A 57,671-nucleotide genomic window follows, 5' to 3' on the forward strand; every position below is an offset into this window, starting at 1 on the left:
CTGCCAGCGGCCGCCGCAGGAGCCGTCGCTGCCTGGATCTGGGGGCAGCGGCGCCGCCACTACCAGCCGCAGCCGCCGCGCGGCGCGCACCGCAGCGACCCGGACCTCGCTGAGCTCGCCGGGCTCGCCGAACATGCCGGGCTGGCCGAGCGTGCCGCATCGGGCGACGCGGAAGGGCGGGTCACGATCGGTGTCGCGGACGGCCGCTGGCTGGACCTGGCCGACCTGCCGCCGGGTGGGGTGCACCTTACCGGCGCCGGCGCGCCCAGCGCTCTACGCGGGCTGCTGGTCACCGTGCTCAACGCCGCCGATGCCGGCAACATCGACGGTCCGGTAGTGGTGGTCACCGCAGGTGACCTGCGGTGGCTGCTCGGCGTCGAGCTCACCGACGTGCCCGGGCTGTACGTCGTCGATGACCCGGATACGGTTGCGGTCGTCGCGGCGAACCTGGCCGCCGCGGGGCACCGCGTGCTGATCGTCCGCGGCCGGACCGGTCACCTGGCTGCGGGCAGCGGCGGCCGGCGTGCCGGCCTGACCGTGGTCACCGCCGGCGTTGCTCCATCGTTGCCGTCGTGGCAGGTGCACGCGGACGGCACCGTCACCGCCGCCAGCGCACGGCTCGCGGTCCTCGACGCGGCTGCCGCCGCGGTCATCTTCGCTGCACGGCAACGCGCCACCCCGACGCGGACAGTGCCTGTCCGGGCTGCCGCGGTCGGCACCGACACGTCCGGACCTGCTGACACACCGCCAGCACCAGCTGCGGCGGCAGGTCCGCGAACGGCCCGGCGCCTCCACATCGCCGTGCTCGGCCAGGTGACGCTCACATGCCGCGCGGCTAACGGCGCCGTCACGCCGGTTGCAGTGCGGCGGACCGCAAGCCTGCACCTGCTGCTGCTCCTCGCCATCGATCGCGGCGGCCGCACCGGGGACGACCTTGCTGCAGCGCTGTGGCCAGAGCAGCCGGTGCGTACCGGGACCCGGCGGTTCGCCACCAGCCTGTCCGAGCTGCGCCGGACGCTGCAGCATGCGACCGGCGTCGACGTCATCCGCCGCGTCGCCGCCGTTGCCGGCGGCAGCAGCTACCGGCTCGACCCCGCGTATGTCGAGGTGGACCTGTGGCAGTTCCATGACCTGCTCGACGCGGCCGACGCCGCCACCGGCGCTACCGCACGCCGGTCGCTGCTGCAGCAGGCGGCAACCTTGCACCGCGGTGAGTTCGCCGAAGGACTCACCGGCGCTTGGCTGGACCCGGCACGGGAGACCACCGCCCGGCACTGCATCGACGTGTTCACCTACCTCGCCGCCGGCGAACCAGACCACGGCGCAGCGCTGGCCCTGCTGCACCGCGCGACCGGCCTCGCCCCGGACAACGAAACCGTCGTGCGTGACGTGCTGCGTCGTCACGCCACCGCCGGCGACGTCGACGGCGTCCACCGCGTCTACCACGCCCTGCACGAGCGGCTCGCCGCCAGCGGCGACACCCCGCAACCGGCAACGACCCGACTGTATGAGGAACTCACCGCCGTCGGCCTCGCCCAACCGGCAACGGCCGGCGCGGCCGTGCCAGAACGGACACTGCAATGACCGACACCATGGCCAACCCCATGGCCAACGCCAGGCCGGCACCGCCGGATGTGCTCGTCGAATACGACACGACCGGCTATCCGCAGCTGCCACCGACTGCACCACCGCCTCGAGTGATGCGCCCGCCCGGCAGTAGCACACCCGGTAAACGCCGCGCCCGGCCCGGCATCCGTGCCGTCGCCGGCGCGGCCGTCGTGCTCCTCGTTGCCGCAGGGGCGGTCCGCTGCTCAGGGATCGGACCGACCGAATCACCGGAAGGCCTCGTACGGTCGGTGTTCGCGGCGCTCATCGCCCACGACGGGCAGCGGGTCAAGGAACTCGGCGGATGCGACCCCAGTCCGCTGTGCACGGCGGACGGGCTCACCACCGGCTACCAGGCGCCGCAGGACCTCGCCATCATCGCCACTTACCGTGACGACGACCACCGCCTGTTCAAGGTCCGGTACACCATCGGCGGTACCGTCGCCGAGGACACCGTCAGGGTCAGCCGGTACCGCAGAGGCCTGCTCGGCCACCAGTGGATGATCACCAAACCGCCCGGGGCGCGACTGGACCTACGCACCGCGGCCAGCGACGAGCTGCACGTCGCGGGTGTCACCGTGCCGGCGAGCCCGGTCGACGACTTCACCGCGAAATCCCGGCCGCCGCTATTCGCACCACCCGGCGCTTACACCGTCACCCTCGACGCTGACGCGCTGTTCGCCGCGACCGCGGTGACCGTGCCTGTCGCAGGTGAGGACCCACCACCGACGATCATCACCCCGGCGCTGCGTCCGGACCTGCAGGCGCTGATCGAGCAGCAGGTCCGCGAGCGGATCACCTCCTGCGCCGCCCAGCACGAGTTCCACCCGTACACGCCGCAGTGGCGGTCCTTCGTCGAGACGTGCCCGTTCCAGGACGACCCGCCGTCACCCATCGCGAAACCACCCACGTGGACCATCGAACGGCTCCCGAAGATCGCCCTGACCGTCAACGAGCAGGCCATCATCAGCGTGCGCACCACACAACCCGGGATCGCGGTCATGCGGTATCAGTGGAGCGTCGACATCCTCGAGCCGCGCCAATGGACCGAAGCCAGCAACAGCGTCGAGATCAGCATCACCGGCAAGGTCGGCGTCAAAGACAACGCGCCTTACTGGATCGGGTGACGACCCCACCGCGGGCATCGACCTGCCGTGGGGGAGTACTGGCCGGATAGCGATCGGGCATCGACGCGGTTGCGCCGCTGCCCCTGCAGTGATGGGCGGTGCCGTCCCACCCGGCGGCACCGCCCATCACTGTCGTGTGACCCCGGTGGGACCTTGGTGTGACCTCGTGTGACCTCGTGTGACGGCGTGTGACCTGCGGATCCGTTCCGACGGCGGCCGGTGGCCGCGACGCTGGACACGACAGTCGCCGAGCGCCGGGTGCTGAGGTTCCTGGTGCGCGCCGCCGAGACGGAGGTCTGGATGCTGCCCGCCCGAACCAGGTCGCTGCCGGTACGGTCCCGCCCATCGCACGGTGCCGTCAGGCTCCTGCTGGGCGGGGTGACCGCCGTGGTCGGGGTGGCGTGCATCGCTGCGCTGCCGTACCCGTTGTGGCTGATCGCGGACGCCTGCTGGCACAGCATCGACTGGGCCGAAACAATCGACCAGCCGTTCAACGCCCCACTGCTCGTCCTCGCCGCGGTCGCCGCCGCCTGGGCGTACTGGTGCTGGCTGCTGTACGCCACCATCGCCGACACCGTCGCGGTGCTACGCGGCACCGGCCAGACCCGGCTGCGGCTACCGGTCCCGTTGCACCGCACGGTCACCGCCGCCGCAGGACTGCTCGGCACGCTCCTGCAACCGGGCATCGCCGCGGCCGGCACGACGAGCTCGACCACGCCTGCACTGCAGGCCCAGGACACCACCCACCTGCCGACCGCCACCATGGCTGCCACCCCGACCGCAGCGGCGGTGTACGCCGCACCGCTCGTCGACACGGCCGCGGGTGAACCCGCCATCTACGTCGTGCGCCGCGGCGACGCCCTGTTCCACATTGCCCGCACCCAACTCGGCGACGCGAACCGTTGGCCGGAGATCTACACCCTCAACCGCGGCACCCGCTTCGCCAACGTCGGCGGCACCTTCACCAACCCGGACGTGATCTACCCCGGCTGGCGCCTCAAGATCCCGGCCCCACCGGCACTGCCCACGGTGCCACCCGCCGACACCACCACAACCGTGCAGCCACCGGCGCCCGCAGACACCGCGACCACGACCGCTGCCGCAGCACCCACGCAGCCCGCGACACCGACCAGCACCAACGCCGCCCCAGCACCGGTCGCGTCCACGACCTTGAGGCACCAGCTCACCGACCTGCTGCCGTGGCTCGCACTGCTCGGCATCCCCGCGCTCATCGCACTGCTGCGCCGACGCCGCCGCCCACACAAGGTCCCAGCCGGCCGGAAGCCGGCGACGACACCGGCCGCACCCACCGACCCGACACCCACAGCCGCCCGACGCTCGCCCCGCGCTGCGACACCACCGCCGGCCGCTGCGCAAACCGCCGACGCCCGCGACGCCGTACGCCAACTCGTCGCCAAAGCTTTCCGCGACGACTCGCCTACCGACGTCATCGTCCCCCAAGCGACACTGCGCGACCTGCTGCCCGAGCAGCAGACACCAGTCGACCACACCGCGCTCACCGTCACCGACACCATCGACGAAGCGATCATGACGATGGAGGAACAGGTTCTGCACCGGGCACGGCTCGTCGCCGAACACGACGCCGACGACTACACCGACATCCGCGACCTCGAAGCCCTCCGGCCGGTCACCCTCATCACCCACGCAAACCAGCACCAACGGGCCCGGATCACCGCAGCCTTGGAACAGGACTACGACGTCAAGGCGGTCATCCTCGACGAGCCCACCCCCACCAGCGAAACGTCCGGCAGCGCAGCACCCGTCAGAACTGAACCGACGACCGCGGCAACTGCGGTAACGACTAGCGTTGTTGCGGCACTGGTTCCCGCCAACGACACAGCGCCACAGAAAGTCCAGGTGCGGGTCATCGGCGACGTCGCCGTCCTCGACCGGCACGGACGGCCCGTCCCCGGCATGCGCGGACGCGCCAAAGAAATGCTCACCTACCTGGCCGTACACCGCGACGGCGCCGAACTGCCCGACATCATGGAAGCGCTCTGGCCCGACGCCACCGTCCCCCGCGCCACCGAACGCCTTTCCACCGAAGTCGGAAACCTCCGCCGCACCGTACGCAGAGCCGCCGGCGACGGCAGCATCCAAGCCGTCCACAACCCCGGCGGCCGGTACATCCTCAACACCGACGTCCTCGACATCGACGCCTGGCAACTCGCTGACGCACTCACCACCACACCGGACAGTCCAGGCCGAGAAGCGCTCCTGCGCGCCGCCGTCGCCGTGCACACCGACGAACTCGCCGGCGACGCACCCTACGCGTGGATCGAAGCAGCGCGGGAACGGTGCCGCCGCCAAGGGATCACCGCACGACAGCAGCTCGCCGACCTCGTCGCCGCCACCAACCCGGCCGAGGCCGCAGCCCTCCTAGACGCCGCCGCCGACATCGACCCGTACAGCGACACCCTCGCCCAGGCCGCGATCACAGCGTCCGCCACACTCGGCGCCACCGACGCCGCCACCCGCCGCTACCAGCAGCTCCGAGCGGCACTCGCCGACATCGGCGAACAACCCGACCCGGCCACAACCACCCTCGCCGAGACGGTGCTCGGACCCGACGCAGTAACCGCCGACCACGACGAGGTGGCGGCATGAACGCAACCCACGACACCCGTCACATCACGGCTGGGCCCGCCACCGTCGCCGGGCAGCACGATGATGAGCTGCGCAGACTACGCCTCATCCAATGGACGTTGCGTGGCGCGCTCGCCTTGGCGCTCGTCGTCAGCATGGCGGCCAACATCCTGGCCGCAGCACCCGACCCGGTCGCCCGCAGCATCGCCGCCTGGTCACCGCTCGCCCTGTACACGGCGATCGAAGTCATGACCCGGGTACCGGTCCGCAACCGGCTCCTCGGCGCCATCCGCATCGTCGCAACCGTCGCCATCGCCGTCATCGCCGGCGTCACCAGCTACCTACACATGGTCGGCGTCGGCCAACGCTACGGCGAAAGCTGGCAGGTCGTATACCTGCTCCCGATCAGCGTCGACGGCCTCGTCACCGTCCTCACGCTCAGTCTCCTCGACATCGCCTCACAGGTCCGCAGTGCCATCGTCAGAGCCGCAGCAGTGCAAAAGCACCAGTCGATCATTCCCGTGGTGTCCGACTCAACATCGATCGGCGGTAGCGCAACGCAGGCACAACGAAACATCGATGCCGATGAAGGCGGCGACGTGGCAACGTCAATGTCCGGTAGCACCGGGCAAGACGCAGAAGCGTCCAGAAGGCCGCTGGGCACTCGCCGCCCAACCGGACGAGCGCGGGCTCAACGTGCAACACCGCCCGTGCGCGTGAGTGAAACCGTCGCACTGCCCCCAGAACTGGAGCCCCTGCTCCAGCCCGCGACTCAAGTGCTGCAGGAACTGCAAGCCGCCGGCAGGCCAATCACAAGAGATTGCTTTGCAGCCGCGCTCCGAGACGCAGGTCAACCACTACGCAGCGCGAAAGTGACGCTGCTATTGGCAGCTGTCAGAAACCAACACGCGCAGCAGAACGGCTCGTGACGGGAGCGCCGCGATATCGTCGACCATCCGATATGCCGCGAGCTTTGTTTGACGGATAACGGTGCGGGTGTTCAAGGGGGGACATTAACCCCCACCCATAGCATCCCTGCCTGAAGCGGGGATTCATGTGGACTAACCTATAGGCGAGACGCCGGTAATTCAACTGTCAAAGTTGAGTTTTGATTGCCCGTACTATTGTGATCTGGCGCACGAGTGCGCCTGAGTCGATAGCGGCCGCTCGTACGCGCGGATGGTCGCGTTGGTCGACTGTGCCGCGGACCCGTCGGCGCTGCTCAGCTGGTGCATCGCGGCCGATGCCCCGCTGTGGGGGCGGACCAGCTACTCTGCGACCGATCAAGATTCTGGTGCGTCCGAGGGCAACACGACCTCGACTTTCAAGTCGGCTGCATTCACTACGGTGAACGACTGGCCCAGCCTGGCTCTATGGATACAGCCATTGGTCAGTAGTAGCGAGCCGGAATGGGCCACGGCATTTAAGCTCCGGACGGTATCGAGGGTGGAATCTGCGACGTTCAGCTATATCGTGGCCGCCTCGCTGGTCACGACTCCGGGTAACGGAAAGCACAGCCCGCCCGGGAACTGAATGTATCGCAGACCGTTTTCATAAGGCGGTGATCGGCGTGCAGCAACAGCTACGGCGCCACGTACGTCTACCGCTACTGCTGAGCCCATCGAGGAGCGCCGAGGTTCGGAGTCCGACGTCCGGCCCGACAAACGGGAACCTGACGTAAGCGTGTTGGCCGCACACTGTGGCGGCGAGCACGTTCGGCTCGTTCCAGTACGACAGCCGCGGTTGCGGACGTCGGGCGGCCTGCGCGGTTGCGCACTCCGCCGGTGTCGGCAGATTCGCGGTTCTGACGTAGGCGGAGCATCGATGTTGGCACCAACTTCGGCGTTCGCCAGCTGTTGATCAAGGCGACCTGCCGCATGGCCGATGTGGTATGGCAGGAACGCTGGCCTACTCGTCGTCGGGCCGCCGTGCAGGTCCACTACTGACCGTCGACGTCGAGTGGTACGTAGCGACGGAGCTGGTCTACCTTCCTCGAACAAGTATTACGAATTCAAACTCTCATAGGATTTATCCGCACCCGATGGTTGACCTTCCACACTGGGACGGCCATGATCGTTTGATGGACCGGCCGACCCGTCGCAAGGGGCCACTGCGTGCGCACCAGAGCCACCGACGCGTCATCGGTGTCGTCACGGCCGATGCCACCATGCACGGCCCCGCCGCCACGCTGCACGGCGTCGAGAGCGCGGCTCGCGCCGCGGGCTACGCCCTGGCCTACCAGGAGCTGCAGCACGCCGACCGGTCCAGCGTCGCCGCGGCGCTGGCCGCGCTCGTCAGCGAGTCGGTCGCCGGCATCGTTGTCACGGCCTCCCAGGCAAAAGCCGGATTCGGTGACCTGCCAGCCGCGGTGCCGTGTGTCAAGGTCGGGCCCGCTGAGTCCGGAGGACTGCCATCCGTGTGGATTGACCAGGTCGTCGGCGCGCGGCTCGCCACGCAGCATCTGCTGGGCCTGGGGCACCGGACGGTCTGGCATGTCGCCGGGCCGGAGTCGGCGCCGGAGACGCACAGCCGTATCGACGGCTGGCGGACTGCACTGGACCAGGCCGGCGCGCCGGTTCCCGCTCCGATCCCGGGTCACTGGGGTGCTGAGGCCGGTTATCGTGCGGGGGTCGAGCTGGCGCGACGGGATGGCGTGACGGCGGTGTTCGCCGCCAATGACCAGATGGCGATCGGCGTTCTGCGTGCCTTCCATGAGCACGGCATCAGCGTGCCCGGCGACGTCAGTGTCTCTGGTTTCGACGACATTCCCGAGGCCGCCTACCTGAACCCTCCACTGACCACCATCCGTCAGGACTTCGATGAGGTCGGCCGTGCCTGCGTAGCGATGCTGCTGCGGCATCTGCGGCGTCCCGCGGTGCCGGACCGGGACGCCTTCATGATGGTCAAGCCCGCGCTCATCGTCCGCCGGAGCACCAGATCTGCCCGATCGACGTAGCTACCTCGAAGCGCGCGGTGGCATGTCCCGGCTCGCCGATACATGGAGCCGCCAGCGGAGCAACCCGCCGGCTGGGACCTGCGCGGTGGGCACATCCTCGGTGATGTCGAACCCTCCGCCGAGCATCGGTTCGACGCCGATGCTGCGGTACGGCCCATGTGCCGGCCAGCCGCGCAGGTTGCGCCACAGCGCGACCGACCGCGGCTGGCCGTCGCATTCGAGCGTGAACCTGAGCCGGTCGTCGCCGTCGATGACCGTCACTTCGGGGCAGTCGAGCAGCACGGCGCCGACGGCGGTGCCGTCATCCGGGCCGAGGTGGTCCAGCGGCACCCCACCGGGCGCCGGCCATGGCCCCGTGAACGGCGGCTCGGGATCGGGGTAGAGCCGGGTCCGGGTGCCCGGTGGTGCGTCGAGGCGGGCGGCGCCGGACAGGTCGAGCAGGGCGTGGGCGGCCCAGATGAAGCGGTAGCCGGGTGCGGCGGTGAGCCGGTAGTCCGCTGTCACGATGCCGGCGTGGTCGGTGATGCGGCGGGTGAGGGTGAAGTCCGGTGTGTCGACGGCCGCCGTCGCGGGCCCGGCGGACCGCCAGCGGCGGGACCACACGTCGCCGTGGTCGGGTGTGCCGCGCACGGTGGGCAGGCACTCCTCCAGTCCGCCGGTGTCGACGAAGGGGTCGCCCGGCCGGACGAGGGCGCGGGCGGGTTCGGGGCGGTGCCAGAGCCACTCGCGGCCGCCGCCGGTCAGGCTGGTCCATCGGCCGCCGAGCGCCGGGTCGTGGCGGACGGTCAGCGGTACCGGTGTCATGTCCGGGGCCTCGTTCGTTGATCGCGCCGGAACGCGTGCCGTGCCAAGATACGGAGATGACGCCGCCCAACGCCGACCACCGCTCGTTCGGGCGCACGATGTCCGCGCTCGGCAGGCGGATCGTGCTCGGTCGGCTCGACCCAGGGGCCGTGCTCGACGTCGGCGAGATCGGTGCCGAGTTCGACGTGAGCCGGACCGTGGTCCGCGAGGTGCTGCGCGGGCTCGGCGCCAAGGGGCTCGTGGACGCGCGGCCCAAGCGGGGGACCATCGTGGCGCCCCGCGCGCAGTGGCAGCTCCTCGACTCCGACGTGCTGCGCTGGCGGTTCACCGACGGCGTGGACGAGACGTTCCTGACCGAGCTGTTCGAGCTGCGTCTGGCCGTCGAACCGGCCGTCGCGCGTCTCGCCGCGGAACGCCGCGACGACCACGACATGGCGACGCTGTACCAGGCGCTCGGCGACATGCGTTCGGCGCAGGTCCCCGACGAGCACGTCGAGGCCGACCTCGCCTTCCACCGCGCGTTGCTGGCGGCCGCGCACAACGAGCTCTTCGCGACACTTGGGCCGGTGATCGAGGCCGGGCTTCGGGTGCGTGACCGGTTCGTGCACTCGGTCACCTCGGACACCGCGCCCGAGGAGCATGCGGCGGTGCTGGAGGCGGTGCGCCGGCGCAGACCCGCCGCGGCCGAGTCGGCGATGCGCGCGCTGTTGGTCCGATCGGCGGCCGACGTCGAAAAGGCCCGCGAGGGCGCGGACGCATGACTCAGCCTGCATAGGGCAGCGGTGGCAGGCCGGTCACGCCGACCGCGGCACGGAAGAGCGCACCTGCGCCCGGTTCCGGGTCGGCGAGGCCGTGGCGGGACGTGGTGATGAACAGCTCGTCCAGGGTCGGGCCACCGAAGGTGCAGGCGGTGACCTGCCGGACCGGCACGTGCACCACCCCGTCGAGCAGCCCGCCGGCGGTGTAGCGGTGGACGGCGCCGCCGCCCCACAGCGCGACCCACACGGCGCCGGTGGCGTCGACCGTGATGCCGTCCGGGGAGCCGTGCTCCGGCGGGATCGTCACGAACGGGCGGCGGCGGCCGAGATCCGCGTCGAGGACGTCGATCCGGCCGGTGGCGGTGTCGACGTAGTACGCACCGGTGCCGTCCGGGCTCCAGGCCAGGCCGTTGGAGATGGTCACCTTGGCTAGGACCACCGTGATCTCGCCGGAGGGTGCGAGTCGGTAGAGCCGCCCGGCGCCGGGCCGGGCGTCGTAGGCCATGGATCCGGCGTAGAACGCACCGGCCGGGTCGCAGCCTCCCTCGTTCATCCGGGTCCCGGTGGGCCAGCCGGGCACGGTGATCCGCCGCTCGACTGCATCGTCCCGGTCGAGCAGCAGGAACGCGGATTCGCCGGCCACGACGGTGCCGCCGCCGATGCGGGGGCGCAGCACGGCGGCGACGTCGTCGACGTGCCGGCGGTGCACCCCGCCGGCGCCCAGGCTGCGGTCGGGACCGAGGTCGAGGCTGAGGAGGTCACCGGCGAGCATGTCGACCCATCGCACGGTGCCGCGGGTGGCGTCCCAGACGGGCCCTTCGGCGTGGTCGGCGACGGCGGCGGTCAGTTGTTCGGCGTCCATCAGGGGTACAGCCTGCGCGCAGCGCCACGTGCTGTCAACAACAAGTCGTACTAATTGGAGAACTCATAGGCTTGTTCGGTTGACCGGCCGAGTCTGCGCCGTCCATGATTAGTATGACAATTTCGCTTCCCCGCCGCGAGGAGCCACCGCGTGTACACCATTTCCGCCGTCGCGCCCGAGCCGCCGCTCGACGGGCACCTGCACCTGGGCGAGCCGCCGGACCGCCCGGACGCGATCGCCGCCAACGCCCGCTACCTGACCAGGGACGGCCGGCCGTGGATGCCGGTGATGGGGGAGTTCCACTACTCACGGTACCCGGCCGAGGAGTGGCGCGAGGAGCTGCTGAAGATCCGGGCCGGCGGCATCGACACGGTCGCCACCTACGTGTTCTGGATCTACCACGAGGAGCAGCGCGGCAGCGTCGACTGGACCGGCGACCTGGACCTGCGGCGGTTCGTCGGCGAGTGCGCCGGCGTCGGGCTGGACGTGATCGTGCGGATCGGCCCGTGGGGGCACGGCGAGTGCCGCAACGGTGGGTTCCCCGACTGGGTGCAGCACTCGGGGCTGCGGTTGCGCACCGACGACCCGGGCTACCTCGCCCTGGTCCGGCCCTGGTACGCGCAGATCGCCGCACAGCTGACCGGCCTGTTCCGGAACGCGGGCGGCCCGATCGTGGGTGTCCAGCTGGAGAACGAGCTCTACGACCAGCCCGGTCACCTGCTGACCCTGAAGCGGCTGGCGAAGGATGCCGGGTTCGAGGCACCGCTGTGGACCGCGACCGGGTGGGGGCACGCGCAGCTGCCGCCGGACGAGGTGCTGCCGCTGTTCGGCGGGTACTCCGAAGCCGCCTGGGACAGCGCGCACGACGGGTGGCCGCAGCAGAGCCGCGCGCACTACTTCTTCGGCCCCGGGCGCGACGACGACTCCATCGGCGCCGACCTGCGCGCGATCCCCTCGGTGAGCGGCGGCGACAGCAGCGGCGCCGGAGGCGACGAGTCGCACCTGGTGCGCTACCCGTTCGCCACGTGCGAGCTCGGCGGCGGCATGTACACCTCCTACCATCGCCGCCCCGTGGTGCAGCCTGCCGACATCGCCGCCCTTGCCCTGGTGAAGCTGGGCAGCGGGTCGGCGTGGCAGGGCTACTACATGTACCACGGCGGCTCGATGAGGCTCGGCGCGCTGTCGACGCTGCAGGAGTCGCACGCCACCGGCTACCCCAACGACTGCCCGGTCGTCTCCTACGACTTCCAGGCCCCGCTGGGCGAGTACGGCCAGTTCCGCGACAGCTGGGCATGGCTGCGTCAGCAGCACCTGTGGCTGGCCGACCAAGGGTCGGCGCTCGCCGCGATGACGCTGACGATGCCGGACGAGGCGCCGTCGGACACCGCCGACACCTCGACGCTGCGCTGGGCGCTGCGCGCCGACGGCCGCCGCGGGTACCTGTTCGTCAACAACCATCAGCCGGTGGAGACGCTGCCGGACCACCACGGCGTGCAGTTCACCGTCACCATGGGCGGCCGGGAGCTCGTCCTGCCGTCCGCGCCGGTCACCGTCGCGGCCGGCGCGTCGTTCGTCTGGCCGCTGCACCAGCCGGTGGGTGGCGTCACGCTCGTCGGCGCCACGGCCCAACCGGTGTGCGACCTGCACGCTGCCGGGGTGGCCACGGCGGTGCTGGCCCAGGCCGGCGGCGTCGAGGTGGAGCTGGTGTTCGACGGCGCCGAGGTGGCGAGCGTCGAAGGTCCCGGCACCGTCACCACCGACGGCGACCTGGTCCGGGTGAGCGGCCTGCAGCCCGGAACAGGGTGCCGGGTCCGGATCACCGGCCACGACGCAGGCCGCGCCGACATCCTCGTGCTCGACGAGCGCTCCGCCCGTCAACTGACCCGCGGCCGCTGCTACGGCGCCGACCGTCTGGTCCTGAGCGCCGCACCCGCCGTCGTCGACGGCGACGCGGTCACGGTGTACGGCGCGGCCGCGGATGCGGACGTCCTGCTGTACCCGCCGCTGTCGGAGGCCGGCACCGGTGGCCGGCTGTTCGGCCGATACCCGGTCGGCGGCCCCGGCCCGGTGTCCGCTGCGGCGCCGGTGCGCCTGCTCGCCGCCGAGGGGCCGGCCCGTGAACCGGTCGTCGATCCGGCGTCCGGCAACGCCTCCGCCCCCACCGACGCGGACTTCGACGCCGCCGCCGTGTACGAGATCGACGTCCCGGCGGAGATCCTCGACGGCGACGACGAGACGCTGCTGCGCATCGACTGGACCGGTGACGTGGGCCGCGCGTACATCGGTGACACCCTTGTAGCGGACCAGTTCTGGTACGGACCGGTCTGGGAGATCGGCCTGCGTCGCCACCGGGAGGCGTTGCGCGGCGCGGCGTTGCGCCTGCGGCTGCTGCCGATGCGCAAGGACGCGCCGGTGTACCTGTCGCCGCACGTGCGCCCGTCTGACTACCCGGCCGGACAGGTGCTGCAGCTGCGGTCGGCCACGTTCGTCACCGTGCCGCGCACCGTCGTGGAGCCCGCGTGACCGCCCTTGAAGAAGCGCTCGACGACGCGCTCGACCGCTGCCCCGTCGTCGCCATCATCCGGGCAAGGACGACGGAGCACGTGCCGGTCGTGCTCGACGTGCTCTCGGCGGCCGGGATCACCGCGGTGGAGATCGCCCTGACCACACCGGGCGCCCTCGACGCCATCGCGGCGGCACGGTCGGCGCCACGCGGACTCGTGATCGGCGCCGGCACCGTGCTCGACGCCGGGCAGGCCCGGGCCGCCGTCGCGGCGGGCGCCGCTTACCTGGTCACACCGGCGGTCGTGCCGGAGGCCATGGGTGTCGGGGTGCCGGTCGTGTGCGGCGCCTTGACGCCGACCGAGATGCTGGCCGCCGCACGGGCCGGCGCCGCCCTTGTGAAGGTGTTCCCGATCGCGGCGGCCGGCGGCGTGGACTATCTGCGGGCGGTCCGCGCACCGCTGCCGCATCTGCCGCTCGTGCCCACCGGCGGCGTCGCGGTCGAGGACAGCGCCGCATACCTGAAGGCCGGCGCCCGTGCGGTCGGGATCGGTGCGCCGCTCCTCGGTGACGCGGCCGACGGCGGGGACCCCGACGCGCTGGCCGAGCGGGCCGCGGCGCTCGTCAAAGCGGTCACCCGTGGCTGACCCGCGACCGGATCTGGTGACGCTCGGCGAGGCGATGGCGGTCGTGCGGGCGGCCGCCATCGGCCCGCCACGCCCGGGAGCGACCGCGGAGATGTCCTTCGCGGGTGCCGAGGCCACGGTGGCGATCGGGGTTCGCCGGCTCGGGCACAGCGCACGCTGGATCGGACGCCTCGGCGCCGATGCCTTCGGCGACATGATCGTGGCCGGGCTGCGGGCAGAAGGCGTCGGCACCGGCGCGGTGGTCCGTGACCCGGACCGGCCGACCGGGCTGCTGGTACGGCACCGGCGCACCGCCGACCGCACGTCGGTGGCCTACTACCGGCACGGGGGCGCCGGTGCCGCGCTCGGGCCGCAGGACCTGCCGGGCGATGCGGCGGGTGCCGGCCGCGTGCTGCACCTGTCCGGCATCACCCCGGCGCTCGGTGACGGGCCCGCCGAGGTGGTCGACGACGCCCTCGCCGCCGCGCGCCGGACCGGGGCGCGCATCACGTTCGACGTGAACTTCCGGCGGAAGCTGTGGCCGGTCCAGCGGGCGCGGCCGGTGCTGCGTCGGTGCGTCGCGGCGGCCGGCACCGTGTTCGCCGGGGCCGACGAAGCGGCGCTCGTGCTGGACCTGCCGGAGACGACGGACCCCGTCGTGCTGGCCCGGCGGCTCGGCGAGCTGGGTCCGGACGAGGTCGTGCTGAAGCTCGGCGCGGCCGGCGCGCTCGTGCTCTGCGGCGGCACCGTCGTGCGGGCGCCCGCCGTGCCGGTGACCGTGGCCGATCCGGTCGGCGCCGGGGACGGGTTCGTCGCCGGGTACCTGTCGGGGCTGCTCGACGGCCTGCCCGCGGCCGGGCGTCTCGGCCGGGCGGTGACGTGCGGCGCGTTCGCCGTGTCGACGGTCGGCGACTGGGAGGGTCTGCCCACCCGGGCCGAGCTCGGCCTGCTCGACGGCGCGGACGTGGTGCGGTGACTGCGCCGGCGGGGTGGGCGTCAGCCGATCCCGGCCGGCGCGGTCACGGCGCTGCCGACGGCCTTGGCCGCCTCGACGTCGTCGATCGAGCTCTCGATGAGCTCGCGCATGGCCGTCTCCGCGGCCTTGGGGCGTTGCCGGCGCACGGCGAGCAGCACCTCGGCATGCTTGTCGGCGGACTCGGTCGTCAGGACGTCGTGGACGAACTGGTCGCGCAGCCGCAGGCCCACCTCGATCGTTGCCGACATCTGCAGCAGCAGTTCGTTGTGGGTGGCGCGCAGCAGCGCGTCGTGAAAGGCGAGGTCGGCCTCGACGTGCTGGGCGGCGCGGTGCCCGGCCGCGGCGCGCATGGCGGCCAGGGCGTCCTCGAGGTCGGCCAGGTCCCGGTCGGTGCGGCGCAGCGCCGCCAGGCGTGCGGCGGCGGGCTCGACGGTCAGCCGGACCTCGCCGAGCTCGTCGAGGAACGTCGCGTCCACGCCGTCGGCGAACCGCCACCGCAGCACGTCGGAGTCCAGCAGTGCCCACTGCTCGCGTGGCGCGACGAACGTCCCGCGCCGTGGCCGCGCGCCGACGAGCCCTTTCGCCGCCAGGACCCGCAGCCCCTCCCGCACCACGGTGCGGGACACGCCGAAGTGCTTCTCGAGGGCGATCGGGTCGAGGTCGGCGTCCGGCGCCAGCTCACCGTTGACGATCGCCGCGCCCAACGCCGCGACGAGGCGCCCGTGCGCACCGCCCCTGCCGTAATCGACCATGCCCGCATCATGCCACGAACTGGCCCGTGAGCGGGTATCGTCCGACTAGTTAAAGCGCACTACTAAAAAAATAAGTCACACTATTTGTTGACAGCCTGTGTCGCGCGGGCGCATGATTCCTGCACTTCCTCCCCGGCCGACACCCCACCTTCCCGGCCGGACGTGCATCGTTTGCCTGAAGGAGACCTCCGATGAACGGACTTTCGCGCCGTGGCTTCCTGCGTGCCACCGCGCTTGCCGGTGGCGGCCTGCTCGCCGCGCCCCTGCTATCCGCCTGCAGCGACGACGGCGGCGACGCCGTGCAGTCCGGGGCGGTCAAAATCGATTTCTGGACCCACGACCCGGGCTATGAGAAGACGTTCACCCAGACGGCCAAGGAGCTCACCGACGGCGCCGCCGGTTCGAAGTTCGACTACACGCTCAACGTCACCAAGGGCGAAAGCGACGCCCTGGTCACCCGCCTGATCTCCCAGGGCGCCGCAGGCTCCGGCACACCGGACCTGATCGGCATCGTGATCAGCGTGTTCCCGCGGCTGATGGCCGGCGGCATCGCCAAACAGCTCCTCGTGCCGCTCGACGACCTCATCGCCCCGGTCAAGGACGACCTGCTGCGCACCGCCCCGTACGCCTACGACGGCAAGGTCTACGCGCTGGAGTCCGACACCTGCGTGAGCGTGCTGTACTACCGCGAGGACGAGTTCACCAAGAACGGCATCCCTGCCGACGTCGCCACCTGGGAGGACCTCGCCACGATCGGGGCGAGCCTGCACGCGCGCACCGGGCAGTCCCTCGGCGTCGTCGCGACCGGTGACAACGGCTCCATCACCAACCAGTACCTGCAGTTCCTGCTGCAGCGCGGCGGTGGGTTCTTCAACGACAAGGGCGAGCTGCTCCTGGACAGTCCCGAGGCGGTGCAGACGATCGAGTTCATGGCGAAGGGGCTGCAGTCCGGGTTCCTGCTCGGCGTGCCCGACCCGTACGGCGCGCCGAACACGGCCGCGCTGAAGGAGGGCAAGCTCATCGCCATCGCGATGCCCAACTGGTACAACGTGTACGGCCTGCAGGCGAACGTGCCCGACCAGAAGGGCAAGTGGAAGATGCGGGCGCTGCCGAAGTTCCAGGCCGGCGGCCACATCGGCTCGTCGCTCGGCGGCACCGGCTTCGCCGTGGTGAAGAACAAGCCCAGCACGACCGCCGCGACCGAGCTGCTGCGCTACACGTACCTGACCAGGGAGGGGCAGCTGGCCCGGTTCAAGGCCGGCGGGTTCCTGCCCACCCTGAAGAGCCTGTACACCGACCAGGACTTCCTCGGCTACGAGGACCCCTACCTCGGCCAGAAGGCCTTCGACGTCTACACCCCCGCGGCGAAGGACCTGCCGACCTTCTACCAGAACGAGAACCTCAACCTGCTGACCGACACCTTCGGCGGGCCGCTGCTGGAGGCGCTGCGCGGCAAGAAGAGCCCGGGCGACGCGATCAAGGAGACCGTCGAGGCCTACAAGAAGAAGGCGAAGTAGGCGATGGCCGCGGTCCTGGAAACGCAGACGGCCGGTGCCGGTCCGGGCGCTGCCCGGTCCCGGGCGGCGCGGCACGGCTGGGTGCCGTACGCGTTCATCTCACCGTTCTACCTGCTGTACGGACTGTTCCTCATCGTTCCCATCGGTGTCGGGGTGTACCTGAGCTTCACCGAGTGGGCCGGGCTGGGCACGCCGCTGTGGGTGGGCACGCAGAACTACCGTGAGCTGTTCGCCGACGACAGTTTCCGCACCGCGGTCGTCAACACCGCGATCTACGTCGTGTTCGCCGTGCTGATCGTGGTGCCGGCCGCGCTGCTCATCGCCCAAGCGCTCAACACCCGCGGGCTGCGCGGCCGGGACCTGTTCCGGCTGACCTTCTTCACGCCGGTCGTGCTGTCCCCGATCATCATCGCGCTGGTCTTCACGCTGTTCTACGACCGGGAGTACGGGCTGCTCAACGCCGCCCTGCGCGGCTTCTTCGGCACCGGCGGCGTCGACTGGCTCGGCGACCCGACCTGGGCGAAGGTCAGCGTGATGCTGCTGGTGCTGTGGCGGTGGACCGGCTACCTGACCATCTTCTTCCTCGCCGGGCTGCAGAACGTGCCCAAGGAGCTGTACGAGGCGGCGCGGCTGGACGGCGCGGGGGCGCTGCGCACCTTCTTCAACATCACCGTCCCGATGCTCAAGCCGGTCACCGCGTTCGTCGCCGTCACCGTCATCGTCGGCACCGCCCAGATCATGGAGGAGCCGTACCTGCTCACCAAAGGCGGCCCCGGCGAGGCGACGCTGCCGGTGGCGATGTTCATCTACCGGGAGGCGTTCATGCGTCAGCACCTCGGCTACGCCGCGGCCGCCGGCGTGGTCATGTTCGCGATCGTCTTCGCGATCGGCCGGACCGCGACCGCGGTGTTCGGCGTCGGGCGGCAGCGATGAGCGCCCCGGCGCGCCAGGCAGCCGTCGAGCCGGCGACAGCAACGGCGCAGAGGCCCGAGCCGCCCGTCCGTCGTGGGCGCCGGCTCCGGGCGGGCCGGTGGCTGCTGTATGCCTTCCTCGGCTCGCTGGTCGTCGTGTTTGTCCTGCCCATGCTGTGGGCGCTGGCCTCGTCGTTCAAACCCCGCGGCGACATCTTCGGCTACCCGCCGTCATTGGTCCCCGACCCGTTCACCCTGGACAACTACACCCGGATGCTGGACGCCCAGCCGTTCTGGTCGTGGTTCGCGATCAGCACCGTCGTCGCGGTGGTCTCCACCGCGGTCGCCGTGTTCGTCTGCTCCCTCGCCGGGTTCGCGTTCGCCAAGTACCGCTTCCGCGGCAAGAACGTGCTGTTCAACATCATGTTCAGCTCGCTGACCGTCCCGTTCGCGGTCATCGTGGTGCCGCTGTTCGTCATGCTCGTGAAGACCGGCCTGAACAACCCGTGGTTCGCGCTCATCGTGCCGTGGCTGGCGCCGGCCTTCGGTATCTTCATGATGCGCCAGTACGTGGAGCAGTCCGTGCCCGATGAGATCCTCGAGTCCGCGAGGGTCGACGGCGCGTCGGAGTTCAGGCTGTTCCTGCGGATCGTCATGCCGCTGCTGCGCCCCGCGCTCGGGGCGCTCGCGGTGTGGAGCTTCCTCAGCACCTACAACAGCTTCTTCTGGCCGCTCATCGTCGTCGGCAACGACGAGCAGTACACGCTGCCGCTGGGCATCCAGTCCATCTATGCCGCCGAGGCGAGGCAGGTCGACCTCGTCCTGGCCGCGTCGGTCCTGGCCGCGATCCCCAGCCTGCTGCTGTTCACCGCCTTGCGTAAGCAACTCCTCGAAGGGCTCACCGCCGGTGCCGTCAAACACTGACAAGCTCACCATCACTCTGTGGGACTTCACCTGGTACACCCGTACCGGACCCGGCGAGCCCTTCGCCGACCTCGACGCGGCGTTCGCGCAGGCCGTCGAGCGCGGTTACAACACCGTCCGCGTCTGCGCCATGCCGTTCCTGCTGTTCCGCTCCGGCCTCGACACCACCGCCCTGACCTTCACCGGCCTCGGCGGCGGGTACGCCCAGCGCACCCGCTGGTACGACGTGCCGGGCGAGGCGACGATCGACGGACGGGCGCACCTGCTCGCCCTGTTCACCGCCGCCGCCCGGCACGGCTGCCGGATCATCGTCTCCAGTTGGGAGTACCAGCAGAGCCCGGCGTTCCTGTCCGTGCCCGACTGGCACCACGCGCTGTCCTCGGTCCCACCCGCCGACCGGGCCGACGTGCTCGCCGACGCGCACGCCGACCTTGTCGACCACGTCACCGCACACGGCCTGGCCGGCCAGCTCGCGTTCGTGGAACTGCACAACGAGGTCCAGTTCGGCAGGCTCGCCGACGTCGGCTCACCCGGCGAGGATCCGCTGCAGGCGCTGCAGCCGTACCTCACCGCGGCGATCGACCGGTTCAAGCGCCGGCACCCCGAGGTGCCGGTGACCGTGAACGTCGCCCGGGTGCCTGTCGGGTCGATGCGCTTCCTGCCGGCCAACGCCGACGTGGCGGTGTTCCACCCATATCTCAACGGCGTCCTCGAGGAGCTGCACGACGCCTTCGCCCTGCGCAGCCCCGACCGGCCGTTCCCGCAGGGTCTCGCCCGCCGGGAGCTGCTGCGCGACGGTGCGCCGGACCTCGACGCGTGGTGGCCGCCGGACGCCGACCGGTGGCGCCTGGACGCCACCGTCGTTGGGCACCGGGAGGTCTACGTCCACGACTGGTGCGACCCGGCCAAGTGGGACCGCTGGCTGTACGACCGCTACGCCGTCCACCGGCACGCGATGCGCCAGAAGCTCGAGCTGTGGATCACGGCCGCCGCCGACTGGGCCGCCGCGAACGACATCCCCCTGGTCCTCGGCGAAGGCTGGGTCGGCTACACCCCGCTGCACGGCACCTTCGAGGAGGGCCCGGTCGGTGCTCAGTTCTGTCGCGAAGCGGTCGGACTGGCGTCCCAGGTGGGCGCATGGGGCACGGTGGTGTGCTCCAACGCCGCCCCGCACCATCCGATGTGGCACGACGTCGCCCTGCAGGTCGAACTGAACCGGGAGTTCGCCGGATGAACACCGAACGGTTCAACGGCCGGGTCGTCCTCGTGACCGGCGCCGCATCCGGCATCGGTGCCGAGGCGGCGGCCCGGTTCGCCGCCGAAGGCGCCGACGTCGTGCTGCTGGACATCGACGACGACCGCGGCAACGCCGTCGCCCACGAGACCGGCGGGCGGTACCTGCACTGCGACGTCGCCGCCGCCGCCGACTGGGACACCGTCGCCACCAGCGTGCACGAGCAGTACGGCCGGGTCGACGTCGTGTTCTCCAACGGGCCCGGCAGGATCGTGCGGACCGTCGCCGTGCACGAGCTGACCGAGGACGAGTGGGACCGGCAGATCGCCGTCACGCTCAAGGCCGCGTACCTGGCGGCCCGCACGTTCTGCCCCTCGCTCGGCCGGACCCAAGGCTCGTTGATCTTCACCTCGTCCGTGCACGCCGGGATCGGGGTGCGAGGCTGCGCTGCCTACGCGGCGGCCAAGGGTGGCCTGCTCGCACTGACGCGGCAACTCGCCGTCGAGTACGCGCCGGCCGTGCGGGTCAACGCGGTCGTCCCCGGACCGGTCCGCACCCCGGCCTGGGACGGCATCGACAGCGCCGGCGTGGCCGCCACCATCGCCGAGACCCCGGCGGGACGCCTGGGCGATCCGGCCGACATCGCCGCTGCGGTCGCCTATCTCGCCTCCCCGGACGCCAGCTTCGTCACCGGCTCGACCCTCACCGTCGACGGCGGCTGGACGATCTCCACCACCTCCTCCTGAGCTCCTGACACCGCAAGGGTGACTGCACATGAAGATCGTCTCGATGGACACCTTTCTCGTCCCGCCACGCTGGCTGTTCCTTCGCGTGCGGACGGACGAAGGCATCACCGGATGGGGCGAACCGGTCGTCGAGGGCCGGGCCGAGACGGTGCGGGCAGCGGTGGCGGAGCTCAGCGACTACCTCATCGGCGAGGACCCGCTGCGCATCGAGCACCACTGGCAGGTACTCACGAAAGGCGGCTTCTACCGGGGCGGGCCGGTGCTGTCCAGCGCCGTCGCCGGCATCGACCAGGCGCTGTGGGACATCGCCGGCAAGACGTACGGACGGCCGGTGCACGCGCTGCTCGGCGGACACGTCCGGGACCGGGTCCGGATGTACGCGTGGATCGGCGGTGACCGACCCGCCGACGTCGCCGCCCTCGCGCGGGAACAGATCGACGCCGGGTTCACCGCGGTGAAGATGAACGGCTCAGGGGAGCTCACGCACATCGACACCCCACGCCGCACCGGCGAGGTCGTCGAACGCGTCGCGGCCGTCCGGGACGCGATCGGCCCGGACAACGACCTCGTCGTGGACTTCCACGGCCGGGTCTCGACCGCCATGGCCCGCCGGCTGCTGCCGCTGCTCGAGCCGTACCTGCCGCTGTTCATCGAGGAGGCCGTCCTGCCCGAACACACGGCCCACCTCGCCGCGCTCGCCGCCGCTACCGCGATCCCCCTGGCCGCGGGGGAGCGGCTGTACTCGCGAGGGGACTTCCGGACGCTGCTCGCCAGCGGCGCCGCCGTCGCCCAGCCGGACGTGTCGCACGCCGGCGGGATCTCCGAGGTGCGGCGCATCGCCGCGATGGCCGAGAGCCATGACGTGAGCATGGCCCCGCACTGCCCACTCGGGCCGATCGCGCTCGCGGCCAGCCTGCAGCTGGCGTTCGCCATCCCGAACTTCCTCATCCAGGAACAGAGCGTGGGCATCCACTACAACATCGGCAACGACGTGCTCGACTACCTCGTCGACCCGGCACCGCTGCGGTTCCGTCACGGCCACGCCGAACTCGGCAACGCCCCGGGCCTCGGCATCGAGGTCGACGAGCAAGCGGTGCTCCGCGCCGCCGAGGTCGGCCACCGCTGGCGCAACCCGATCTGGCACCACGCCGACGGCTCCCTCGCCGAGTGGTGACCACCATGGGCCGGCGGACACTCCGTTGCCCGCCGGAGGGCCACGGCAGCGTCCCGCGGAGGCTGGCGCCACGTCGCCGCCCGCCTGCGGTGGCGGCGGTCATGGCCGCTTACCGGTGGCGGGCTGGCAGAATGTTCCAGGTGGATCAGCCGGAGGGGACCCGACACGCACGCCGCGTGGCGGTCACCCTGCACGACGTGGCCCGCGAGGCGGGGGTCTCGTATGCCACCGCGTCGCGCGCCCTCAACGGCAGTGACCGCAATGTCCGGCAGGAGAACGCGGTCCGGGTCCAGGCCGCTGCTGCCCGGCTCGGCTACGTGCCGCACGCGCCCGCGCAGGCGATCGCCCGCGGTTCCACCAACACCGTGGCGCTGGTCGTCAGCGACGTCGACGACCCCTACTTCTCGATGATCGCCGCCGGCGTCATCGACGCCGCCGAGGACGCCGGTCTCATCGTCACCATGGCGGTGGCCGATCGCTCGCCGGGGCTGGAGCTGCAGATCGTGCGGACGCTGCGCGGGCATCGGCCGCGGGCCATTGTGGTCGCGGGGAGCCGCATCGACGGCTCCGGGGAGCGGGCCTCGCTGGTCGAGGAGCTGGAGGCGTACCGCGCCAGTGGTGGCCGGGTGAGCCTGATCAGCCAGCCGGACCTGCCGTTCCCGACGTTCGCCATCGACAACACCGGCGGTGCGCGACGGCTGGCGCTGGAGCTGGCCGGGCTCGGCTACCAGCGGTTCGCCGTCGTGCACGGCGACGACGCGATCCGCGCGTCCCGGGACCGGCGCACCGCGTTCGCGGACGGGCTGCGCGAGGCGGGCCTCGGGCTCGACCCGGGGTGCGAGATCGCGACCGACTTCAGCCGCTCCGGCGGGCTCGCTGCCGCGGAGCGGCTCGCCGAGCTGGCGCGCGCCGGGGTGGAGGCGGTGTTCGCGGTGACCGACGTGATGGCCATCGGCGCGATGAGCGGGCTGCGGGCGGCCGGGCTGCGACCAGGAGTGGATCTCGCGCTGGCCGGCTTCGACGACATCGAGGCAGCCGGTGAGGTCACGCCCGGGCTGACCTCGGTGCGGGCGCCGCTGCGGGAGGTTGGGCGGCGGGCCGTGGAGGCGGCGCTGTCGGGGGCACCGGCGGGCGTCGTCGACATCCCGGTCGAGGTGGTGCTGCGCGACAGCACCCCGCCACGACACCGCGGGGCCGACCCGCCACGAACCGTTGTCGTGAACGGCGCCACCCACCTCACCGCCAGGAAGGGACACGACGTTGCCGCATCCAGCCAGGCCCACGGTCACGTTACGTGATGTCGCGGGTGCGGCCGGGGTCTCGGTCGCGACCGCGTCCCGGGTGCTCAGCGGCAGCTCGCGGTCGGTCGCCCCGCAGTACGTGAGCCGGGTGCTGGAGGCGGCCGCGTCGCTGCGGTACACCGCGGACGTGTCGGCGCGGGCGATGCGACGCAAGAGCGACGCCATCGCGTTGGTCGCCGACGACCTGACCACGCCCTCCATCGCGCTCGTAGTCGCGGCGATGGAGCGGCAGGCACGCACCGTGGACGCGTTCGTCACCGTGTCGGCCACGCGAGGACTACCCGAGCGGCAGCTGGAGACCGTCCGGACACTGTGCGGCTTCTGGCCCCGGGCGCTGGTGCTGACCTCCAGCCGGATCGCGACCGGCGAGGTCGGCGCCCGGCTGCTCGAGGAGCTGCTCGCGTACGAGCGCCGTGGCGGCCGGGTGGTGATCTACGGCGACATCGACGTGCCGTTCGACTCGATCCGCGTCGACGACCGTGCGTCGGCTCGGCTGCTCGGTGCGCATCTGGCCGCGACCGGCCACCGCCGCCCGGTGATCCTCGCCGGCAGCCGTGAACGCTCCTTCGCCGCCGAGCGGACGTCGGGGTTCGTGGAGGGCCTGCTCGGCGGTGGGGTCGACGTGCAGGACATCCGGATCGTCAACTGCGAGGTCGGCAGGCGCGGCGCCTTCGAGGCCACGGCGGCGCTGATCGGCGGCGGACTCGGCGACACCGATGCGCTGCTCGCCGTCAACGACCAGATGGCGATCGGCGCCCTCGCCGCGTGCCGGGCCGCCGGAGTCGACGTCCCCGGTCGGCTATCGGTGTCGGGCTTCGACGACATCCAGCTCGCCGCCGACGTGACGCCGCGGCTGACGACGGTCGCGCTGCCCTTCGCCGACATCGGTGCCCGCTCGATTCGACTCGCACTGACCGCGGGGGAGGATCGCCGGGACGTGGTGCGAGAGACGGTCATGGGCACGCTGGTCCCCGGCGGGAGCACCGTGGACCGGGCCGCCCGCAACCGGTAGCGGCGGGCCGCTCGCAGCCGGTAGTGGCTGCTCCGCCCCAGAAAGCGGTAACGACGGGTCGTCGTTGCAACTTCCGGAACGCTGTGGTGGAATACGTTTTCCCAAGCACGATCCGGAGCCTGACACCCCTGTCCAGCTGCCCCGTTTGTCGACGCCCCGCCCTCGCCGGCGCTACGGGTGCTCCAGCCGTGCCGCACCGGACCTTCTGCCCCGAGGAGCCGCCCATGTCCCCCCTCAGTCCTGATCCGGCCCCCGTCTCCGGGCCGCCGCCCAGCCGCCGGCGCCGACTGGCGCTCGGCGTCGCCGCGGCCACCGTCGCGGGCGCCGGCCTGCTCGTGAGTGTCGCCGCGCCCGCGCAAGCGGCCAACACCACCTACTACGTCGACGCCGCGGCCGGCGCCGACAGCAACAGCGGCCTGGACCAGTCGCACCCCTGGAAGAGCCTCGGCAAGATCAACGCGACCACGTTCGGCGCCGGTGACCGTATCCTGCTCAAGGCCGGCAGCACCTGGACCGGCCAGCTGTGGCCGAAGGGCTCCGGCGCGGCCGGCGCGCCGATCGTCGTGGACTCCTACGGCACCGGCAACAAGCCGCGGATCAACGGCGCCGGCACCGTCGCCGACACCGTGCGGCTGTTCAACCAGGAGTACTGGACGATCCGCAACATCGAGGTCACCAACACCGCGCCGTCGACCGGCACCGCCGGCGGGAACCTGGGCGACTTCCGCGGCATCCACATCAGCGGCGACAACAGCCAGACCCTCGACGGGTTCCTGGTGGACGCCGTCAACGTGCACGACGTCACCGGCCGGGTGAACTGGATCGGCGGCGACACGGCTGACAACAAGCCCGGGATCAGCTTCCAGACCGGCTGGGACTCCTCCAAGCGGACCGGCGGCATCGTCATCGACAGCTGGGTGCCCAACCCGGCCGCGCCGCCGAGCACCCCGACGATCATCAACGACGCGGTGGTGCAGAACTCCACGATCGCCAACACGTCGTTCGCCGGCATCGTCGTCAAGCAGTACACCGGCTCCAACGCCGGCGCCGTGGCGACCGGCTGGGGCACGCGCGCCAACGCCGGTGACACGAAGTTCCGGCCGCACACCAACATCGTGCTGCGCAACAACTACATCACGCAGGCCGGCACCGCGTACGGCTGCAACGGCATCTACATGACCGACGTTCGTGGCGGCACGATCGAGCGCAATGTCGTCGACCGGACGGGCACGTCGGGCATCGAGACGTACTTCGCCGACAACGTCACGATCCAGTACAACGAGGTCTTCGGCACGACCCAGAAGGCCGGGGGCGCCGACCACAACGGCATCGACACGGACAAGGGCACCACCGCCCAGGTCGTGCAGTACAACTACGTGCACAACAACGGCGACGGCATCCTGCTGTGCCAGTTCGCCTTTGGCAACGTGGTGGTCCGCTACAACGTGATCACCAGCAACACCCGCTACCAGATCTACCTGCACTCCGACAAGGCGGCCACCGCCCAGATCTACAACAACACGATCTACAACGACGCGAGTTCGAACCTGATCTACGGTTACGGCGACGGTCTGACCGCCACCTATGCGATCACCAACAACATCTTGTACTCGACCAGGGCGAACGCCGCGCTGTCCACGAGCGGCACGATCACGTACAACCGCAACCTGTACGGCGGCGCGACGCTGCCCGTGCCGAGCGGCGACACCCGGGCGATCGTGGCGGACCCGCGGTTCGTCTCCGCACCGATCAACGCACCATCCGGCACGGCCAGCACCGGACCGGCGCTCGCCGCGGCCCTGGAGTTGCAGGTGGCGGCGAACTCGCCGGCCGTGAACGCCGGTGTCAGCATCGGCGGCAACGGGGGACGTGACTACGCGGGGAACCCGCTCTACAACGGCGCCCCCGACATCGGCGCGTTCGAACAGCCCGGGGGCACCACGACACCAGTCACCACGCGGCACACGTTCGACGCGCTGCCGACCGGCCCGCTCGCCAACGGCACCGAAGGGCTGGCGGTCAGCACCGCCGGCGGCTCCGTCGCGGTGGTCGACGTGCCGAGCGCGACCGACAAGAGCGTCCGGCTGACCCGCACCACGAACAGCGGCAGCACGAGCGTCTCGCAGACCTTCGGCCAGCCGCTGACCGGCCTGGTCACGGTCGAGACGAACGTCATGCGGGAGTCCGCCTACGTCTCCGGCAGCGACTTCTTCGCCATCCCATACATCCGCAACGCCAGCGGTCAGAACGCCGTCAGCGTGGCGATGACGAAGAACACCATCGTGGCGTACTCCGGCACCACCCAGGTCACCGTCGGCTCCTACACGCCCGGCCGCTGGTACGCCGTGCGGGTGGTGATCAGCACCGCCACCGGCACGTTCGACCTGTACATCGACGGCGTGCTGAAGCTGGACAACAGCACCTTCCGCAACCCGCTCCCCGGTGTCGCGCAGATCGACTACTACGCCAACAGCTCCAACTACGGCAGCGTCGTGGTCGACGACATCACGGTGACCGCGACCGCCTGAGCCGTACCTGCACAAACGGCAGTTCGGCGAGAGGGCCTCGCCCAGGCTCGGATCGGGTCGAACCGACCCGGCTGTGGCGAGGCCCGGCGCCGGCGTCGTGTCACCGTGCGCTGCGTCGCGCCCGACGCGCACTGGCGTCATGGGCGCGAAGTCGCCCGCGCCGGGCCCTTGACGGGCCGACGGCGCCGATGAAAGATCCGGAATACGTTTTCTGGGGTCGTCGCCAGGCGCCCCGCACCCGACCCGCGAAGGAGCACCCCATGAGCGCGCTCGATGAGCTCGGGCGCCTGCGAACCCACCGCGGAAGACCGCCGCGGAAACGGGACAACAAGGCCGCCTTCCTGTTTCTGCTGCCGTGGTTCGCCGGGCTGGTGCTGATCACCGCGGGCCCGGTCGCCGTCTCGCTGGGCCTGTCGTTCACCGACTACAACCTGATCCAGGACCCGACGTTCACCGGGTTGGACAACTACACCCGGATGCTGCACGACGAGCGGCTGCGGCAGGCGCTGACGGTGACGTTCACCTACGTGTTCGTCTCGGTGCCGCTGCAGCTGGCGGCGGCGCTCGGCCTGGCCCTGCTGCTCGACCGTGGTATGCGTGGCCTGGCCTTCTACCGCTCGGCCTTCTACCTGCCCTCGCTGCTCGGCTCGAGCGTGGCCATCGCGGTGCTGTGGCGGCAGATCTTCGGCGCCGACGGGCTCGCCAACCAGGTGCTGGATCTCGTCGGTCTGCATGGCAAGGGATGGATCTCCGACCCGTCGACCGCGCTCGGCACCCTCATCGTGCTCAACGTGTGGACGTTCGGCGCGCCGATGATCATTTTCCTTGCCGGGCTGCGCCAGATCCCGGTCATGTACTACGAGGCCGCCGAGGTCGACGGCGCGAAACGCTGGACCCAGCTGCGGCGGATCACGCTGCCGCTGCTGTCGCCGATCATCTTCTTCAACCTGGTCCTGCAGATCATCCACGCGTTCCAGTCGTTCACGCAGGCCTTCGTCGTCTCCGGCGGCAGCGGCGGACCGTCCGACTCGACGCTGTTCTACACCCTCTACCTGTACCAGCGCGGCTTCAACAACTTCGACATGGGCTACGCCTCCGCACTGGCCTGGCTGCTGTTACTGATCATCGGCGCCTTCACCGCCATCAACTTCTGGGGCGCCAAGCGATGGGTCTTCTACGATGACTGATCTCAAGCACCGCCTGACCGCGAACGCGGTCCACTGGACCGCGCCCCTCGACGCACGACCCCAGCGGCGGTCCGTCCTGCCCCCCACCGTGCGCGGCTTCGCCAAGCACGTCGGCCTGATCCTGCTCACGGTGGTGATGCTCTACCCCGTGCTGTGGATGGTCGTCAGTTCGCTGCGTCCGAACGACGTCATCTTCCGCTCGCCCGGACTGGTGCTCGCCGACCTCAACGTCCACAACTACGGCGAGGGCTGGAACGCGCTGGCGTCCCCGTTCGGGCACTACCTGTTCAACTCCGCAGTGGTGGTGCTCGGCTGCATCATCGGCAACCTCGTCTCGTGCTCGATGGCCGCCTACGCCTTCGCCCGGCTGGAGTTCACCGGCAAACGCCTGTGGTTCGCCCTGATGCTCGGCAGCATCATGCTGCCGATCCACGTCCTGATCGTGCCGCAGTACATCATGTTCGCGCAGGTCGGCTGGATCAACACGTTCCTGCCGCTGATCGTGCCCAAGCTCCTGGCCACCGACGCGTTCTTCGTGTTCCTCATGGTCCAGTTCATCCGCGGGCTGCCCCGCGAGCTGGACGAGGCCGCCCGCATCGACGGCGCCGGCCACCCGCGCATCTTTCTGCAGGTCATCCTGCCCCTGATGCGCCCGGCGCTGGCCACGACCACCATCTTCACGTTCATCTGGACCTGGAACGACTTCTTCAGCCAGCTCATCTACCTCACCGACCCGGACATGTACACCGTCCCGGTCGCGCTGCGCTCCTTCGTCGACGCCACCGTCAACACCTCGTGGGGCGCCATGTTCGCCATGAGCGTCCTGTCTCTGCTCCCGGTCTTCCTGGTCTTCCTGGTCGGCCAGCGGTACCTCGTCCAGGGCATCGCCACCACCGGCAGCAAGTAGCACACCCCAACACCCCACACCCCCTGAAGGACATCCCATGCACGCTGCCTTCGACCGCGGCCTATCCCGCCGGTCCACCCTGCGCCTCGCGCTCGGCCTCACGGCCGGGGCCACCCTCGCCGCGTGCGGCACCGGCTCTGACAAGGACGCCTCCGGCGACCTGTCCAAGGACCCCGTCACGCTGCGCTTCACCTGGTGGGGCGCCGACGCCCGGCACAAGCGCACCCAGCAGGTCATCGACCTGTTCAGCAAGGCGCACCCGAACATCACGGTGAAGGGCGAGTTCAAGGACTGGAACGGCTACTGGGACAGCCTCGCGACCACCGTGGCCGCCAACGACGCACCGGACATCATCCAGATGGACGAGCTGTACCTCGCCTCGTACGCGCAACGCGGCGCCCTGCTCGACCTCGGCACCGCGAGCAAGCACCTCGGCACCGCCGACTTCGACCCCAAAGCCCTCGCGACCGGCAAGGTCGACGGCAAGCAGTACGCGCTGCCGGTCGGTCTCGCCGCCTATTCGATGCTGGTCAACACCGACCTGCTCGCGCAGTACAACGTCACCCTCCCCGACGACGCCACCTGGACCTGGGACGACCTCAAGACGGTCGGTGCGAAGGTGTCCGCCGCGTCCGGCGGCAAGGTCACCGGCGTCCAGTCGTGGGGCTTCGACGCGGGCGGCCTGCAGATCTGGGCCCGGCAGGCCGGCGCCACCCTCTTCGACGACAAGGGCAAGGTCGTCATCCCGGCCGACACGCTCGCCGCGTTCTGGCAGTACCTCGTCGACCTGTCCAAGGCCGGGATCGCACCGACGCCGTCGGTGACGGTCGAGCGCGGCGCCGGCGCCCTGGACCAGTCCGGGATGGCCACCAACACCTCCGCCATCGGCACGTGCTGGAACACCCAGCTCACTTCGTTCGCCAAGGCCAGCGGCAAGAAGCTCAAGCTCGTCCGGCTGCCCGGAGAGGCGCAGGCGAAGTCGCCCGCGGCGTACTACAAGCCGTCGATGTTCTGGTCCGTCTCGTCGCGCTCCAAGCATCCCGCCGAGGCCGCGCTGTTCGTCGACTTTCTGGCCAACAGCCCGGAGGCCGCCGATGTGCTGCAGACCGACCGCGGCGTGCCGGCCAACACCAAGATCCGGCAGAGCATCACCGCGAAGCTCGCCGACACCGACAAGGCGGCCGCCGATTACCTCAGCCAGATCAAAGTCGGCGAACCGCCCCGGGTCACGCCCAAGGGCGCCAGCGACATCGAGAAGATCCTCAAGCGTCACACCGAGGACGTCCTGTTCGCCCGCAGGACCCCGCAGCAGTCGGCGGACGCGTTCATCAAGGAACTGCAGAGCGAGATCGACGCCGCGTGACCAGCAGCCGCACCGCACCCGCGCCGCGGCACCAGCCGCGGCGCGACCCCGGCACAACGAAAGTGATGGAAGTTCATGGTTGACGGCAGGTACCGCGCCGCCATCGTCGGCACCGGTGCGATCGCCACCGCGCACGCCGGCGCGTTGCGCGCCAACAGCGACCGCGTCCGGCTCGCCGCGGTGGTCGACGTCGACGCGGAGCAGGCCCGCGCCTTCGCCGAGACGTGGCAGGTCGACACGGTCGCGCCAACGGTGACGGCGCTCCTGGCCGAGGGTGGCATCGACCTGGTCCACCTGTGCACACCACCGGTCTGGCACGCGCCGCTCGCGTTGGAGTGCCTGCGGGCCGGGGTGCACGTGCTGGTCGAGAAGCCACCGACGCTGTCGCTCGCCGAGCTCGACACCCTGATCGAGGCGTCGGCCGCGTCCGGCGCGCACCTGGCCACCGTGTTCCAGCACCGGTTCGGCGCCGGCGCCGTGCGGCTGCGTGCCATGGCCGCCGCGGGTGAGCTCGGCCGGCCGATGCTCGCCACCTGCGACACGCTGTGGTACCGCGACGACGACTACTACCGGGTGCCGTGGCGGGGGCGCTGGGACACCGAGGGCGGCGGACCGACGATGGGCCACGGGATCCACCAGTTCGACCTGCTGCTGTCCGTGCTCGGACCGTGGGAGAGCGTCACCGCGGTCGCCGCACGGCGCGCCCGGCCGATCGAGACCGAGGACGTGTCGATGGCCCTGGTCACCTTCGCCAGCGGGGCGGTCGCCACGGTCGTGAACTCGGTGCTGTCGCCCCGGCAGGTCTCCGCGCTGCGGTTCGACTACGAGCAGGCGACGGTGGAGCTGTCGCACCTGTACGGCTACTCCGACGACGACTGGACGGTCCATCCGGCGCCGGGGCACGAGGACGTCGCGACCCGATGGTCGTGGGCACCCTCGCGCGAGGAGAGCGGCCACGCCGGTCAGCTCACCGCTGTCCTGGACGCGCTCGACGCGGGCCGGCCGCTGCCGGTCACGGCGGCCGACACCCGGCAGACCATGGAGTTCGTCGCCGCGCTGTACGCCTCCGCGTTCACCGGCAGCACCGTGCACAGCGGCCAGATCGGCCCGGACAGCCCGTTCGCCGCCAGCATGCACGGCGCGGGCGCCCCGTGGACGGCGGTGGCGGCGTGAACCTGGACGTCGACCACGCCCTCGGCCGGTCCGTCACCGTCTCGGCCGGCGGCGTCGCGCTGCTCACCTACGTGTACAGCCCGGACACGCCGCGGCTGGAGTCGCCGAAGCCGTACCTGCACCCCATCCGCACCCTCACCGGCGAGCTGGTGTCGGCGTTCCGCCCGCACGACCACGTCTGGCACAAGGGGATCGCCTGGTCGCTGCCGCACGTGGGCGAGCACAACTTCTGGGGCGGCCCCACGTACGTCGACGGTCAGGGCTACTTGCAGCTGGACAACAACGGCAGCGCCGTACACCGGGAGATGACCGGCCTGGCCGTGCGGCAGGGCGCCGCGACGCTGCGGCACCGCCTGGACTGGACCACCCAGCAGGGCGCCCAGGTCATCGAAGAGGACCGGGCGTTGCACGTCACGGTGGCCGACGCGACCACCTGGGTCATGGTGTTCGACACGGCAATGACGAACGTCTCCGGCGGCACCCTCGCGTTCGGTTCGCCGACGACCAAGGGCCGGGACAACGCAGGCTACGGCGGGCTGTTCTGGCGCGGGCCCCGCTCGTTCACCGGCGGCGTGCTCATGGCGCCGACCGGTGCCGGCGGCGATGAACTGCGCGGCAGCCGCGCGGAATGGTTCGCTTTCCAGGGGCGCCACGACGGGACCGGCGCGCACTCCACCGTCGTCATCGTCGACGACCGGGACAACCCGCGGCACCCGCCGCAGTGGTTCGCCCGGACCGAGGAGTTCGCCTGCCTCAACCCGGCGCCGTTCTTCTCCGAGGAGTTCGACCTGCCCGACCGGGCCACGCTGCGCCTCCGCTACGCCGTCGTCGTCGCCGCCGGCGCGCACGACAGCGATGGCACGGCCGCGCTGGCCCACCACGGCCGCCGGGCGCTCGCCCCGGCATAGGGCGGCATCGCGGGCCGGGGCGCCTGAGCACCGCCTCGGCCCGCGATGTCGCGCCCCGCACGAAGAACGAGGAGCAACCGTGCAGGACCAGGATCACCGGTGGCTGCGCTGGCCCACCGAACCCGCCAGGCGGCGCATCGCGTTCGGCGCCGACTACAACCCCGAGCAGTGGCCACCCCACGTGTGGGACGACGACGTGCGGGCCATGCGCGCGGCCGGCCTCAACATCGTGTCGCTGGGCATCTTCTCCTGGGCCAGAATCCAGCCGGGTGCCGACGTGTGGGACTTCACGTGGCTGGACGAGGTCATGGACCTGCTGCACGCCAACAGCATCGCGGTCGACCTGGCGACGGGCACAGCGTCACCGCCGCACTGGCTGACCACGAAGCATCCGGAGATCCTGCCCGTCGACCACGAGGGCCGCACCGTGTGGCCGGGCGCCCGCCAGCACTGGCGGCCCACCTCGCCGGTCTTCCGCGAGCACGCGCTGCGGCTCGTGCGGGCCATGGCCGAGCGGTACGGCCGCCACCCCGCCCTCGTCGCCTGGCATGTCAGCAATGAATTCGGCTGCCACAACGCCTACGACTACTCCGACGCCGCGGCCGCCGCCTTCCGCGACTGGCTGCGGGCCCGGTACCGCAGCACGGCGGCGCTCAACCGCGCCTGGACGACCGCCGTCTGGTCGCAGCGCTACAGCGACTGGGCCGAGATCCTGCCGCCGCGCTGGACCGGTGCGGGCTCGCAGCCCAATCCGGCGCAGCGCCTGGACTTCCTGCGGTTCTCCTCCGACGCGCTGCGGGAGCACCTGCGCGCCGAGCGGGACCTGCTGCGCGAGCTGACCCCGGAGGTGCCGGTGACGACGAACTTCATGGTCGCCGCCTCCGTGCGGGCTGTCGACTACGCCCGGTGGGCCGGGGAGGTCGACTTCGTCGCCAACGACCACTACGTCGTGCCCGGGCCGCAGGGCCTGGACGAGCTGTCGTTCTCGGCGAACCTGACCGGCAACCTCGCCGGCGGCCGGCCGTGGTTCCTCATGGAGCACTCCACGAGCGCGGTGAGCTGGCAGCCGATCAACGTCGCCAAGCGCCCCGGCGAGCTGGCCCGCGACTCGCTCACCCACGTCGCGCACGGCGCCGACGCGGTCTGCTTCTTCCAGTGGCGGCAGTCCGCCGGCGGCGCGGAGAAGTACCACTCGGCGATGGTCCCGCACGCCGGGACGGACACCGCGGTCTTCCGCGCCGTCTGCGAGCTCGGTGCCACGCTGCGCGATCTCGCCCGGGTCGCCGGTGCGCACCGCACGCCGGCCCGCGCGGCCATCCTCTTCGACTGGGAGTCGTGGTGGGCGGCCGAGCAGGATCCGCGCCCCAGCGACCGGGTGCGCTACCGGCAGGAGGCGCTGGACTGGTACACCGCCTTCCTGGACCTCGGTATCCGCGCCGACGTCACCCCGCTGGACGCCGACTGGGAACGCTACGACCTCGTCGTGGCACCGCTGCTGCACATGGTGCCGGGCGGCCTCGCCGCGCGGCTGACCGTCTACGCCATCGCCGGTGGCCACGTCGTCACCACGTACTGCTCCGGCATCGTTGACGAGCACGACCACGTGTGGCTCGGCGGCTACCCCGGTGCCCTGTGCGACCTGCTCGGCATCCGGATCGAGGAGTTCGCGCCGCTGCTCGACGACGAGCGGGCCGAGCTCGACAACGGCACCACCGGCACGGTGTGGAGCGACCGGATCGACCTCACCGACCCGGCCACCGAGGTGCTCGCCCGGTACCGCACCGGCGAGCAGGCCGGCCGGCCCGCCGTAACCCGAAGACCCACCGGCAGCGGCTCGGCCGCCTACGTCTCCACCCGTCTGGGCGCCGGCGGTGTCGCCGCGATCCTGGACGAGCTCGCCGGCCGCGCGGGTGTCACCAGCGAGCTGCCGCCCGAGCTCCGCGGCGCGGTCGAGCTCGCCGTGCGCGGCCCGCACCGGTTCCTCATCAACCGCACCGACCGGCCGGTGGACGTGTCGGCCGTGGCCGGCGCCGCCACGATCCTCGGCCCGCGGGCCGTCATCGTCGTGCGGTGAGCTGTCGCCCGCACCGGTTTCACGCGCCGACGGTGAGCTGGTGGACCTGGACGGCGCCCAGCAGCGGCTCGCCGCGCAGGAGCCGGCCCACCTCGGCGGTGGCGAACTCACCGAGCCGGCGCAGCTCACGCCCCTGCGCGCCGGCGATGTGCGGCGTGACGAAGACGTTGTGCATCCGCAGGAGGGGGTGGTCGGTGGGCAGGGGTTCGGGGTCGGTGACGTCCAGGACGGCGGAGATCCGGCCGTCCTTGCAGTGCCGGGTGAGGGCGTCGGTGTCGACCAGGACGCCCCTGGCGGTGTTGATGAGCACCGCGCCGTCGCGCAGCAGGCCGAGCCGGTGCCCGTCGATGAGGTGGCGGGTCTCGGGCAGCGCGGGTGCGTGGACGGTGACGAGGTCGCTGCGCCGGCATAGGGCGTCGAGGTCCACCAGATCGGCGCCGAGGCGTCGCGCGTCCCGCGGTGACAGGTACGGGTCGTGCACGAGGGCGGTCACGTCGAACGTGCGGAGCCGGTCGAGCACGAGGCGTCCGATGCGTGATGCCCCGACCACGCCGACGGTGCAGCCCATCAGGCCGGTGTCCGCCCGGGCCGCGGCCGCGAACTGTGCCGGGTTGTCGGCGTATACGCGGGCGCGGGCGAACGTCTGCTTGGCGCCGAGGATGAGCGCCGCAAGCGTGTACTCGGCGACGGGGACCGCGTTGGCGGCGGCCGCCGACGACACGGTGATGCCGCGCTCGAACACGACCGGGTCGAGGTGCTTCTTGACGGTGCCGGCGGCGTGGATGCAGGCGCGCAGCTTCGGGGCGCGGTCCAGCACCGAGGCGTCGATACGGGGGCAGCCCCAGCCGCTGATGAGGATCTCGGCGCGGCCGAGTGCTTCACCGGCATCGGGCTGCTCGAAGGAGGTGATGCTCGGCCCGGGATGGACGTTCACGAGCCGGGTGAGCCGGCCCATCACGTCCGGTGGGAACGCGCCGTCGCGGGCCCACGGCGCGAGCGCGAGAACGGCGGGAGGTCGTGGCTGCACGGGGCGGCTCCTCTTCGGACATGAGCGGCGGCAGGCATCACGATAGTAAACGTATTCTATGATCGGGGAAGCATAGACGTGCGTCCTTGACAGGGATTTGCGGTTGTGGTCCCATCGGACCCTAGTAAACGGTTTCATAGCGGCGCCGCGCGCGCCGCGCCGGACCTCGACACCCCTCCCGGTCGGCCGGACACCCCACCACACCACCGGCCGCGCCCCCTGCGCTCAAGCGTCAGGTCTCCAAGGAGTTGACACGCCGTGGCTCAGATCAGCAGACGCACCATGCTCGTCGCCGCCGCCGGGGCTGCCGCGACCATCCCGCTCGCCCGCGCCGGTGCGGCGGCGGCCGCCCCGCCCGCGGACCCCAGCGCCACCTTCACCGGCCACGCGCCGGTGCCGCTGCGCTGGCTGGAGAACGGCACCCCCGCCGAGCTCGCCGCCGGCACCACCTGGGGCGTGCCGTGGCCCCGCGGGGCCTTCCCGCCCGACCAGCGATTCGCCCTCACCGGCGACGGCGGCACCGCCGTACCGGTGCAGACCTGGCCCACCGCCTACTGGCCCGACGGGTCGGTGAAGTGGACCGCGCACGCGATCAGCGGTGCCGCGCCACGCGCCGGCGGCTACCAGCTCGCCGCCGGCGTCCCGGCCGCCCCGGCGACGCCGGTCATCGTGCAGACCGGCGGGCGGATCGTGGTCGACACCGGCGTCATCACCGTCGCCTTCAACCGCTCCGGCGCGACCGTGGTCGACGCCATCCGCCGCGGTGACACCGTCATCGCGCGCAACGGCCGGCTGGTCGCCTCCGTGCAGGACAAGCCGGGCGGCGACCTGCCCGCCACGCTGAAAACCGAGGCGTTCAACGGCACCGTCGACGCGGTCACCGTCGAGCAGCGCGGCCCGGTGCGCGCGGTGGTCCGGGTCGAGGGCCGCCACCAGCAGGGCCGGCGCCGCTGGCTGCCGTTCGTCGTGCGGTTCTACCTGTACGCCGGCTCCGACGCGATCCGGGTCGTGCACACCTTCGTCTTCGACGGCAACGGCCAGCAGGACTTCATCAACGGTCTCGGCGTGCAGTTCACCGTCCCGATGCGCGGCGAGCTGTACAACCGCCATGTCCGCCTCGCCGGAGCCGGCAACGGCGTGCTCGCCGAGGCCGTGCAGGGCATCACCGGCCTACGCCGAGACCCTGGAGCGGCGGTCCGGCAGGCGCAGTACGAAGGCCGCCTCACCCCGGACGTCGCCACCTGGGACACCAGGGTCACCACGCGGCTGCAATACGTCCCGGCGTTCGGCGACTACAGCCTGCGCCAGCTCACCGCCAACGGCTTCGAGATCGTCAAGCGCACCAAGCCGGGGCACACCTGGATCCGCGTCGACGGCGGCACCCGCGCCGCGGGCCTGGGCTACGTCGGCACCCCGTCCGGGGGCCTCGCCTTCGGCATGCGCAACTTCTGGCAGCTGCACCCGACGGAGCTGGAGATCGGCGGTGCCGCGACGGACAACGCCCAGGCGACGATCTGGATGTGGTCACCCCGGGCCGGCGCGATGGACCTGCGCTTCTACCACGACGGCATGGGCCAGGACACCTACCCGGAGCAGCTGGAAGGCCTCGAGATCACCTACGAGGACTACGAACCCGGGTTCGGCTCGCCGCACGGCGTCGCCCGCACCACGGAGCTGATGTTCTGGGCCCTCGCCGCGACCCCGACCGCCGAACGGTTCGCCCAGCTCGCCGCGGCGACCAGCACCCCGCCGCTGCTGGTGAGCAGCCCACAGCACAACCACTCGGCAGGCGTCTTCGGCACCTGGACGCCGGTTGACCGCTCCGTGCCGGCCAAGGCGGCGCTGGAGGACAAGCTCGAACGGCTGCACCGCTACCACGTCGGCCAGGTCGACCAGCGCAACTGGTACGGCTTCTGGGACTACGGCGACATCATGCACACCTACGACACGACCCGTCACGTGTGGCGCTACGACGTCGGCGGCTACGCGTGGGACAACTCCGAGCTGTCCACCGACCTGTGGCTGTGGTACCAGTACCTGCGCTCGGGTGACGCCACCGCGTTCCGGTTCGCCGAGGCGATGACCCGCCACACCAGCGAGGTCGACATGTACCACGTCGGCAAGTACGCGGGGCTCGGCACCCGGCACGGCGTGCTGCACTGGGCCGACAGCGCCAAACAGGTCCGCATCAGCAACGCCGGCTACAAGCGGTTCCTGTACTTCCTCACCGCCGACGAGCGGCTCGGCGACGTGCTGCACTCCCTCGTCGACGCCGACAAGACGTTCCTCGCGCTCGACCCGATCCGCAAGATCCGCACCGGCCCGTACACGCCGGACCCGAAGGCGCTGAGCGTCAGCACCACCACCGACTGGGGCTCGCTCGCGCTGGCCTGGCTGACCGAGTGGGAACGCGGCGGCGACCCGATCGCCCGTACGAAACTGCTCAACGGCGCCAGCACGATCGCGGCCCTGCCCAACGGCTGGGCGCAGGGCAACGACCCCAAATACAACCTCGCCGACGGCCGGTACGCCCCGATGACCGAACGCAGCGTCGCCGTCGGCGCCCTCGGCTCGGTGTTCGGCCTCATCGAGCTCATGACCGAACTCATCGCGCTGGTCGACGACCCGGTCGTCAAGCAGCAGTGGGTCACGTTCTGCCGGCTGTACAACGCGCCCGCCGCCGACCAGATCGCCGCCACCGGCACCGCCTGGGGCAACCTGAACCTGGGCCAGGCCTACGCGCGGGCCACCGCCTACGCGGCCGCGAAGCTCGGCGACGCCGAACTGGCCAAGCGGGCCTGGAAGGAGCTGCGGGCCGGCGCCGCCGGCTACCCGGAGACCAACACGTTCACCGCCAGGCGCATCGAGGCTCCTGCGGTGCTCAACCCGGTCGACGAGGCCGACGTGTCGGTCAACGCCAGCGCCCAGTACGGCCTGGCCGTCTTCCAGTGCCTCGCCCTCATCGGCGAGCACATCTGACAGTCACGGGACCTGACCACGACCAACACACACAAGGGAGGCATCGCCCATGAGCCGCGTCGAGACGGCAGCGCGGCACCACCCACCGCAGCTCGCTGTGGCGGGCGGTGCCGCGCCCGGCGCGCTGCGCCGCCTGTCGCGGGACAAGCTGCTGGTCCTGCTCGGCCTGCCCGGCGCGCTGGCGCTGCTGGGCTTCCACTACCTGCCGCTGCTGGGCAACGTGATCGCGTTCCAGGACTACCAGCCGTACCTCGGCGTCTCCGGGTCGCCGTGGGCCGGCCTGACCAACTTCGCCGCGCTGCTCGGCGACGACCCGCAGTTCCGCACGGCGCTGGTGAACACGCTGATCCTCACCGTCATCCAGACCGTGCTGGTGTTCCCGGTCCCGCTCGGCCTGGCGCTGCTGCTCAACAGCCTCGCCGGGGAGCGGCTCAAGCGGCTGCTGCAGTCGGTGCTGTACCTGCCGCACTTCCTGTCCTGGGTGATCGTCGTGGCGATCTTCCAGCAGATGCTCGGCAACGCCGGCGTGCTCAACACGTTCCTGGTCCAGCAGGACCTGCCCACTGCCGAGATCATCGGCGTGCCGGAGCTGTTCAAGGCACTCGTCACCGCCCAGGTCATCTGGAAGGACGCCGGCTGGGGCACCATCATCTTCCTGGCCGCCCTGTCCCGCATCGACCCCCAGCAGTACGAGGCGGCCGCCGTCGACGGCGCCGGCGCCTGGCAGCGCCTCGTGCACGTCACGCTGCCCGCGCTGCGGGGGCTGTTCATCCTGCTGCTGATCCTCAGGCTCGGCAACAGCCTGTCCGTCGGCTTCGAGCAGATCATCCTGCAGCAGGGACCGGTGGGTCTGGACGCGAGCGAGGTGCTGGACACCTGGCTCTACAACAACGGTGTCGTCGGCGGCAGCTGGGGCGTCTCAGCCGCCGGCGGGCTGCTCAAGGGTGTCGTCGGCATCGCGCTGGTCCTGGGCGCGAACAAGCTGGCCCACCTGTTCGGCGAGCAGGGGGTGTACCGCAGATGAGCGCACCGACCGGCCGGAAGCGGCCGATCTGGATGGAGCGGCCGCACCCGGCCGTACAGCTCGCCAAGGCGGCGGCGCTCGGCTTGGCCGTGGCGCTCGTCGTGATCCCGTTCTGGTCGATCCTGGCGACCTCGTTCGCCGACCAGGAGACCATCACCCGGGCCGGCGGCGGAATGGTGCTGTGGCCCGGCGGGTTCAGCGCCGACGCGTACACCGCGGTGCTCTCCGGCGGCGTGGTGACCCGGGCCCTGGGCATCTCCGTCGCCGTCACCGTGGTCGGGACCCTGGCATCGCTCGCCGCCACAGCGGGGCTGGCCTACTGGCTGTCGCGCCCGCGCGCCGCCGGCGCCAGGCCGATGCTCATGCTGGTCCTCGGTGCTGTGCTGTTCTCGCCGGGCCTCATCCCGACGTACCTCGTCGTGAAGGAGTTCGGCCTGCTCGACAGCTACGCGTCGCTGATCCTTCCGGTGCTCGTCAACGCGTTCAACGTCATCGTCATGCGCGCGTTCTTCCAGGAGCTGCCGCCGGAACTGTTCGAGTCGGCGTCCATCGACGGGGCGTCGTCCGCCACGATCCTGTTCCGCATCGTGCTGCCGGTGTCCAAGGCTGTCCTCGCCGTCATCGGGCTGTTCTACGCCGTCGGCTACTGGAACGCGTTCTTCAACGCGATGCTGTACATCCAGAGCACCGGCAAGTGGCCGATGGCGCTCGTCCTGCGCACGTACGTGGTCAACCAGAACACGATCGGCGGCGAGCAGATCGCCGGCAGCGAGGCGCTGCCGCCGCAGCTGCCCATGCAGATGGCGATCCTGGTGCTCGCGATCGTGCCGATCCTGCTCGTCTACCCGTTCCTGCAGCGGCATTTCGCCAAGGGCGTCATGATCGGCGCCGTCAAGGGCTGACCGCTGCGCCACGCTTCCTTCGCAAAGAGGTGCTTGCCATGTCCGCCAGCTCGCCCACCCGCCGGCAGCTGCTCACCGTCATCGGGCTCGGCGCCGGCGCGGCCGCGCTCGCCCCGCTGACCGCCTGCACGTCGAGCCCGCGCACCACCGCCAACAGCGCCAAGGCCAACGCCGGCGCGGCATTGCCGACCTACACCGCCTATACCGGGGTCACCCCCGACCTGCCCGGCAACGCCGAGACCGGCGTCGACCCGGGCTTCCGGCACTTCCCGAGAACGAACCCGCGCGCCGTCGCGGACAAGCCAGGCACCGGCCAGACCGTCACCGCCATGGCCAACATCTACACCGCCGTGCCGCCCGGAACGGACCGCAACTCGTACTGGCGCGGCCTCAACGACCGGCTCGGCGTCAATCTGCAGCTGCAGATGGTCCCCAACGCCGACTACGAGCAGAAGTTCGCCACCACGATCGCCGGCGGCGCTGTCCCCGACATCATGCAGCTGTGGCCCGGCGCGAACTTCCCGGCCCTGCTGAACGCCAAGTTCGCCCGGCTCGACGACTTCCTCGCCGGCGGCAACATCGCCGCCTACCCCAACCTGGCCAACATCCCGACGATGTACTGGAAGAGCTGCGTGTTCAACGGCGGCATCCAGGCGCTGCCGATCCCGCGCGGCCGCATCCGGCACTACGCGTTCGTGCGGCCCGACCTCGTGGAACGCACCGGGCTGAGCGGCGAGCCCAAGGGCTGGGAGGAGTTCCTGGCCCTGTGCAAGGCGCTGACCGACCCGAAGCAGCGCCGCTGGGCGCTCGGCAGCGTCGTGCCCACCATGTACTTCCTGGCGCGGATGAACGAGGAACCCAACGTCTGGCGGCTCGACGGCGGCGCGCTCGTGCACGCCTACGAGACGGAGCAGTTCAAGCAGTCGGTGCGTGACATGGCCGAGCTGTGGAAGGCCGGGGTGGTGCACCCGGACGCGTTCAACCCGTCCGCGCCGTTCAAGCAGTACTTCTACACCGGGGCCGTGGCCATGAACCTCGGCGACGGCTACGGCGCCTGGCTGCAGAACGCCAACGACAACCAGAAGAACCCGGCGTTCCGCCAGGCGCTCATGCCCGTCTACACCCGCTCCGGCGCGGCGCTGGCGCCGTGGCACACCGGCACCGGGGTGTTCAACCTCGTCGGGATCAGCAAGCAGGACGACCCCGAGCGGATCAGGCTGCTGCTGCGGGTGCTCAACTGGCTCGCCTCACCGTTCGGCACCGAGGAGTACCGCTACCGCGTCTACGGGGAGAAGGGCGTCGACCACACCGAGAACGCCGACGGCGACCCGATCCTCACCACTCAGGGAGCCACGAACACGACGGTGCCGGTGCGGTACCTCGCCGAGGCGCCACCCGCGCTGTACCAGCCGGGCCGCCCCGACGACGTGGACTACCAGCACGCCTACCAGAGCAAGGTGCTGGCCAACCGCCGCGACGACCCGACGCTCGGGCTGTACTCCGACGCGTTCGCCACGAAGTACCCGGCCGCGAACCGGGTCTTCGTCAGCACCCGCGACGACGTCATCCAGGGCCGCAAGCCGTTCTCCGCCCTGGACGACGCGATCCGCACCTTCCGCACCGCCGTCGGCGACGCGATGCGCAAGGAGTACGAGCAGCAGCTGCAGCAGGCCGGCGGACCCCGCTGACCCGCCGCTGACCTGCCGTCGGCGGATCAGCCCGTCAGCGGCCGTACCGACTGGCGGACGACCACGTGCGTGCCCAGCACCACGTGGTCGTCAGCGCCGCCGGCGCGGTCGCGTTGCAGTGCCAGGCGCACGGCGGTGCGGCCCAGCTCGTCATGAGGGACGTGGGTGGTGGTCAGGCCGATGTCGGTGGCCGGGGGCAGGTCGTCGTACCCCATCAACGAGATGTCCTCGGGGATGCGCAGGCCGTGCTCGTGCAGTGCCTGCCGGCCGCCGGCGGCGAGCTGGTCGTTGGCCGCGAACACTGCCGTGAAGTCCGGCTCGGCCGCGCGCAGCCGCTCGCGCATCAGCCGGTAGCCTTCCTGCCGCTCCAGCGCCCCACCGGCCAGCACCAGCCCCGGATCCTCTGGCACCCCGTGCGCGGCGAGCGCCTCGCGGTAGCCGGCGATCCGGCCTTCGGAGGTCGTGTAGCCGGGCTTGTGGCCGAGGTACAGGATGCGCCGGTGCCCCGCGGACAGCAGGTGGCCCGTGGCGGCACGCGCCCCGCCGGTGTTGTCGTAGTCGACCACGATCGCTGGCACGTCCGGGCCGGGTGCCGGCCGCCCGCACAGCACCAGCTGCGACCCGGCGGCGGCCAGAGCGCGGGCGTACTCGCCGACCCGCCGGCGGTATTCGTCATTGTCCACGACGTTGCCGATCAGGATGACCGCCTCGGCGTGCTCCTCCAGCATGAGCTTCAACGCGCCGAGCTCCCGGCGCAGATCGCCGCCGGTGGTGCTGATCAGGCAGAGCCGGCCCTCCTGCGCGGCCTGCGTCTCCACCGCCTGCGCGACGTGCGCGTAGAACGGTGACACGACCGAGCTGACGACGATCGCCACGCTCTTGGTGCTGATCCCCGCGAGGGCCCGGGCGTGGCTGTTGACGACGTAGTCGAGGTCGCGGACCGCGCGCATGACCCGGGTGCGGGTGGCGGCGGCGGTCGGATACGTGCCGCCGAGCACCCGGGACACCGTGGCGATGGACACGCCGGCGGCCTTGGCCACGTCGCGGATCGTGGCACGGCGGTCGGCGGGTTCCGCCGAAGCGGCGCGGCGCGGCATGTGGCCTCCGGAGAGAAACAGCGTCAGTAACCGCTTACTGTAGCGGGCCTCCGGGCCGGACGGTGATCGCGGCGCCGCCGGCCAGGCGGATGGTGGCCGTGAAGCCTTCGACGCCCACCAGCACCGGTTCGGCGGCCGGCGCGCCGGTGAGCCCGACCAGGCTCACGTACATGGCGGTCCCGCCGGGGTGCTGGGCGTGCAGCAGCGGCGTGGCGGCGTGCGCGCCGAAGGCGTTGGCGTCCGTGGCCCGGACCAGGCCGGTGCCGGTGAACCCGTGCAGTGAGCGCAGCGAGCTGGTCAGCCCGTCGGTCCGTGCTACCCCTCCCGGCATCAGCTGTGGGGGCGACGCGCCGGCGAGGGCGTGCCCCGCCTCGCGGACGACGGACCCGGCGGGCGCGTCGAGCAGGTGCACCCGCACCTCGAACGGCCCGTCCACGACCGAGGCGGTCTCGACCCGGACCAGTCCGTCGGCCCAGCGCGACACCGCGACCTGGTCGCTGATGTGCAGCCGTTGGATGCGGCGGCGTTGGTACCGGCGGCCGTCGGGGCCGATCACGACGAGCTGGCTGTCGAACGAGGAGGTGTCCAGGACCGGGCCGCTGTGCGTGGAGTACGCCAGGTGCGTGTAGTTCGGGTCGGGGCCGCTGTCCGCCGGCTGCCGCGCTGCCCGGTCGCTGCCGTGGTTGACCAGTCGCACGATCCCGTCGGCGCGGGTGCCGTGCACCAGCCAGCCCGGGGCCGGCAGCGCGGCGGTGAAGTTCCGCTCGTCGATCGGGGCGGGCCGCTCCGTCGCGGTCCAGACGGGGTGGTCGGCCGGCAGCAGCAGTCCCAGGAACCCCTTCGAGGCCCAGTACGGCGACGCCGGCCCCGAGTACGCCTGCGCGATGGGTCGGAATGCGCCGTGCCAGCCCAGCGGCAGCAGCCCCCGGTGGTCCGGTGCGCCGCGGTCCACGAAGTGCCGCAGGTTGCCGCTGGCGAGGCGGCGGGTGACGCCGGGCGGTAGGGGAGTGCCGCCGGTGAGCGCGCCCAGCCACAGCGGGGCGGCGGTGGCGAACCGGTAGGTCAGCGACCGGCCCTGGTGCATCGGCGCGCCGTCCGCGGCGAAGAGCAGCTGGTACTGCGCCAGGAACAGCCGCAGCCGCTCGGCGTAGCGCTCCGCCCGTGCGGTGTCGCCGGCCATGCGCGCCCACAGCGCCGGGTACAGGTGCATCGCCCAGCCGCAGTAGTGGTCGAAGTTCTGGCCGGCGCCGTCGCTGTACCAGCCGTCCCCGGCGTACCAGCGTTCGATCCGCTCCAGGCCGCCCTCGATTTCCGCCGGGTCGTGCGGGCCGCCGACGGTGGCGAGGAACTGCTCGACGATCACCTGGAACAGCACCCAGTTGGAGTCCGGCGTGCGCCGCCCGACGAACCCGGCGAGCCAGCCGACGACCCGCTCGCGCTCGTCCTGGCCGAGCCGGTCGAAGATCCAGGGCCGGGTCTCGTGCAGCGCCACGGCGATCGACGCCGCCTCGACCAGCGGCTGCGCCATGTCCCGCAGTGCCGGCCAGGCGTACGGATGGTGCGGGTCGGTGCCGGCGACCAGGCCGCGCCGGTACCGATCCAGGAGGTCTTCCATGCCTGCCCCGTCCGCGCCGGCGATGCGGAACGCGGCGAGCAGGAATGTGCGCGCGAAGCCCTCAAGGCCGTCGCTGATGACGCCCGCCTGCGAGGCGCGACCCGGCAGCCGGAACTGCGCGAAGTCCGGTGCGGCGTATGGCACCACCCTTGCCAGCAGGGTGTCGGCAGTGGCCTCCCAGTGCGCCCGGGTCCAGCCGGTGATCGGCGACAGTGTCCGGTCCTCCGGCGGGAGCTGCATGTGCATGGGACCGGATTCTACGAGTTTCACACCGGGTTGGACAGTAACCGTTTACTGGCCGCGATCGCCTCGTCGATGGGAGCGGCGTCGGCGTACCACCGGGCCTCGTGCTCCAGCACGACCGGTCCGGCGAACCCTATGCCGGTGGCGGCCCGGAGGATGTCGCGCAGCGGGACCGCGCCCTGCCCCGGCACCAGTGGACGCCGCTGCTGCGGACTGGCGGCGTCCTTGATCTGGACCTCCGCGAGCCATGGGGCGAGGGCCGCCGCGGTCCGCGCGACGGTCTCACCGGCCCGCCACGGGTGCATCGCGTCCCAGATCGCCCCGGCGGCCGGTACCGTGGCGCCGGCCGCGTGCAGCAGCGCGGCGAGGTCCCCGCCGCGCAGGAACGCGTCGTGGGTCTCCACCAGCAGCCGGACGCCACTGCCGGCCGCCGTTTCTACCGCGCCGGCCAGCGCCTCCGCGGCCGGGCCGGTCCAGCGTTCGACGTCGCCTTCGCCGCCGGGCATGAGCCGGAGCGCCGGCGCCCCGAGGTCGAGCGCGAGCTGCAGGTGCTCCCGCAGGCCGGGGGCGCCGTCGGTGAGCCGGACGTAGGTCGCCAGGCCGGCCACGCCGATACCGGCGTCCGTCAGCAGCCGCCGAGCGGCCCGCCGCGCTGCCGTGCCGATACCGGCGTGTACCGGCTCGTCCTCGGCGCAGCGCAGCTGCACGTACCGGACCTCGTGCCGGGTCAGCAACTCGGCCACGGCGGCGAGGGGCAGCCCCGGAAAGCCGAGTGTGGACACCGCGAACGGCACCGGCGTCACGGTCGCGTCCAACGCTGGTTCGCCGCCGCGGCCGCGACGGCCGGCACCGATCGTAGGGAAAGTTTCACGGCGACCCTTCCTCCGGGTGGCTTGCGGCCGGCCATGGCTGCCGTCAACCGATGGTAAGCGGTTACTGAGCTAGACCGAACCGGCGACGGTGCGTGAATCGCGGCGTCGGGCTTGACATTGCCCGTATTCGTCAGCACTGTAACCGTTTACCAGGACCGGTCAGAGAAGCCCCCGCTGCACGGCGGGTCGGCCGGCCGGGTGCTTCGACCGCCGGTGAGGTAACCGCCACCTTGCCGGTGACCCCGCGATGTGAGCGCTCACGACACGCCGCTCCGCCATCGACGACACCGCCACGGCCCGGACGCCCGCCCGCCGACCGCCCAGGGCGGGGCGTCACCGGCACGCCGCCGGCAACACCCCCGAAGGAGTCACCGTGCCCAGACACCGGCGCAGGATCGCGGCAACTGCCGTGCTCGCGCTCGCCGTGACGGCAGGCGCCGTCGCGGTCCTGACCGCGTCCATGACGGCCGGCAACGCGGCCGCCGCCCGGACGTTCTACGTAGCCCCGACCGGCAGCGACGGCGCCGCCGGGACGCAGGCCGCCCCGTGGGCGTCCATCGCCCACGCGCAGAGCGTCGCCCAGCCCGGCGACACCGTCTACTTCCGCGGCGGCACCTACGCCTACACCCGCGCGAACAGCACCTGCGCGAGCTCCACCGCCAGGGTCGACGTGGTGACCCTGAGCAAGAGCGGCAGCTCCGGCAGCCCGATCCGGTATTGGGCCTACCCCGGCGAGAAACCGGTCTTCGACTTCAACCGGGTCACCGACGGCTGCCGCATCAAGGGCATCGACGTCACCGCCAGCTGGGTCCACCTCAGAGGGCTCGAGGTCACCGGCGTACGGCAGAACAACAACCTCAACCACGAGTCCTGGGGCATCTGGATCTCCGGCAGCAACAACACCTTCGAGCAGCTCAACACCCACCACCACATGGGTCCCGGCCTGTTCATCAACGGCGGCGCCGGCAACCTCGTGCTCAACTCCGACTCCCACGACAACTACGACGCCAACAGCTCCAACGGCGCCGGTGAGAGCGGCGACGGCTTCGGCTCGCACTACACGCCGGCCGGCAGCCCGCCGAACGTGTTCCGCGGTTGCCGGGCCTGGTGGAACTCCGACGACGGCTTCGACCTCATCTCCACCTACTCGCCGGTGACGATCGAGAACTCGTGGGCGTGGCGCAACGGGTACATCCCGGGCACCACGACGTCGTCGGGCAACGGCAACGGCTTCAAGGTCGGCGGGTTCGGCGGCGACTACGACGCCGGCGCGGTCAAGCACACGGTGCGCTTCTCGGTCGCGTTCCTGAACAAGGCGGCCGGCTTCTACTCCAACCACCACCCGGTTGCCAACGACTACTTCAACAACACCGGCTACGGCAACCACCCGGACTTCAACATGCTGGGCGTCAACTCGGCCGGCGCTGCGGTCGGCCGGGGCACCCTGCGCAACAACGTCGCCTACACCGGGACGCTGACGTCGAACATGACCGGCACCAGTTCCGCGAACAACTCCTGGGACCTGGGCCTGACCCTGAACGACGCCCAGTTCCAGAGCGTGTCGACCACCGGCTGGGACGCACCCCGCCAGGCCGACGGCAGCCTGCCCGTGCTGCCCAACCTGCGCCCCACCGCGAACAGCACCCTGGTCGACAAGGGCACCGACGTCGGCCTGCCCTACACCGGCCGGGCACCGGATCTCGGCGCCTTCGAGCAGCCCGGCGCCACACCGCAGGCCGGGCGGTACGAGGCGGAGTCGGCGCCGGCGGTGTGTCAGGGCACGATCGACTCGGACCGGGGTGGGTTCTCCGGTAGTGGCTACTGCAACGGCAACGCGGCGGTGGGTGCGTACGCGCGGTTCACGGTGAACGCTGCGGCGGCCGGTACGGCGACGGTGGGGATCCGCTGGGCGAACGGTGCGACGGCGGCCCGGCCGGCGAACGTCGTGGTGAACGGTGCCACCGTCGCCTCGGCGCAGTTCGCCTCCACCGGTGCCTGGACCACCTGGACCACGACAACGGTGACGGTGCCGGTGAACGCGGGCAGCAACACCGTCCGCCTCGACCCGACCACCGCCAACGGCCTGCCCAACATCGACTACCTCGACGTGAGGATCTGACATGCGTACCCATCGAAGGATGACCAGGAAGGGCAGGCTGGCCGCCGCGGCGCTGCTGTTCGTGTCGGTGGCGGCGGCCGGAGGGCTGGCGCACGCCGCGACGTCCGGCGACGACGCCCCGGCCGACGCCCTGACCGGCCTGTACGACACCGTCGCGGGCTACTCCGCCGAGGACTACACTGCCGCGTCCTGGTCGCAGTTCGCGGCGACCAGAAGCACCGCGTCGACGCTCGTGCAGGCCAAGGGCAAGACGACCGGCGACCGCACTGCCGTGCGGACGAAGCTGCAGACCGCCGCCGACGGCCTGGTGATGGTCCGCGGGCTGAAGAGCCTGGTCGCCGACTACCGGACCCGACCCGCCGGGCGGTACACCAGCGAGTCCTCGGCACGGCTCACCGCGGCCCTGGACACCGCGGCCGAGGTCGCCGCGAACCCGTCGGCGACCGCGTCGCAGGTTGCCACCGCCAAGACGGCCCTGACCAGCGCGGCCGGCAGCCTCGTCGCCGCGGACGAGGGGACCTTCCAGACGATCACGAACAACACCTTCTGGAACGACACCAGCGGCAACCCGATCTACTCCCAGGGCGGCGGTGTCTTCAAGTTCGGCGACACCTATTACTGGTACGGCGTGCACTACCTCGGCGCCGAGCACTACCGCACGAACCCGACGAAGAAGTTCGACAACGAGGTCACGTTCGTCGCCATCCCGGTCTACTCGTCCAAGGACCTGGTGAACTGGAAGTTCGAGCGCAACGTCGCCACCACCTCGACCACCCTGCCCGGCGGTGGCCGGCTCGGCGGCTGGGTCGGGCGCCTCGGCGTGTCCTACAACGAGAACACCGGCAAGTACGTGCTGGTCGCGCAAGGGCCCGGTGGCGTGGTCTTCCTGCGCGGCGACTCACCGACCGACACGTTCGACGGCGCCGCCGTGCAGGGCCAGATCGTCAACTCGCCGACCCCGGGCACCGGCGACCAGACGATCTTCACCGACGACAACGGCAAGGACTACCTGATCTTCTCCAACGCCTCGGGACGCTCCCGGACGTTCGTCGCGAAGCTCCGGGAGTCCGACTCCCTGGCGGTGGAGCCCGCGGTGGAGATCGCCCATGCCGCGGCCGGCCGGGAAGGCAACGCGATGTTCAAGCTCGACGGCAAGTACTACGCGGCGTCCTCGGACCTGCACGGCTGGAACTCCTCCGTCACGCACGTGGTCGAGTCGACGACGAGCAACATTCAGGGCGCCTACACCACCGAGTACACGATGCAGGGCACCGAGCTGGACTACAGCCACGTGACGCAGACCGGCTTCTTCGTCACAGTGAACGGCACCAAGCAGCGCACCGTTATCTTCGCCGGCGACCGCTGGGCGGACTTCGCCTGGAACGGCATCGGCTACAACCAGTGGATGCCGGTGGACAAGACCGGGTCGCGGCCGCAGTTCCACTCGCTGAGCCAGTGGCAGTTCAACGCAACGACGGGGGAGTGGCGGGTCGGGCCGCAGAACAACTACATCCTCAACCCCGAGTTCGCCGCCGACCGCATCACCACCACCACGCTGACCGGCTGGACCAACTTCCGCGACTCCGGCCCGACCTCGTTCGTGACCAACGTCGCCGGTGCCAACGGCACCCGGTTCGCCCTGCAGATCGGCGCCGGGCAGGCGTACTCCGGCGGCGTGCGGCAGCAGGTGACCCTGCCGGCCGGGACCTACACCCTGGCCACGTACGCCAAGACGTCCGGCTCGCTGAGCACCGCGCAGGTGACGGTCACCGACGCCACCGGCGCGGTCCGTACCCTGTCCATCCCGGCCTCCAGCGGCTGGACCCGCCGCGAAGCGACGAACCTGCAGCTGGCAGCCGGCACCGCGACAATCACCGTCAAGGCCGCCAGTGGCAACGGCTACCTCTCCGTCGACGGCCTCTCCCTCGTCAAGACGTCCGGTGGGACCCCGCAGGCCGGACGGTACGAGGCGGAGACCGCGCCGGCGGTGTGCCAAGGGACGATCGACTCGGACCGGGGTGGGTTCTCCGGCAGCGGCTATTGCAACGGCAACGCGGCGGTGGGTGCCTACGCGCAGTTCACGGTGAACGCCGTCGCGGCCGGCACGGCGACGGTCGGGATCCGCTGGGCCAACGGCGCCACCTCCGCCCGTCCGGCGAACGTCGTCGTCAACGGCGCCACGGTCACCTCGGGGCAGTTCGCCTCGACCGGCGCGTGGAACACCTGGTCCACGACGACGGTGGCCGTGCCGGTCAACGCCGGCAGCAACACGATTCGCATCGACCCGACCACCGCCAACGGCCTGCCCAACATCGACTACCTCGACGTGTCGGCCGGCTGAGCGCCAGGGCGGGGCGGGGCGCTCCCGGCGTCCTGCCCCGCCGGGCGGACACCGGCGGCCATGGCGGCGACGGTGTGTGCCCGCACGTCTGGGCAGGGTTCGCCCGTCATGCCGGTGACCGTGCCGCGCACGTGCTGCTGCGCGGGCTCCAGCAGCCCGTCGTAGATGGCAACGAAGATCTCCCGGGCGTGCCGGCGCGGCCAGTCGGGCGGCATCAGCCGGTCGGGGATCATCGGATCGAGGATAGGGAACTTGCGGTACACGTTCATCACCTCTGTGCGGGCGCGCACGGCGGCGGCGCCAGTGATCGCGCCGGCCGCCGCCCGCGGCAGCAGCGCGCCCCACCGGTCGACGAAGGCCGCGTACTCCTTCGCGATCGCGGGCAGGTCCCACGCCTCGACCGGGTGGCGGTCGAACTCCGTGCCGAGGTCCTCGTGCCGGGCGCGGAACACCGTCACGGAGCCGAGCGCGGCGGCCGACAGCGCCGCCTTCGCCTCCGGAGGCAGGGGGTCGGGGGAGATCCACGCACCGTCGTACAGGGGCGCGAAGCGGCTCCACCGCAGGTGGTCGCGCAGGACCCGGCGGCGGGTGCTCTCCTGCTCCGGGATGGAGAACAGCACGACCGTCCACACACCGTCCCAGGACATCGGATCGGCGCCGTCGCGGGCGATCGCGACGCCGCCCTTGGACAGGTCGGTCGCGGCGCTTGCGGTCAGCCGGTACGCGCTGCGCCGCCCATGGCGGCTGATCTCGAGCACGCCGCGGCGCGACAGCCTGCTGATCGAGGTTCTGGCCGCGCCGCCGGTCACGCCGAACTCGCCGAGCAGGGCGACGATGGCCGCCGAGGGCAGCCAGGCGCGGGTGCTCGCGGTGTAGTCGGCGACGAGGGTGACCGCCAGGCCTTGGGCGGAGGTCTCCGGCTGCCGTCGCGGCCGTCGGGCCGGACCGGTGAGGGCCTCGGGGAAGATCTCCTCGATGTCGAACGGGCGGACCACGGTGCTCCCGGCATGGGGTGTGTGCAACTTACAGGAACTGTAGTCGGTCGCCGCGGGCACCGAGAAACGTCGATTGACAGATAAGCGTCCGGTCGGAACACTACCTGACCATATTCAGAGCGTGTGAGCGCTCACAGGTTGTGACAGTTGTACGACCACGAGTGGATCCGCAAGGCGCCGGGCGGTCGGCGTCGCCGCTCGAGGGTCGTGTCGCGGAGAGCGCTCACCCCCGCCGCCCTGTGCGCGGCGACCACGAACCTTTGGAGATCATCATGTTTTCACGCAGGCAGCGCATCGCGCTGCTGTCCGCCTGTACGGCGGCGACCGTCGGCGCCGGCGTCGCCGTCGTCACCACCGCGTTCGCTGCCGCGACCCGGTACGAGGCGGAGAACGCGCCGGCCACCTGCGACGGCGCTATCGAGTCCAACCACACCGGCTACTCCGGCACGGGGTTTTGTAACGCCAACAACGCGGTCGGCGCCGCCGCGCAGTTCACCGTCACCGCGTCGGCGGCCGGAACGGCCACCATCGGGATCAGGTATGCGAACGGCACCGCCGACAACCGGCCGGCCGACGTGCTGGTCAACGGCGCGGTGGTGCAGGCCGCGAGCGCCTTCGCCGGCACCGGCGCCTGGACGACCTGGACCACGAAGACGCTCACCGCCACACTGAACGTCGGCAACAACACCATCCGGTTGAACCCGACCACCGCCCTCGGCCTGGCCAACATCGACTATGTCGACGTCGAGTCAGGCGGCACGACGCCGCCCCCCGGGAACGCCAAGCAGATGGAGGACCTGGACCGGGGCCTGATCTCGGTGCGGTCGGGCAGCGGCAACCTCGTCTCGTGGCGGCTGCTGGGGACTGAGGCGCTGTCGACGGCGTTCAACTTGTACCGTGGCGGCACCCGCGTCGCGACGGTGACCGCCGGCACGAACTACCTGGACGCCGGTGCCGCCGCGGACGCGTCCTACACGGTGCGGGCGGTGGTCGGCGGCACGGAGCAGGCCGCGTCGGGTGCGTCGCTGCGGTTCGCGAACGGCTACCTCGACGTGCCGATCTCCTCGCCCGGTTCCGGGTACACCGCCAACGACGCCTCCGTCGGCGACCTCGACGGCGACGGCCAGTACGAGATCGTGCTCAAGTGGGACCCCGCCGATGCCAAGGACAACTCCCAGTCCGGGGTCACCGGTGTGGTGTACGTGGACGCGTACCGGCTCAGCGGGCAGCGGCTGTGGCGGATCAACCTCGGCCGTAACATCCGCGCCGGCGCGCACTACACGCAGTTCCAGGTGTACGACTACGACGGCGACGGCCGTGCTGAAGTGGCGATGAAGACCGCGGACGCCACGGTGGACGGTACCGGTCGCGTCATCGGCAACGCTTCCGCGGACTACCGCAACGCCGACGGGTACGTGCTGTCCGGCCCGGAGTTCCTGACCATGTTCAACGGGCAGACCGGCGCGGCGATGTCCACCGTGGAATATGTTGTGCCGCGCGGGACGGTGTCGTCGTGGGGTGACAGCTACGGCAACCGGGTCGACCGGTTCCTGGCCGGCACCGCCTACCTCGACGGGCAGCGCCCTTCGCTGATCATGGCCCGCGGCTATTACACGCGATCGGTCATCGTCGCGTGGGACTTCCGGAACGGCACGCTGACCCGGCGGTGGACGTTCGACAGCAACAGCTCCGGTAACAGCGGCTACGCGGCGCAGGGCAACCACCAGCTGTCCGTTGCCGACGTCGACGCCGACGGCCGGGACGAGATCGTCTACGGGTCGATGGCCGTCGACGACAACGGCGCCCGGCTGTGGAACACCGGCAACGGCCACGGCGACGCGATGCACGTCGGCGACCTCGACCCGTCCCGGCCGGGCCTGGAGGAGTTCAAGGTCGACGAGGACGGCAGCAAGCCGTCGTCGTGGATGGCCGACGCGCGGACCGGGCAGATCCTGTGGTCGACCCCGGCCAACGGCGACAACGGCCGCGGCGTGTCCGGTGACATCTGGGCCGGGTCCGCCGGCGCCGAGTCCTGGTCCTCGGCGGCGGACGGCGTCCGTAACCCCAAGGGTGCCGTCGTGACCTCCCGCAAGCCGAGCTCGACGAACTTCCTCGCCTGGTGGGACGGCGACACCACCCGCGAACTGCTCGACGGCACGCACATCGACAAGTACGGCACCTCCGGCGACACCCGCCTGCTCACCGCGTCCGGTGTGCATTCCAACAACGGCACCAAGTCCACCCCGTCGCTGTCCGGTGACATCTTCGGCGACTGGCGTGAAGAGGTCATCTGGCCCACGACGGACAACACCGCGCTGCGCATCTACAGCACGACCGCCCCGACGTCGACGCGGCTGTACACGCTGATGCACGACCCGCAGTACCGGTGCGCGATCGCCTGGCAGAACACCGCCTACAACCAGCCGCCGCACCCGTCGTACTTCATCGGCAGCGGCATGAGTACCCCACCCCAGCCGAACATCTACGTCCGTTAATCATCGTCGATCCGGCTGGGGCCCCGGGTCCCAGCCGGGCGGACAGGAGCATCCATGCGATTGAAACCTTTCATCCTCGGTGCGAGTCTGCTGGCCGGCGCCGGCGTGGTCGTCGTGATGACCGCCGGCACGGGGTCCGCGGCAGCGACGCGGTACGAGGCCGAGAGCGCACCGGCCACCTGCGCGGGCGTCATCGAGTCCAACCACACCGGCTATTCCGGCACCGGCTTCTGCAACGCCGACAACGCGGTCGGTGCGGCCGTGCAGTTCACCGTGCCCGCGGCCACCGCCGGCACGGCGACCCTGGGCATCCGGTACGCCAACGGCGGCACCGCCAACCGGCCGGCCGACGTGCTCGTCAACGGCGCCCTGGTGCAGCCCTCCACCGCCTTCGACCCGACCGGCGCATGGACCGGCTGGACCACCAAGACCCTCACCGTCGCCTTGAACAGCGGCACCAACACCTTCCGGCTCAGCCCCACCACCGCCGCCGGGCTGCCCAACGTCGACTACCTGTCCGTCGAACCCGGCGCCGGACCGTCGGCGCCGGGCCGGCCACCCGAATGCACCGGGAACTCGCCCGTCACCTGCCACTACGGCGTCGCCCCCGGCAACTACACCGTCACCGCCTGGATCGGTGACAGCGCCAGCGCCGGCAACACCTCGATGTCGGTCGAGGCGCGCCGGCGGATCCTGCCGGCGGTCACCACCGCGGCCGGCACCGTCACGCGGTACCAGTTCACCGTCAACGTCCGCCAGCCGGAAGGCCAGCCGACCGGGCAGGGCGGCACCGGCAACCCGGGCCTGGACATCACCTTCGCCGGCACCGCCCCGCGACTGTCCGGGTTGACCGTCGAACCGGCCACCAACCCCCTCGTCGTCTACCTGGCCGGCGACTCCACGGTGTGCGACCAGCCCGTCGCCCCGTACACCGGCTGGGGCCAGATCCTGCCGACGCACGTCACGCCGGGCACGGCCGTGGCCAACTACGCCGACTCGGGGGAGAGCTCCGGCAGCTTTCTGAGCAACGCGGCGCTGTTCCCGGCGCTGAAGTCGCGGATCAGGGCCAACGACCTCGTGCTCATCCAGTTCGGGCACAACGACAAGTCCACGACGGCCGCGTCCTTCCGCAGCAACCTCACCTCGATGATCAACCAGGTGCGGGAACGGGGCGGCATCCCGGTCCTGGTGACCCCGCCGGTGCGGCGACTGTTCAGCGGCGGCCAGCTCACCGGCACCGCGCTGCACGTCAACGGCGTCGGTGCGAACCTGCCGGCCGAGATGCGCAGTCTGGGGTCGGCGCTCAACGTGCCCGTGATCGACCTGACCGCCAAGAGCGAGGCCCTGGTCGAGTCGCTCGGCGAGGCCAACTCCGCGGCGCTGTTCCTGCGCGCGTCGGTGGACGGCGTCGCTGACAACACGCACTTCTCCGAGTACGGCGCCGGCCGGATGGCCGACCTGCTCGTCCAGGGCATGCGCGAACGCAACCTTCCCGGAATCGGCTGAGGAGGCGCCATGCGACTGAGATCCCTCCTGGCCGCCGGAGCGGTGATCGCCGCCGCCGTCACCGTCCTGACCGGTAATGCGGCGACGGCGGCCGCCACCCGCTACGAGGCGGAGACGGCGCCGGCGGTGTGCACCGGCACGATTGACAGCAATCATGCGGGCTATTCGGGTAGCGGGTTCTGCAACGGTTCGAACGCGGTGGGTGCGGCGCTGCAGTTCACGGTGACCGCGGCTTCGGCCGGGGTGGCGTCGTTGGGGGTCCGGTTCGCCAGCGGCACCACCGCCGGGCGCCCGGCGGACGTGCTGGTCAATGGCACGCGGGTGACGACCCTGACCTTCGCCGGCACCGGCGCGTGGACAACCTGGACGACCAGCACGCTGACCGTGACCCTCAACGCGGGCAGCAACACCGTCCGCTTCAGCCCCACCACCGCCGACGGCCTGCCCAACATCGACGCCCTCGACGTCACCGCCGGAAGCACCACCACCGGTACGGGCCGCCCGGACGACCCGAACATCCAGTACTACGGTCGGTGGAACACCACCGACCCGGCCTACCCGTCGATGGGCTGGGCCGGCGGCTATCTCGAGACCCGCTTCACCGGCACGACGATCGGCGTACGGCAGCGCAACGCCATCGACCTGTACTACTCCGTCGACCAGGCGCCGCCGCAGTGGCGCCGTAATGTCTCCGGCACCGTCACCCTCGCAACCGGCCTCGCCGGAGGCACGCACACCGTGCGCATCGGCTACCGGGAGCGGGCCGGCTCGTACACCGGCGACCCGGTCTTCGGCGGGCTCGTCCTCGCCGCCGGGGCGACCACTCAGCCGGTGAGCAGGCCGGTGAACCTCGTCGAGTTCATCGGTGACTCCATCACCGTCGGCCAGCCCAACGTGAACCGGCCGTTCACCGCTTACCCGTGGCTCACCGCCGAAGCGCTCGGCGCAGCACACACCCAGGTCGCGCAGGGCGGCGCGTGCCTGGTCAACCAGGACTGCTACGGCATGGTCGACTGGTTCCGCCGCTCGTCGGCGTGGGTGAGCACCGACGACTGGAACTTCGGCACCTACCGGGCGGCCGCCGTGGTTATCAACCTCGGCACCAACGACGTCGGGCACGGCGTCACCACCGCGCAGTTCCAGCAGCAGTACGTCGTCATGCTGCAGCGGGTCCGGCAGGCCTACCCGGACGCGGAGATCTTCGCGATGGGCGTGTTCCGGGGCCGGTACGTGACCGAGACCCGCAATGCCGTCGCCAGCCGTACCGGCGCGGGCGACACGAAGGTGCACTTCGTCGACACCAGCGGCTGGGTCGACCCGGCCACGGACACGTCGGACAACGTCCACCCGACCGAGGCCGGCCACGCCAAGATCGCGCAGCGGCTCCGGCCGATCCTCGACCAGTACATCTGAGTCTTTTGAGGGGAGCGACATGCATCGAAGACTGATCATCGGGGTCGTGGCGGTGGCGGCGGTCGTCACCGGGCTGGGAGCCACGATCGCCACGGCCGCCGCCACCCGGTATGAGGCGGAGGCGGCGGCCTGTACCGGCACGGTCGACAGCAACCACGCGGGCTATTCGGGTAGCGGGTTCTGCAACGGTTCGAACGCCGTGGGTGCGGCGGTGCAGTTCACGGTCGATGCCGCCTCGGCCGGGGTGGTGTCGTTGGCGGTACGGTTCGCCAACGGCACCACCGCCGGGCGCCCGGCGGACGTGCTGGTCAACGGCACGCGGGTGACGACCCTGGCCTTCGCCGGCACCGGCGCGTGGACGACCTGGTCGACCAGCACGCTGACGGCGAACCTGAACGCCGGCGGCAACACGGTCCGGTTCAGCCCCACCACCGCCGACGGCCTGCCGAACATCGACTACCTGGAACTGGCCGCCGGCCCGTCGCCGAGCCCGACACCGTGCGCCCCGCCGTCGTCGAGCCCGCCGTCGCCGCAGGCACGGGTCACGGTGTGGCTGGCCGGCGACTCCACGGTCGCCGACCCGTCCGGTGGCGCGGTGTGCCCCGTCGGCTGGGGCAACCAGTTCGCCCAGTACTTCACCGGCAACGTGACGGTGCGCAACAGCGCCGTCGGCGGGCGCAGCATCCAGACGTGGCTGTACGACCCGAACGTCACCAGCGCGACCAACTCGGCGGGGGAGTGCGTGATCAACCCCTCGACGTACTCGTCGCGCTGGCAGGCGATGCTGGACCCGGCTACCGGCATGCAGCGCGGGGACTACC

At 71.2% G+C, this 57,671-nt stretch carries 42 protein-coding genes (1 of these 42 running past the window's edge); 34 read left to right on the forward strand and 8 right to left on the reverse strand.

Features of this window, described 5'->3' with window-relative positions:
* Positions 1 to 294: 294 nt before the first annotated feature.
* The 5 genes from OP18_RS58675 (at position 295) to OP18_RS21085 (ending at position 8,295) form a co-directional block, all read left to right on the forward strand.
* Entirely contained in the window at positions 295 to 1,584 is a 1,290-nt protein-coding gene (locus OP18_RS58675; protein ID WP_162189816.1) for an AfsR/SARP family transcriptional regulator, read from the forward strand.
* Positions 1,581 to 2,732 (forward strand): hypothetical protein, encoded by a 1,152-nt coding sequence (locus OP18_RS21070; protein WP_156089674.1) that lies wholly within the window; start codon positions 1,581 to 1,583, stop codon positions 2,730 to 2,732. Before OP18_RS58675 ends, OP18_RS21070 begins: the two co-directional genes overlap by 4 nt.
* 219 nt (positions 2,733 to 2,951) lie before the next feature.
* Positions 2,952 to 5,360, forward strand: coding sequence for a BTAD domain-containing putative transcriptional regulator (locus tag OP18_RS21075; RefSeq protein ID WP_033360694.1), 2,409 nt, complete (start codon positions 2,952 to 2,954; stop codon positions 5,358 to 5,360).
* Positions 5,357 to 6,268, forward strand: a complete 912-nt coding sequence (locus tag OP18_RS55295) for a DUF2637 domain-containing protein (RefSeq protein ID WP_081970949.1) — start codon at positions 5,357 to 5,359, stop codon at positions 6,266 to 6,268. The genes OP18_RS21075 and OP18_RS55295 overlap by 4 nt, the downstream gene beginning before the upstream one ends.
* A gap of 1,151 nt (positions 6,269 to 7,419) precedes the next feature.
* On the forward strand, positions 7,420 to 8,295 hold the full coding sequence (locus tag OP18_RS21085) for a substrate-binding domain-containing protein (RefSeq protein ID WP_052387060.1): 876 nt from the start codon (positions 7,420 to 7,422) through the stop codon (positions 8,293 to 8,295).
* Here OP18_RS21085 and OP18_RS21090 read toward each other — a convergent pair whose 3' ends face one another.
* Positions 8,296 to 9,099: a hypothetical protein gene (locus OP18_RS21090; RefSeq protein ID WP_033360696.1), complete on the reverse strand. Its 804-nt coding sequence runs from the start codon at positions 9,097 to 9,099 to the stop codon at positions 8,296 to 8,298. It abuts the gene before it with no gap.
* Between the two features lie 56 nt (positions 9,100 to 9,155).
* Here OP18_RS21090 and OP18_RS21095 point away from each other — a divergent pair, with 56 nt between their 5' ends.
* Positions 9,156 to 9,860: a FadR/GntR family transcriptional regulator gene (locus OP18_RS21095; protein WP_033360697.1), complete on the forward strand. Its 705-nt coding sequence runs from the start codon at positions 9,156 to 9,158 to the stop codon at positions 9,858 to 9,860.
* A 1-nt stretch (position 9,861) separates the two neighbouring features.
* Here the strand turns inward: OP18_RS21095 and OP18_RS21100 are convergent, their stop codons facing one another.
* Complete coding sequence (locus OP18_RS21100; protein ID WP_033360698.1) at positions 9,862 to 10,719, reverse strand: SMP-30/gluconolactonase/LRE family protein; 858 nt, start codon at positions 10,717 to 10,719, stop codon at positions 9,862 to 9,864.
* Positions 10,720 to 10,869: 150 nt separating this feature from the next.
* On the opposite strand from OP18_RS21100, the gene OP18_RS21105 reads away from it, so the two are divergent.
* Genes OP18_RS21105 through OP18_RS21115 form a run of 3 tightly spaced genes read left to right on the forward strand, consistent with a single transcriptional unit; the run spans position 10,870 to position 14,823 of the window.
* Positions 10,870 to 13,242, forward strand: coding sequence for a beta-galactosidase (locus tag OP18_RS21105; protein ID WP_081970951.1), 2,373 nt, complete (start codon positions 10,870 to 10,872; stop codon positions 13,240 to 13,242).
* Entirely contained in the window at positions 13,239 to 13,868 is a 630-nt protein-coding gene (locus OP18_RS21110; RefSeq protein WP_033360699.1) for a bifunctional 4-hydroxy-2-oxoglutarate aldolase/2-dehydro-3-deoxy-phosphogluconate aldolase, read from the forward strand. Before OP18_RS21105 ends, OP18_RS21110 begins: the two co-directional genes overlap by 4 nt.
* Positions 13,861 to 14,823: a sugar kinase gene (locus OP18_RS21115; protein WP_211273621.1), complete on the forward strand. Its 963-nt coding sequence runs from the start codon at positions 13,861 to 13,863 to the stop codon at positions 14,821 to 14,823. The genes OP18_RS21110 and OP18_RS21115 overlap by 8 nt, the downstream gene beginning before the upstream one ends.
* A gap of 20 nt (positions 14,824 to 14,843) precedes the next feature.
* Here the strand turns inward: OP18_RS21115 and OP18_RS21120 are convergent, their stop codons facing one another.
* Complete coding sequence (locus OP18_RS21120; protein WP_033360700.1) at positions 14,844 to 15,575, reverse strand: FadR/GntR family transcriptional regulator; 732 nt, start codon at positions 15,573 to 15,575, stop codon at positions 14,844 to 14,846.
* Positions 15,576 to 15,766: 191 nt separating this feature from the next.
* On the opposite strand from OP18_RS21120, the gene OP18_RS21125 reads away from it, so the two are divergent.
* From OP18_RS21125 to OP18_RS21195, 15 genes are all read left to right on the forward strand, one after another.
* Entirely contained in the window at positions 15,767 to 17,092 is a 1,326-nt protein-coding gene (locus OP18_RS21125) for an ABC transporter substrate-binding protein (protein ID WP_033360701.1), read from the forward strand.
* 3 nt (positions 17,093 to 17,095) lie between these two features.
* The gene (locus tag OP18_RS21130) at positions 17,096 to 18,025 is read left to right on the forward strand and encodes a carbohydrate ABC transporter permease (RefSeq protein ID WP_081970952.1); all 930 of its coding nucleotides are present in this window, start codon (positions 17,096 to 17,098) and stop codon (positions 18,023 to 18,025) included.
* Positions 18,026 to 18,159: 134 nt separating this feature from the next.
* Positions 18,160 to 18,927 carry a carbohydrate ABC transporter permease gene (locus tag OP18_RS60725; protein WP_245635480.1) on the forward strand — a complete coding sequence of 256 codons (768 nt, stop codon included), beginning with the start codon at positions 18,160 to 18,162 and terminating at the stop codon, positions 18,925 to 18,927.
* Positions 18,911 to 20,161, forward strand: a complete 1,251-nt coding sequence (locus OP18_RS21140) for a cellulase-like family protein (protein ID WP_033360702.1) — start codon at positions 18,911 to 18,913, stop codon at positions 20,159 to 20,161. Before OP18_RS60725 ends, OP18_RS21140 begins: the two co-directional genes overlap by 17 nt.
* Complete coding sequence (locus tag OP18_RS21145; protein ID WP_033360703.1) at positions 20,158 to 20,907, forward strand: SDR family NAD(P)-dependent oxidoreductase; 750 nt, start codon at positions 20,158 to 20,160, stop codon at positions 20,905 to 20,907. Before OP18_RS21140 ends, OP18_RS21145 begins: the two co-directional genes overlap by 4 nt.
* Positions 20,908 to 20,935: 28 nt before the next feature.
* The gene (gene dgoD / locus OP18_RS21150; protein ID WP_033360704.1) at positions 20,936 to 22,081 is read left to right on the forward strand and encodes a galactonate dehydratase; all 1,146 of its coding nucleotides are present in this window, start codon (positions 20,936 to 20,938) and stop codon (positions 22,079 to 22,081) included.
* 176 nt (positions 22,082 to 22,257) lie between these two features.
* Entirely contained in the window at positions 22,258 to 23,379 is a 1,122-nt protein-coding gene (locus OP18_RS21155; protein WP_063745553.1) for a LacI family DNA-binding transcriptional regulator, read from the forward strand.
* A gap of 43 nt (positions 23,380 to 23,422) precedes the next feature.
* Complete coding sequence (locus OP18_RS21160; protein ID WP_052387061.1) at positions 23,423 to 24,394, forward strand: LacI family DNA-binding transcriptional regulator; 972 nt, start codon at positions 23,423 to 23,425, stop codon at positions 24,392 to 24,394.
* A 224-nt stretch (positions 24,395 to 24,618) separates the two neighbouring features.
* Positions 24,619 to 26,922, forward strand: coding sequence for a right-handed parallel beta-helix repeat-containing protein (locus OP18_RS21165; RefSeq protein WP_063745554.1), 2,304 nt, complete (start codon positions 24,619 to 24,621; stop codon positions 26,920 to 26,922).
* 260 nt (positions 26,923 to 27,182) lie between these two features.
* A complete protein-coding gene (locus OP18_RS21170; RefSeq protein WP_033360706.1) occupies positions 27,183 to 28,109 on the forward strand; it encodes a carbohydrate ABC transporter permease in 927 nt (308 codons plus the stop codon).
* Positions 28,102 to 29,016, forward strand: coding sequence for a carbohydrate ABC transporter permease (locus OP18_RS21175; RefSeq protein WP_081970955.1), 915 nt, complete (start codon positions 28,102 to 28,104; stop codon positions 29,014 to 29,016). The genes OP18_RS21170 and OP18_RS21175 overlap by 8 nt, the downstream gene beginning before the upstream one ends.
* Before the next feature lie 37 nt (positions 29,017 to 29,053).
* Entirely contained in the window at positions 29,054 to 30,379 is a 1,326-nt protein-coding gene (locus tag OP18_RS21180; RefSeq protein WP_033360707.1) for an ABC transporter substrate-binding protein, read from the forward strand.
* A 75-nt stretch (positions 30,380 to 30,454) separates the two neighbouring features.
* The gene (locus OP18_RS21185; RefSeq protein ID WP_033360708.1) at positions 30,455 to 31,552 is read left to right on the forward strand and encodes a Gfo/Idh/MocA family protein; all 1,098 of its coding nucleotides are present in this window, start codon (positions 30,455 to 30,457) and stop codon (positions 31,550 to 31,552) included.
* Entirely contained in the window at positions 31,549 to 32,460 is a 912-nt protein-coding gene (locus OP18_RS21190) for a DUF6807 domain-containing protein (RefSeq protein WP_033360757.1), read from the forward strand. The genes OP18_RS21185 and OP18_RS21190 overlap by 4 nt, the downstream gene beginning before the upstream one ends.
* A gap of 79 nt (positions 32,461 to 32,539) precedes the next feature.
* Positions 32,540 to 34,534, forward strand: coding sequence for a beta-galactosidase (locus tag OP18_RS21195; protein ID WP_245635481.1), 1,995 nt, complete (start codon positions 32,540 to 32,542; stop codon positions 34,532 to 34,534).
* A gap of 19 nt (positions 34,535 to 34,553) precedes the next feature.
* Here OP18_RS21195 and OP18_RS21200 read toward each other — a convergent pair whose 3' ends face one another.
* Positions 34,554 to 35,561, reverse strand: a complete 1,008-nt coding sequence (locus tag OP18_RS21200) for a hydroxyacid dehydrogenase (protein ID WP_033360709.1) — start codon at positions 35,559 to 35,561, stop codon at positions 34,554 to 34,556.
* Positions 35,562 to 35,819: 258 nt separating this feature from the next.
* On the opposite strand from OP18_RS21200, the gene OP18_RS21205 reads away from it, so the two are divergent.
* Genes OP18_RS21205 through OP18_RS21220 form a run of 4 tightly spaced genes read left to right on the forward strand, consistent with a single transcriptional unit; the run spans position 35,820 to position 42,154 of the window.
* Positions 35,820 to 38,540, forward strand: coding sequence for an exo-rhamnogalacturonan lyase family protein (locus tag OP18_RS21205; RefSeq protein WP_033360710.1), 2,721 nt, complete (start codon positions 35,820 to 35,822; stop codon positions 38,538 to 38,540).
* Between the two features lie 49 nt (positions 38,541 to 38,589).
* Entirely contained in the window at positions 38,590 to 39,564 is a 975-nt protein-coding gene (locus OP18_RS21210; protein ID WP_081970958.1) for an ABC transporter permease subunit, read from the forward strand.
* Entirely contained in the window at positions 39,561 to 40,466 is a 906-nt protein-coding gene (locus tag OP18_RS21215) for a carbohydrate ABC transporter permease (protein WP_033360711.1), read from the forward strand. The genes OP18_RS21210 and OP18_RS21215 overlap by 4 nt, the downstream gene beginning before the upstream one ends.
* Before the next feature lie 38 nt (positions 40,467 to 40,504).
* A complete protein-coding gene (locus OP18_RS21220; protein WP_033360712.1) occupies positions 40,505 to 42,154 on the forward strand; it encodes an extracellular solute-binding protein in 1,650 nt (549 codons plus the stop codon).
* 26 nt (positions 42,155 to 42,180) lie between these two features.
* Here OP18_RS21220 and OP18_RS21225 read toward each other — a convergent pair whose 3' ends face one another.
* The 3 genes from OP18_RS21225 to OP18_RS21235 form a co-directional block, all read right to left on the reverse strand.
* The gene (locus OP18_RS21225; RefSeq protein ID WP_245635482.1) at positions 42,181 to 43,194 is read right to left on the reverse strand and encodes a LacI family DNA-binding transcriptional regulator; all 1,014 of its coding nucleotides are present in this window, start codon (positions 43,192 to 43,194) and stop codon (positions 42,181 to 42,183) included.
* 91 nt (positions 43,195 to 43,285) lie between these two features.
* Entirely contained in the window at positions 43,286 to 45,112 is a 1,827-nt protein-coding gene (locus OP18_RS21230) for a DUF2264 domain-containing protein (protein WP_211273622.1), read from the reverse strand.
* 20 nt (positions 45,113 to 45,132) lie between these two features.
* Complete coding sequence (locus OP18_RS21235) at positions 45,133 to 45,924, reverse strand: sugar phosphate isomerase/epimerase family protein (RefSeq protein ID WP_052387063.1); 792 nt, start codon at positions 45,922 to 45,924, stop codon at positions 45,133 to 45,135.
* 430 nt (positions 45,925 to 46,354) lie between these two features.
* Between OP18_RS21235 and OP18_RS60730 the strand changes: the two genes are divergently transcribed.
* Together OP18_RS60730 and OP18_RS21245 are read left to right on the forward strand one after the other, a co-directional pair.
* Positions 46,355 to 48,100 (forward strand): right-handed parallel beta-helix repeat-containing protein, encoded by a 1,746-nt coding sequence (locus OP18_RS60730; RefSeq protein ID WP_162189817.1) that lies wholly within the window; start codon positions 46,355 to 46,357, stop codon positions 48,098 to 48,100.
* A gap of 1 nt (position 48,101) precedes the next feature.
* Entirely contained in the window at positions 48,102 to 50,441 is a 2,340-nt protein-coding gene (locus OP18_RS21245; RefSeq protein WP_211273623.1) for a family 43 glycosylhydrolase, read from the forward strand.
* On the opposite strand, the gene OP18_RS21250 is transcribed toward OP18_RS21245, so the two are convergent.
* A complete protein-coding gene (locus OP18_RS21250; protein ID WP_245635483.1) occupies positions 50,417 to 51,463 on the reverse strand; it encodes a PaaX family transcriptional regulator in 1,047 nt (348 codons plus the stop codon). The two genes, OP18_RS21245 and OP18_RS21250, sit on opposite strands and share 25 nt — an antisense overlap.
* A 245-nt stretch (positions 51,464 to 51,708) precedes the next feature.
* Here OP18_RS21250 and OP18_RS21255 point away from each other — a divergent pair, with 245 nt between their 5' ends.
* The 4 genes in view from OP18_RS21255 to OP18_RS21270 are tightly spaced (at most 54 nt apart) and all read left to right on the forward strand, a layout consistent with a single transcriptional unit that may run on beyond the window.
* Positions 51,709 to 53,931 (forward strand): rhamnogalacturonan lyase family protein, encoded by a 2,223-nt coding sequence (locus OP18_RS21255; protein ID WP_211273624.1) that lies wholly within the window; start codon positions 51,709 to 51,711, stop codon positions 53,929 to 53,931.
* A gap of 54 nt (positions 53,932 to 53,985) precedes the next feature.
* The gene (locus OP18_RS21260) at positions 53,986 to 55,437 is read left to right on the forward strand and encodes a GDSL-type esterase/lipase family protein (protein ID WP_211273625.1); all 1,452 of its coding nucleotides are present in this window, start codon (positions 53,986 to 53,988) and stop codon (positions 55,435 to 55,437) included.
* A 9-nt stretch (positions 55,438 to 55,446) separates the two neighbouring features.
* The gene (locus tag OP18_RS21265) at positions 55,447 to 56,850 is read left to right on the forward strand and encodes a GDSL-type esterase/lipase family protein (protein ID WP_081970961.1); all 1,404 of its coding nucleotides are present in this window, start codon (positions 55,447 to 55,449) and stop codon (positions 56,848 to 56,850) included.
* Positions 56,851 to 56,869: 19 nt separating this feature from the next.
* Positions 56,870 to 57,671, forward strand: partial view of a CBM35 domain-containing protein gene (locus tag OP18_RS21270; RefSeq protein ID WP_081970962.1) — the 5' portion only. 437 nt of this gene lie beyond the right edge of the window; 802 of the gene's 1,239 nt are visible here — the first part of the coding sequence; it begins with the start codon at positions 56,870 to 56,872; its stop codon lies off the right edge, out of view.

The sequence above is a fragment of the Dactylosporangium aurantiacum genome, assembly GCF_000716715.1.
Taxonomy (GTDB): domain Bacteria; phylum Actinomycetota; class Actinomycetes; order Mycobacteriales; family Micromonosporaceae; genus Dactylosporangium; species Dactylosporangium aurantiacum.

What these genes read in the sequence shown, in the direction of transcription:
- OP18_RS21210 (WP_081970958.1), top strand. Translation starts at nt 38,590, where the DNA reads ATGAGCCGCGTCGAGACGGCAGCGCGGCACCACCCACCGCAGCTCGCT.
- OP18_RS21175 (WP_081970955.1), top strand. Translation starts at nt 28,102, where the DNA reads ATGACTGATCTCAAGCACCGCCTGACCGCGAACGCGGTCCACTGGACC.
- OP18_RS21090 (WP_033360696.1), bottom strand. Translation starts at nt 9,099, where the DNA reads ATGACACCGGTACCGCTGACCGTCCGCCACGACCCGGCGCTCGGCGGC.
- OP18_RS21095 (WP_033360697.1), top strand. Translation starts at nt 9,156, where the DNA reads ATGACGCCGCCCAACGCCGACCACCGCTCGTTCGGGCGCACGATGTCC.
- OP18_RS21130 (WP_081970952.1), top strand. Translation starts at nt 17,096, where the DNA reads ATGGCCGCGGTCCTGGAAACGCAGACGGCCGGTGCCGGTCCGGGCGCT.
- OP18_RS21255 (WP_211273624.1), top strand. Translation starts at nt 51,709, where the DNA reads ATGTTTTCACGCAGGCAGCGCATCGCGCTGCTGTCCGCCTGTACGGCG.
- OP18_RS21170 (WP_033360706.1), top strand. Translation starts at nt 27,183, where the DNA reads ATGAGCGCGCTCGATGAGCTCGGGCGCCTGCGAACCCACCGCGGAAGA.
- OP18_RS21125 (WP_033360701.1), top strand. Translation starts at nt 15,767, where the DNA reads ATGAACGGACTTTCGCGCCGTGGCTTCCTGCGTGCCACCGCGCTTGCC.
- OP18_RS21185 (WP_033360708.1), top strand. Translation starts at nt 30,455, where the DNA reads ATGGTTGACGGCAGGTACCGCGCCGCCATCGTCGGCACCGGTGCGATC.
- OP18_RS21100 (WP_033360698.1), bottom strand. Translation starts at nt 10,719, where the DNA reads ATGGACGCCGAACAACTGACCGCCGCCGTCGCCGACCACGCCGAAGGG.
- OP18_RS21070 (WP_156089674.1), top strand. Translation starts at nt 1,581, where the DNA reads ATGACCGACACCATGGCCAACCCCATGGCCAACGCCAGGCCGGCACCG.
- OP18_RS21085 (WP_052387060.1), top strand. Translation starts at nt 7,420, where the DNA reads ATGGACCGGCCGACCCGTCGCAAGGGGCCACTGCGTGCGCACCAGAGC.
- OP18_RS21180 (WP_033360707.1), top strand. Translation starts at nt 29,054, where the DNA reads ATGCACGCTGCCTTCGACCGCGGCCTATCCCGCCGGTCCACCCTGCGC.
- OP18_RS21230 (WP_211273622.1), bottom strand. Translation starts at nt 45,112, where the DNA reads ATGCACATGCAGCTCCCGCCGGAGGACCGGACACTGTCGCCGATCACC.
- OP18_RS21120 (WP_033360700.1), bottom strand. Translation starts at nt 15,575, where the DNA reads ATGGTCGATTACGGCAGGGGCGGTGCGCACGGGCGCCTCGTCGCGGCG.
- OP18_RS21245 (WP_211273623.1), top strand. Translation starts at nt 48,102, where the DNA reads ATGCGTACCCATCGAAGGATGACCAGGAAGGGCAGGCTGGCCGCCGCG.
- dgoD (WP_033360704.1), top strand. Translation starts at nt 20,936, where the DNA reads ATGAAGATCGTCTCGATGGACACCTTTCTCGTCCCGCCACGCTGGCTG.
- OP18_RS55295 (WP_081970949.1), top strand. Translation starts at nt 5,357, where the DNA reads ATGAACGCAACCCACGACACCCGTCACATCACGGCTGGGCCCGCCACC.
- OP18_RS21260 (WP_211273625.1), top strand. Translation starts at nt 53,986, where the DNA reads ATGCGATTGAAACCTTTCATCCTCGGTGCGAGTCTGCTGGCCGGCGCC.
- OP18_RS21220 (WP_033360712.1), top strand. Translation starts at nt 40,505, where the DNA reads ATGTCCGCCAGCTCGCCCACCCGCCGGCAGCTGCTCACCGTCATCGGG.
- OP18_RS21265 (WP_081970961.1), top strand. Translation starts at nt 55,447, where the DNA reads ATGCGACTGAGATCCCTCCTGGCCGCCGGAGCGGTGATCGCCGCCGCC.
- OP18_RS21145 (WP_033360703.1), top strand. Translation starts at nt 20,158, where the DNA reads ATGAACACCGAACGGTTCAACGGCCGGGTCGTCCTCGTGACCGGCGCC.
- OP18_RS21165 (WP_063745554.1), top strand. Translation starts at nt 24,619, where the DNA reads ATGTCCCCCCTCAGTCCTGATCCGGCCCCCGTCTCCGGGCCGCCGCCC.
- OP18_RS21215 (WP_033360711.1), top strand. Translation starts at nt 39,561, where the DNA reads ATGAGCGCACCGACCGGCCGGAAGCGGCCGATCTGGATGGAGCGGCCG.